Source organism: Nostoc sp. UHCC 0302, from assembly GCF_038096175.1.
Lineage (GTDB): Bacteria > Cyanobacteriota > Cyanobacteriia > Cyanobacteriales > Nostocaceae > UHCC-0302.
Genome location: NZ_CP151099.1, coordinates 5,251,336 through 5,307,500, shown reverse-complemented (window position 1 = coordinate 5,307,500; position 56,165 = coordinate 5,251,336). Strand labels below are relative to the sequence as shown.

The window sequence follows — 56,165 nt, the reverse complement described above, 5'->3', positions numbered from 1 at the left end:
CCTAAAAAGTCGCTAAACCATTGTGCCTGAGTAAAGGACCTGTACTTGGTTCACGACCTCGGAACGCTTTAAATATTTCCATTGGATGCTTGCTCCCACCGAATGCCAGTACAGTATTTCGATAACGCTGACCTATAGTCTTTATCGCTTCTTCATCTTCTAACCCAGCTTCTTCAAAAGCTGCAAAAGCATCAGCACTCAGTACTTCAGCCCATTTGTAACTGTAATAACCTGCTGCATAACCACCTTCAAAAATATGGCCAAAAGCACACAAAAATGAATCTTCTGGCAAAGGTGGTAAAACGGTAGTTGTCTTCGCAATCCGATGACGTACATCCGTGGGCTTTTCATTGCTACCTGGGTGATAGCGGTGATGCAGTTCCAAATCAACACTGCTAAAGTGAATCTGCCGCAACATAGCACTACCACTCATGTAATTACGTGCTGCTAGCAGTTTCTGATAATAATGCTCAGGTAAGGCTTCACCAGTTACGTAATGCTTAGCCATGCCAAACAAAGTGGGTCGCTCATAACACCAGTTTTCCATAAACTGGCTGGGCAGTTCTACTGCATCCCACTCTACATTATTAATGCCTGCGGCTCCAGGATAGTCAACCTTGGTGAGCATATGGTGCAATCCATGACCAAACTCGTGAAACAAAGTCTCTACTTCATAAAAAGTCATTAAGCTAGGCTTGCCATCTACTGGAGGAGTTTGGTTACATACCAAATAAGTCACAGGTAAGCGAATAGCAGTTACACCATTTTCAGTGATTTTGGCACGATTGATGCATTGATCCATCCAAGCACCACCACGTTTTTCGGCTGGACGGCTATAAGGGTCTAAGTAGAAATAAGCTATGGGAGAACCATTCTCATCAGCTATTTGGAAATAACGGACATCCTCATGCCAGACTGGGGCTTGACCATCGGCAGGGCTGACCGTAACGCCAAACAGCCGCTTGACAAGCCCAAATAAGCCATCTAGCACTTGGGTAAGCGAGAAGTAGGGACGTAGTTCTTCAGCGGTAAAGTCAAATTTTTCTTCTCTTTGGCGTTCTGCCCAAAAATTAATATCCCAGTGCTTTAAATCCTGAGCTTCTGCTGCTCCCTTTGCGGCTGCAAAAGCTTTGAGTTCTTCTAAATCTTTAATTGCAGCATCATAACTGGTGTGACGTAGTTCTTCTAACAAAGCTTCAACTGCCTCAACGTTGGGAGCCATTTTACTAGCAAGGCTCAACTGGGCAAAACTTTTAAAGCCAAGTAAATTTGCGAGTTCTTGCCGCAGCTCCAAAATACGTTCAATTAAGGGGTTGTTATTTAGCTCGCCTGTAGAAGCGCGGGTGATATAAGCTTTATAGAGCTTTTCGCGCAGGTCGCGACGAGTGCTGTGCTGCATGAAAGGGCCGTAACTGGGTAAGTCTAAAGTAATGCGCCAGGGGCCATTTTCTGCTGTCGCGTTTTCTGCACCAGCAGCACGAGCAGCTTGTGACGCTAGACTGAGCAAGCTCAAGGGTAAGCCGTCGATTTCCGCTTTTGTTGTCAAGGTAAGGCTAAAAGCTTTAGTAGCATCCAATATATGGTTAGAGAACTTGGTGGAAAGTTCTGCCAACTCCATCTGGATGGCGTTGAAACGGTCTCTCTCTTCTCCTTTTAAGCCAACCCCCGAAAGTTCGGCATCTCGGATAGCGGCTTCTACAATGCGTTGCTGGGCTGATTCTAAAGTTGCCCAAGTATCGCTCGTGCGGAGTGCCTTAAAAGCATTGTAAATGGGTTGGCTTTGACCAAGTTTGTTGATAAATTGTACGACCTGTGGTTGTACGGTTTCATGAGCTTCCCGTAGTTCAGGGCTATTCTTTACACCCATGAGATGATTCACCACTCCCCAACTCCAGGAAAGCCTTTCCGTCAGCCTTTCTAGTGGCTCTACTAAACCTTTCCATGTGGGCTGTACATTAGCCTCTAAACTAGCCAGCTGCTGGTCAAGTTCTGCCAGCAGTTGATTGAAAGCTGGTACTATTTGCCCTGGTTTAATCTTGGCGAAGGGAGGCAAACCCGACCCTTGAAGTAGAGGATTCTCTGAAATAATGGCACTTGCACTCATAGTTTTGGTCAGCTGCGGATAAATAGGGACGAACAATGATTTTTATTGATATATCTTCTATCTTCTAATGTAGCGATCGCCGCGCAATCTTGCTGAATTACTCTGTAGGTAAATTAAATAACTAATACAAAATATTCACTCCTGCAACCCCGCCAATACTGCTCGGTTAAGTAACTTGCTGTTAGCACAATCCCAATCACCACACCGGTGAGTAGGTCAGCAGCTACAATCCCGATTAAGGTAGCAGAGAATATGATTAAGGAAAACGTCCATACTTCTTTAACTGGCGAATGTGTTCTACTTCAATCAGCTTATAGCCAGTGAAAACTAGAATTGCTGCCAAGCTAGATGTGGGAATCATTTTTATTTAATAAGAATGGTGTAGCAATCACTAAAATCAGCAACTATAGACCGTGTAGCATTCCGGAAAATCTAGTTTTTGCTCCTGCTTCCACGTTGACGGAAGTACGGACAATGACTCCTGTCATCGGCACAGCGCCTAGTAAGCCACAAACCATGTTGCCAAATCCTTGAGCTGCCAATTCCCGGTCAAAATCAGTTCTTGTTCCAGTATGCAATCGGTCAACGGCTACTCCAGAAAGCAAACTTTCGGCACTGGCAATAAAGGCGATCGCGATCACATCTAGAATTACTGGTGCTTTAATTAGGCGTGGTAACGTAGTCATCAGCTCCACTTCCCAAGCCATACACCTTATCTTTCACCCCGTCACGCGCACTGAGGATAATAATCGGTAACTGTTCACCCTGACCGCACAATTCTTCCAACACCGTCCAGCCATCTTTACCAGGGAGACCAATATCAAGGATTAGTAAGTCAAAATTACCGCTACAAGCCATGTCAATAGCTTCCTCACCATCATTAGCTACAGCCGTAGTGAAGCCATTAGCTTTCAAACCCTTTTCTAGAAAGCTTGCAATCCTAGGTTCATCCTCTGCGATCAGAATCCGGTTCATGAGCAATACCTCCTGTGGTGGTTCTAACGGTAAAAGTAGATCCAGCGAGTAAGCGACTAGAGAGTTCAACCGTACCAGCATGATATTCAGCGATCGCGTTTACCACAATTATTGCAAATGCTGATGCATTACAGGCTTAAATATGAGCAAGTATACACAAATACCTAATAGTAAGTTGCAAGTTTGGGGCATAGTTAGACAACCACAGGCATATTATTGATCAACAAAAAAGCCATAGATATCCGACCTATTTTAAAAGTCAGGCATCTTATTTCTAATAGGCGATCACGCTATAATTTATAGCGTATTTTAATTTAATTTTTTGTTTACTCTGATTGTGCTATCACAAGAGATTTATTAGTCTATTTAGTGTAGGAGATAAAGTTAATTAAATTGATTTAAATATCCGTTTTAAAACTACTTTAAAAAAATAAATACATTATTAATCTTAAGTTTGTTATTAAAATTATTTATTTTAAACTTAACATTAATTACAATAGTTATTCTGTTAATTTTTTAAAGTTACAGACATTTCTCTATACTGCGAGTATAATTTGTCATTTATGGCTGAAAATTTACACTCGTTGAATAGAAGATGCTGAAAATATTGCAAAGCCTTTTTGGAGATGGCTTTTTTATTCCACACGGACATTGTTATCTTTGGCAGACAGGTTTAGTTGGGTTACATATTATATCAGATTTTTTAATTGCCCTAGCCTATTTTTCTATTCCCATCGCCCTTGTTTACTTCGTCCGCAAGCGTGAAGATTTACCTTTTAAATCCATACTTTTATTATTTGGAGCTTTCATTATCTCCTGTGGTACAACGCACCTAATGGAAATATGGACGCTTTGGCATCCTACTTATTGGCTATCCGGTTTCATCAAAGCTTTTACTGCTTTCGTATCAGTTTATACAGCTATCACTTTAGTGCCGATAATTCCCCAGGCACTAGCTTTGCCAAGTCCAGCACAACTGGAGGCAGCTAACAGCCAACTAAAACTCACTCTGAAAGAACTCGCAAATACTCAAACTCAACTAATTCACACGGAAAAAATGTCTTCTTTGGGACAATTAGTTGCAGGTCTTGCTCATGAAATTAACAACCCTATTAGTTTCATTTATGGTAATGCTATTATCGCTGATGAATATATTGCTGACTTACTTAAGTTGATTTCACTTTATCAGGAGCGCTACCCACAAGAAGTAACAGAAATTAAAGATTTCAGCTATAAAATTGATCTCGATTTTATTAAAGAAGACTTACCAAATATATTAGCTTCTATGATGATAGGAGCTAAACGCATCAGTAATTTTGTATTATCATTACGCAACTTTTCGCGGCTAGATGAATCAGAAATAAAGCAAGTCGATATTCACGAAGGTCTTGATAATACACTATTAATTTTACAAAGTCGCTTGAAAGGAGAAGGAAGCCATCCAGATATTCAAGTAATTAAAGAATACACCGATTTACCTAAAATTGATTGTTATCCAGGACAAATCAACCAAGTATTCATGCATATCTTTACTAATGCTATTGATACTTTAAAAGAGTCAATGATCGGTTGTAACTTATCAGTCAGTAAGGCAAGAGTGATTGCAAATCAAGAAGTATCAAATAATGTTCCCCAAATTCGCATTTGCACTGAATTTTTAGACAGCAATCAAGTATTAATTAGAATTGCTGATAATGGTTGCGGAATGACAGAAGAAGTGAAGCAAAAAATTTTTGATCCCTTCTTTACGACTAAACCTGTTGGTTCAGGTACAGGTTTAGGAATGTCGATTAGCTATCAAATTGTAGATAAACACGGTGGTAAGTTGAATTGTATCTCAGAATTGTTTCAAGGTACAGAGTTTGTAATTCAACTTCCAGTTAAAATAAACTAGAAAAGTTATTGACGATGCAAATTGTCTTCTGATCTCAAGCGTATTGACTTGTAAGTACTTGCTTTTAATAGTAACCAGAGTTAGAGCCGAAGAAACTATCCATTGTGAGAAAATTTTCACTTGATCTGCAAATAGGCACGGCTTCAAGGAGTAACAACAATGGAAACACGGTTATTAGGAAAGTCCGGTCTCAAGGTTTCAGTTCTCAGTTTCGGTACAATGACCTTTGGTGGTAGTGACTTTTTCCAAGAAATTGGAGCGACTCAGGTAGACGAGGCACGGCATCTGATTGATATTTGCCTTGATGCAGGTGTCAACATCTTCGACACCGCCGATGTTTACTCAAATGGACTTTCTGAGGAAATTCTTGGTAAAGCTCTCGGAAAGCGTCGCTCTGATGTGATTATTGCAACTAAGGCTTATGGTCGTATGGGAAAAGGAGCAAATGATACTGGTCTATCACGTTATCATCTGATTCGAGCCTGTGAGGACAGCCTAAGACGATTAGGCACAGATTACATCGACCTCTACCAAGTTCATGGTTTCGATGCTCTGACTCCACTGGAAGAAACGCTTCGCGCTTTAGATGATCTTGTCCGTAGTGGCAAAGTTCGCTACATTGGCTGCTCTAATTATTCAGCTTGGCATTTAATGAAGGCGCTGTCTGTATCAGAGCGTTTGAACTTGGAGCGCTATGTGTCACAACAGGTTTATTACTCGCTTGTGGCGCGAGAGTTGGAATTTGAACTAATTCCTCTAAGTTTAGATCAAGGTGTAGGGATCTTGGTGTGGAGTCCGCTTGCTTTTGGTTTCCTCTCAGGTAAGTATCGTCGTGGTCAGTCGGAACCGGAGGGGACGCGACGAGCAAAAATCGGCGATATTGGCACGGTCAGTGATCTTGAGAAAGGATACGATATTGTGGAAGTTCTGCACGAAGTGGCTAATAATCGTGGTGTCAGCGTTGCTCAAGTAGCACTCAACTGGTTGTTGCGTAAGTCTGGTATTACATCCGTTATTATCGGAGCGCGGAATGAACAACAACTTCGAGACAACCTCGGTGCTGCTCAGTGGGAGCTAACACCAGAGGAAGTAAACCGACTGAATGAGGTCAGCGCGATCGCACCAATTTATCCCTACTGGCATCAGCGCAAGTTTGGTGCTGAGCGCATTCCCCAATAAAAAGATCCGAATAAGCTGCGATCGCCTTTCGCAATGCGCTTGGTGCGATCGCTCTCTAGCTGCTCGTCCTAAAAGCTGATTGAGGAACCTTATAACTAGATGAGAGCTAGACAGTAGAGAATTTGTGTTTTCAATTTTTGATTACTTCACACATTTTTTAAGTATTTAAACCTAAAAATTTTCTCGAAAATTGTTAAATAAATATTAAGTAAGTTTGTCTTTCTATCTTAGGGTGAAGTTCATAGTTTATAACTTGGTCAAATATAGAGGTGCAAGCGACAAACATCAAAAGGAGGTATAAAGTGAACAATTTACGTCTTTTTCCTGTAGTCTCAAAGTCGATGATTCACGATAGTCAAAAAAACCAGCTTACAGATTTACTAGAATGGTGCAGAATTGTTTATGGTTGTTTAGATGCTGGACAAGTTGATGATGCAAAAATTTTCTTAGAACAAGCAATTACTGAAGCTGAAAAACCAAGAAAAGATTAATATAACTAATTGCAAATATCTAAAATATCTATATGTCCTTAAATTGGCGTACTGGGTATTTTCTCTGGCAAAAGAGCAAATACAACTTCAAAACCCGCTCCCTATAAGTAGGGGAACGGGTTTTAAAATATATGCTATCTAGCGATTTTTATTAAAAATAATATTAAGTGAATATGACCTTGTATTCTACTATCCATAGAAATATAATAAACAAGTCTTGAGAAATATGACGTTTAGTCATTTGTCAAATCTTACCTTAGAGGGATAAATCTTCTATAGTACCTGCCTCACGCTAGAGATAGCGCACTAAGAAAGGGAACAGGGGACAGGGAATAAGGGAAACTAATCCGCCCACAAGGGACGGGGTTTCTACCTGCCTTGAGAAATAGAGATTTTTCACTCACAAGGGGCGTTAGTGCAGCAGGACGAAGCCCAGTACGCCTTAAAACCTTGTTTCGGAGCTGGTTTTTTATCTTCTATCCCCTGTTCCCTACTCGCTGTTACCGCCCCGAAGGAGTTTGTTAAGTTTCATTTGTCAATTAAACAGTGGTCATCCGGTGAAGATAGGAAAACTCGCTTGCCAATCCGGTACTACGAGAATCAGATCAATTTACAAAGCTTACAGAGTGAGGTGTGTATGCGCTACATCTTCCTCAATCAACTACTCTCCATAATTGTGCAAGCTGACTTTTACTGATTTTTTTCACTCTCTTCACTGAATCCACAGCGTCAGACCATAAGGAGATTTATTATGGCTAAACTGAATCCAGTGCAGCTACAGAAAAATTTGAACCAAGTTAACTACCCGCTTAGCAAAAAAGACTTGGTTAAGTATGCTGAAGAAAAAGGTATTGACGAGAAAGTACTACGATTTTTGAAGAAGTTGCCTTCAAAACAATATGAAACCCTAGCTGATGTGGTCAAATTAGTTGATGAAATCTTCATCACTAAGGTCAGTCCAGTACAACTACAGAAAAACTTGATTGCAGTTAACTATCCACTCAGCAAAAAAGACTTGGTTAAATATGCTGAAGAAAAAGGTGTTGATGAGAAAGTCCTACGAGCCTTGAAATTGTTGCCTTGTCAACAGTATGAAACATTAGCCGATGTAGACAATGCAATCAATCAAGGTGGGGAAGGGGAAAGAAAACTAAATTAACTAACCAAACATCAGCGATCGCTTTTAGTTATTATGGGGAAGAGTAAGGAAAACAACTATCCCAACACAAGCGATCGCTTTTACTACTCATCAAAAGGGTATTGAACTCACACCTGAAGATTCCAATTACACAAAATCCCTATTAGGGATTAAAACTTTAAGACTCCTCTTAGCTTTCCCCTTCAATATAAAATTTGTGTTTATATACTATTTAGAGTATTGTAAAATAATATAGAATTTAATTGCATATACAAAATAATATATTATATTAAAACAAACTTTTTTATTAAAATAGTAAATTTTAGAGAGGAGAATAAAGTGAATTCTTACTTAGCATTATTGGCTTCAATTATTATTGGAATTGGAGGACAACTTTGCCTTAAAGCAGGAGCTGTACAAAGTTCTGGAAGTAAACTAAATTTATTTTTACAACCCTATATTTTTGTAGGGCTACTGTCTTATTTTGTAGCCGCGTTATTTTATATATACTGTCTTAAAAAGATACCAATTTCTGTTGCTTACCCAACTGTTGCAATTAGCTATGTTGTTGTCTCTTTCTTAGCTCACTTACTCTGGGGAGAAGCTTTTGGCGCTAAGCAAATTTTTGCTCTATTGTTAATTGGTCTTGGTATATTCACATTAAATTATAATTAATCAGAGAGTGCTTTTATTGTAGATGCAACCTCTACTAATTTTGAAAATTTGTTGTTGATAGCCTATAATTTATCTGACTTTTCACAGTATTTGGGAAAGTCTTATCTAAACCTCTTTCTTTTTAGGAAAGAGGTTTAGAATTTTATCTTTTAAGCTTTATTTATAAGTTGCTCTCTCTCTTTGTTTTTGTACGCTTTACCTAAATTGTTAGCTTTCTCAACGAATAATAGATTTTTTGATAGCAGCTTCAGTGTTTGAGCAACAGTTTTAACTACTTTCATTTTGCTAGCACTTGGCTTTTGGTCGTATCTCAAAACCATTGGAACTTCAATAACTTTCGGTTTGAATACCTTTGCTTTAAGCAGTAAATCTACCATACAGGCAAACCCCTTCTCTGTGAATAAATTGTTACGATAGTACTCAAAAAGATTAATAAGCAAAGAACGATTATAGATTCTGTAACCGGAAGTATAGTCTTTGACACCGGATATAGGGACTGCAATTCTAAATAGCCAACTAGCGCCATAACTCATTAGCAGTCTCAAAGCCGATAAGCCAACAACTTTAGAACCTTTCTGATATCTAGATGCGATCGCAATATCATAGCCACCAGCCACCGTAGTCTCATACATCTTCATTAGTAGTTCTGGCGGTTGAGTATTATCACAGTCCATAGTGGCTAAGAAATCACCTTCTTGAGAAACTTCTAAGAAGGTTATGAAACCTGTTTTGATTGCTTGACCTAAACCAGCATTTTTTGAATGTTGTACTAATTTTAACGATAAACCAAGCAATTGCGATTGTTCCAAAGCAGCTTGAGCAGTTGTATCAGTACTACCATCATCGACAAGAATCAGTTGTATATCTATGTTAGAGACATTTTGTAAGAAGTGAAACCTTTGGAACAAAGGCGGAATTGATTCTTGTTCATTATAAGCAGGTAAGAGGATAAAAAGAGTCATAAGTACCTCGTTTAAAGTTTAAGATGCAATTCAACTTTCACTAATTCAGGAATGCAGATTTTTGCAAAAATTCTTCGACGTGTCGCACAACAGCATTATTATTAACACTGTCATTGATAAATTGTGAGGTATTGAGTACAAAAAAATCATCGTTTTCAGTATTCACCTTGGGAACCAAAGTTGAATAGTTTAATACTTGTAATGGTTGCACTTTAGTAGCTCGATTAATATGTGCTGCAACGATGTCATCTGCTTTAAGTTCTGGAAACATTAGACGTATTCCCTGGAAAAATAGCTGACGCAATTCATCATCAGGCTGTTTTAAAAGTGGGTCACTTGAGAGAATATATTTCGGTAGAAATGTAACGTGATATCCTGCTGTTTCTTCCAATCCAACTAAGTTGCTCATACCAATAATCCCTGTAAAAGGAATATTTTTGTCGGCAATATTCACAACATAATAAGGAACTAATGCTTTACGAGTAATCAGAACCATACAGATTACTCCTAGATATTCTACTGAGTTGCGATCGCTTGAAATGTTTACCAGCTCATTAGCAGTAACTTCTTGCAAAATATTGACTGGAGCAGTAAAAATAACTTTATCAAAATGTTCTTTTTTACCTTGAAATTCAACCCAAATTCCACCTGTTGGATGAGGAGCAATGTGTTTTACTGCTACACCTGTGTGAATCTGACTTCCATTAGAACAAATTAGTTTTTCTAAATGGTCAAAAAGAGTTTTATAACCACCAACAACATAACCAAGTTGCTCTTTTTTTAAAGAAGAATCCCTAGCTGAAAAGAGTCGTTTGATATAAGCCCAAATGAACACTGCTGAAATACGCTTATAATTATCTCCTAATTTGGCTAACAGTAATGGTTTCCATAACTTCTCATAAGTGCCTTTCCCACTAATTTTCAATAACCAATCTTCTACTAGAATCTTTTCGAGGCTCCGCCAGTTGTTAATACGTGAACCATATAATAAAGTTATAGCCAACCTTATCTTGTCTATAAAATTCAGTGGTGGAAACCTCAGAAATTCAATAGCATTACTAATAGAATAAAACTTTTTTTGTTCGTAGAATCCTGTTAAAGTTCCGCGCCAACGCAGCTTATTTCCTAGCCCAACATCTCTAATAAAATTTATTAAATGAGTATCAGATGGGAGGATGACGTGATAAAAACGATCCCAAACAAATGACCCATAATCATGGTAAGTTGTCAGCCCACCTAATTGCTTGTTGTTCTCAAAAACAGTGACTACATGACCATACTCTGAAAGACGTTGAGCTAGTACTAGCCCTGTCATACCTCCGCCAATAATACCAATATTCATATATCTAAGATATTTGCGTTTTAGTTTTTAAAACTCATATGAAGAAGTTCTCAATGTTATTAATTATAATGAGATATTCAAGCCAAAAAAATATCCTTCTCAGTACTTATTTTTTATTAGATATCGCTAGGTTCAAGATTTATATTAGTTGTACTTTAATGGCGTACTTAAGTAAGTGTTACCAAAATATTATCTGTCTACAATTTGATAATATTAGACAATAGTATGCATATATTTTTTGTATCAATGCTTATGTTTTAACTCTTTGCATTGTGATCTACAGCATATTTGTAGTTGATGAACTAAAGTACATAAACTATGTCTCAAAGCCTATTTAATTTTTGTATTTTGAACAGCAGTTTCTCCACTTGAGGAGTCCCCAATACCACACTGTTTCCTCCTGAATTCTATTGTATTTAAACAGCTTGACGAACCCTAGTTAGCAGTTGAGCGTGTTGTCCAAGAGGCAAAACTGTAAATTGATTGGATAGAAGCTTTAATGCTTTACGCAATACTAAAAGCTTCTTATAAGTAGGAAGCTTCATACCAGGGAAGAATGATAGTTCTGGTACATCTTCTTGACTTAAAAAGTCTGTAGGATGTAGTAGTAAAGAAGGCTGAGTGCCTGTAACTTTACACAGCCAAAGAGCGATTCGGAAATAAAGCAACGCCAAATCGGGAGAAAATGTACTCAGATACATTAGGTAGCTGAAGTGAATTGGCACTTTGAAAATCGGCATAGTGGTAACAGGAATCTCAATCAGATCATTGCTATCCATACACCATTGGTATGGCTTGAGGCTTTGTAAGCCGTCTTTGAAACTACCAAACAAGGCCTTGCGTTTCGTGCGTTCTTCCTCGCTTAACTTACAGGTCGTCATGTAGTATGCCCGTGCCAATGGGCCTAAAAATGTGGGAAAAGTAGAAGCATCATATTGATATTGCCGACGTGCTAAAACTCGCAATACTGTAGAAGATAAACTGTAACCAGGACTTCGGAAACCGATGGGGCGTTGGCCAGTCACTTGCTGGATATGCTTTTCAGCCAGTGCTAACTCTTGTTCAATCTCACTCTCTGAATACTGTTTTAACCAGATGTTATGGTAAAAGGAGTGATTGCCAATTTCGTGACCATCGGCTGCGATCGCTTGTAATGCCTGATGATTCTTTTTAATAGCCGCATCCTGACCTACAACAAAAACTGTAATTGTCAAATCCAGTTGCTTGAAAACATCTAGGAAACGGGGTACAACGATATCCAGATAAGAGGGTAAAGTCTGCCAACCCTGCTCGCCATTATCTTTTAGATAACACCAGAGATTATCTAAGTCTAAAGAAAGACTAGCTACTGATTTATTTGATGTTGGCTTGGTTTTAAGCGTTTGCTTGGAGATTTGACTATGCAGATGTACAACGTTTTTCATCGGAATTAGGTACAAGTTCCTAGTAGTTTTTTCAAGATTTGAAGGGGTATTAAGGATTTCATTTATAATGAAAAATTTCTATTCAGTCTTGAATAGATAAAAATAATTTTAAAAAATGGCCCCAATCAAGAGTCTACTGAAAAGCACACATCCATTCACCAAAGAAGTACGTTGAAAAAGTCAGAACTTAGCTGCACAGACGCTTGGCTCATTACCCAATAAAGGTATGATGTGGCATTTTGGGTGCAACCAAATAAATTTTGATGCTTGGAGTTAAAGTACTTTTACACTAACTAAAGTTGTGACGATGCAAAATTTTTTTCTAACTCTCCAAGTTTTACTTAGTTCAGCTGCAAAATGTTGCATTTTTTATTAGAGCTTGTTATAAAAGCCACTTTTAACAATACATATATTTAACTAACTAAGGCAATACTTTACATTAATTTCACGTTCTTTTACTAAATCTTTTTGATACAGTTATCACATCCTAGTAACAAAATCTATGATTTTTTTTTAGAAATGTGTAAGATTTCCTTAAAGCTTTTAATTTTATCAGTCTCTTTCTTTGCCACCTTTGCAATCAAGAAGAGAGATAACTTTAGATGAGCATCATCATATAACTTTTTTTATCAAGGTAGCAAGTTGCTTGATAACAACCTAAAAATAATAAACTGTTACTTAGTACTAAAGAGTCTCAACTTAGTTATTATTACTAAAAGTGTGTGCTTTATTATCCTTAAATGTATTCCATAAACAGTCAAACAAGTATTTCAGCTTGCAGTAATCTTGAAGATACAGACTTCTTGCTCACTACAGTAGATAGTCTGCTCTAAATTTGTTTAAACTTGGGCCGAAAGTTTTTGAGAACATTGAAGTGTAAGCTGACCGAAAAACGATTTACAGCGGATTCCAAGAAAAGTTAAGTACATCAGTTAGGTCTAAAAACTAGGCATAAAGCCTGTTTTACTCCTGAATTATGAGTGGAGCCAAAAACGCTGTGCCTTCAAAAAAGTCTGAACTTTGTAACAGAAGCTTCCTTAGATGAGAACTTCGGATTCTGAACGGCAATTGCTATGTCCTTCAGAGAGGCTAGGCGAACTTTAAGAGGACTCACCGTGCTGGCTCACCAACACACTCCCTACGCCTGAATTCTGGCGTATATGTCCTTTGGGCAAGGCAGAAGCAGGATAAATTTTTCAGAATATTATCTGGATTCAAATAAGGAAAATTTAAATTGAGTAACCACTCATTCTGGTTCTACTGGTTTGCTTTCTTCAGTGTTATTCTTGCCCGCTACTTTTTGATAGCTGGAGGAGCGTACTTGCTTTTCTACTTAGTTCTGGGGCAGTCTGTTGCTAAACAGAGTTTACGTCTGAAGCCGCCAATGGGTGGAACAATCCGAAAAGATATTGAATTATCGATTCTTTCGGCAGTAGTCTTTGCTGCTTTTACAGCGCTGTTCATCTCAGAGCATGGTTTGGGAGCAAGCCTCTTATACACTGACTTACACAAATACGGACTCTGGTACTTAGTAGCTAGCTTTGTTGCTGTACTTATTCTTCAAGATACTTACTTTTACTTTATCCACCGGATGTTTCACCATCCTCTGATTTTCAGATGGATGCATTCTGGACACCACCGTTCAGGAGAGCCGACACCTTGGAGTTCCTTCGCATTCGACTTGCCAGAGGCGATTATACAAGCACTTTTCTTTGTGGCTGTAATCTTTATCATTCCACTCCATTTCATTACCTTGTTAGTCATACTTATGACCATGACAGTATGGGCAGTGGTAACTCATCTAGGATTTGAACTATTACCTGCGTCATCTACTCGCCAGTGGCTAGGAAAATGGTTCATAGGTGCTATGCATCATTCAATACATCATCGTAAGTATATGGTGCATTACGGTTTGTACTTCACGTTTTGGGACAAGTTACTTGGTACTCAACACCCTAATTATGAAAATGAGTTCCATGTAAGCGAGTTCTAATTTCTCAACATCTTCGAGATTGTCACTTTAAGAGTAAAGGAAAGTTTTTGTTATCACCCGTCTTAGGGTAGATTTACATTTTCACCTGCTCGGATACCGACTCTTATCCACCATAATCAAAATGTAGAGTAGAACTTGGTCAAAAGAGCAAAGACTTGGTAACAAGGAGTGTAGTTTTTATGAAAAAACGCAAACTTGGACGTTCAGGACTAGAAGTATCACCTGTATCTTTTGGCGGTAACGTCTTAGGGTGGACAATTGATGAAGATACTGCATTTGAGATTTTAGATAACTTTATAACGGCAGGAGGTAATTTTATTGACACTGCTGATGTCTATTCCAAGTGGGCTCCGGGAAATCAGGGTGGAGAGTCTGAGACAATCTTAGGGAAATGGCTCAAGCAGCGTGGTAAACGTGACCAAATTGTGATAGCAACTAAGGTTGGTAGTGACATGGGTGCTAAAGGCAAAGGGCTTTCCCGGAAACACATCCAAGAAGCTATTGAGGACTCATTGCATAGGTTACAAACTGATTATATTGATCTATATCAATCACATATCGATGATCAAAACACTCCCATTGAAGAAACTCTCGAAACCTATGGGGAATTAATTGCTCAGGGAAAAGTGCGTGCAATTGGTGCTTCAAACTATAGTGCATCCCGTTTGTCACAGGCATTGCAAATCAGTAAGCAGCATGGATATCCTCGCTATGAAAGTCTTCAGCCCCTCTACAACTTGTATGATAGAGCTGACTATGAGCAGGAACTGGAACAACTGAGCCAAGAAAATGAAATTGGTGTTATTAGCTATTCTTCTCTCGCTAGTGGTTTCCTCTCAGGAAAATATCGCTCAGAAAAAGATTTATCTAATAGTTCCCGTGCTGGTTCTATAAAGAAATATTTGAATAGTCGTGGTTTGCGAATTCTAGAGGCAATTGATGAGGTGGCAAAAAATTATAATACTACTGCTACCTCAATCTCTTTGGCATGGCTCTTGGCGCGTCCTAGCATTACTGCTCCTATTGTCAGTGCAACAAAAGTTGAGCAGCTAAACCAAATTATCAAAGCAGTAGATATTAAACTTGACCCAACCTCTATCAATTTGCTGAATGAAGCGAGCGCTTGGGATACATAAATTAACTCATTTCCAATGTTATTGTCTGTGAAATTAGCTCGTCATGCCCTGAAGCAGGAAAATATCAATTAAGGTACTGGGGACTGGAAAAAACTATTAGCTAATTACTAATCTTAATCCCCAATCCCTTTTAGGAAAAAGTTAATCGCAACTATGTTAAAAATTCAAAATTTAAATAAGTCTTATAAACTCAGAAATGTTCTAAAAAATTTGAATCTACATATTGAATCTGGAGAAATTTATGGCTTGCTCGGCGCAAATGGAGCCGGAAAGACAACGATAATTAATATTGTTTGTAATTTACTTAAAGCTGATAGTGGTGATATTACAATTAATAATCAGCCTGTTTCTCAGGTGACTAAAAAAATAATTGGTATTGCACCTCAAGAAAATTTATTGTATAAGACTTTATCTTGTGAGGAGAATCTTAAATTTTTTGCTGATATTTATGGATTAGACCGAAAAACACGCCAGAAACAGATAAAAGAAACTTTGGCGGCTGTAAACCTATTAGACAGAGCCAAAAGTCCGGTAGAAACTCTCAGTGGTGGGATGCAGCGACGGTTGAATATTGCAGTAGCTTTAGTACATCAGCCGAAATTAGTTATTCTTGATGAACCAACTACTGGGTTAGATATTGAGGCGCGATACGAAATTTGGGAGTTGATTCGGCAACTGAAAAATCAGGGAATTACGATTTTATTCACGACACATTTATTAGATGAAGTCGAGCGTCTTTGTCAGAGAATCGGGATTTTGAAAAATGGTCAGATTTTGGCTGAAGGAAGTTTAGCCGAGTTACGCACTTTGATTCCAGCAGCAGAAATTTTGGTAGTGCAGACTCCACAGGAAGAACAAGCGATCGCCTGCGCCCAAAAGTATGGTTTCACACCGCGACGTTATGGTAATGAGTTGGCTTTTTGGTTACCAGAACCTTTGGAATTAAAGGAAATTATTTCCCGGTTTGAAGGAATAACAATTGATGCGATCGCACGTCAGCCTGTGCGCTTAGAGCATATTTATTTGGAGGTAACGCAAGCGACAAATTAAGTAATTTTACTTTGTGTCTTTGCGGTTACAAAATAAATTTTATTCATCACGAAAACACAAAAACACGAAGCCAGAGTTAAGAGTCAAAAACTAATAACTCTTAACTCCCGTATAGACGCGATTAATGAGCCAGCGCATTGCGGTGAATCAGTGCTGCGGGAGGGTTTCCCTCCGCAGGCGACTGTGAACCCGTTAGCGAGTCTTCGAGCGTCAGGGGGGTTTCCACGCCACTTGCTTCTCCTGTCGGAGACGCTGTGCGTAGCTTGCTTCCCCGTAGGGGTACAAGTCGGGGAACCCCTCCGGGTGACGCTCTCTGCGAGACGCTGCGCGAACGCAAGCTCGCTCTAAGCGTTCGCGTTAGCGTCTCGTAGAGAAGCCATGCCGAAGGCTTTACGCTACGCTAACGGCAGTCCACGACGCTCCTCCGTCGCTACCGCTGATGCTAACGGCGGCAAAGCCCTTACGGGTGACGCTCGTGCCTCGCTCTAAGCGTTCGCGTTAGCGTCTCGTAGAGAAGCTATGCCGAAGGCTTTACGCTGCGCTAACAGCAGTCCCTCTACTTGGGGAGACCCCAAGATCGGGCTGTTTCACCGCACGTGTGGCTGCACTCACCGTCCAACGCAGTGGCTCCCCGTTGTAGCGACTGGCGTCGCGTCTGTATTTCTAACTCCTAACTTTCTGATGTTTCCTGAGAGAACTTCTTATGGATAGTTTTAGCGTCTTCTCCATTAGCAGCTACTGTTATGGGATAGTCAATTAAGCCATCTGAAAAGGGAATACGTAAGTGGAAAGTACCATCTGGTTTAATTTTGATGCTATGGCTACCAATTGTGACGTTTGTGTTTGGTTGCGTTGCTCCGTGGATAATCAATTCAGCATCTGCGACAAACCAGAAATCTCCGTTGGGACGACTGAAGACACGAACAATAGCTGAACGAGCTATGGATAACCAGCGATTGTCATCTGTGACATAGCCAATTTCAGTAATATAGTCGCGATCGCTCACAGGAATCGCCACAAAGCGATCATTTGTTACGTCCTCGCATTCATACTGCTGTATCAGCATGGGACTCTGATAACTCAAGTCAATCTCAGTCACATCATAAAGCCGGATTACCAATTGCGAACCACCTTGTTGCCGCAGCGCTTCCTTCTTGCTGTCGGAGACGTACCAAGAGACATAAGCCCATTTGGGAGTGCGGGGTATGAGAACAATACTGCTCTCCTTGTCTGCATTTACCAAGTCAACACCTGTTTCGCTCAATAACGATGCATTTTCTACTGTCGTATCAGTATCTGCATTTACCAAGCCAAAGAGTGATTCGCTCAAGAACGATGTATCTTCCACCGCGGTGTCTGTATCTTTGGTTACTAGATCCCCAGCTGTTTCACCCAATAAAGAGCCATTTTCTACCGTGGTATCTGTATCTGCGGTTACTAAATCAGCAGATGTTTCACTTAATAAAGATGCATTTTCCGTCGTGGTGTAATCGACAGGACTAAAGATACGAACAATTGCTGAACGGGCTATGAATAACCAGTGATCGTCATCTGTGAGATAGCCAATTTCAGTCATGTAATCGCGATCGCTCACGGGAATTATCACGTAGCCATCGTGTCTTGTCTCCTCGCATTCATACTGTTGCAGAAGTTGCGGAGCCTGATAACTTAGATCAATTCCAGTTACATCATAAAGCCGCAATATCAAATGTGAGCCGCCTTGTTGGCGCAGTGCTTGCTTGGTAGTATCAGAAATCTCCCAAGACACATCAGCCGAGGTAGAACTACTGGGTGTGAGAACAATACTGTTCTCCTCATCTGCATCTACCAAGGCAATGGCTGTTTCGCCCAATAACGATGCATTTTCCACCGTGGTGTCTGTATTGACAGGGCTGAACACACGAACAATTGTTGAACGAGCTATCAACAACCAGCGATTGTCATCTGTAACATAGCCAATTTCTGCGATGTAATCGCGATCGCTCACGGGAATTGCCACAGAGCGTTCCTGTGTTCCCCCCTCCCATTCATACTGCTGCACAAGTTGGGGACTCTGGTAACTCAAGTCAATTCCAGTTACATCATAGAGCCGGACTACCAATTGCGAGCCTCCTTGTTGCTGGAGTGTTTGCTTGGTGGTGTCAGAAATCTGCCAAGAGATGTTAGCCGACGTAGAACTGCTGGCTATGAGGACAATACTGCTCTCATCAATATCTTGTAATGTTGCAGTCTCTTCTACTACTGGTAGATTGTCAACTGGAGTTTGAGTTTTTGCTGGAATATCTAATTCAGAAGTTTCTTCAACGCCATAAGGGGTAGCCGCCCACCCGACAATCCCTGCACCTGCTGCTAAAGTAGCAGCGCTTGCCAAGTCTGCTGAGTTGGGTTCAGTAATATCTGCTGTTGGGGCAGACTCTGCTTGAGATACTTCCTCGGGCAAATCGGCTGTAGGTTCAGCTGTGTCTGCTACCAGATTGAATGACTCCTCTGACAGATTAGCAGGCGAGGCTGTAACTTCTGTGGCAGACAGATCGCTAGAATCGAGTGATGCTAATTCAGTATAAATACTGTTTTCTTGTGTTTCCTCAGTTGTTTCTCTTTCGGAGTCTTTGCCGTAAATGTTAAATAGAATACTTGTTTCTGTATCGTCTGTTGAGGCTGCATCTTCTGTAGGCGTGGTATTCTCTAGCCAATTTGATTCTGCCTGAAGTTCTTCCTCTGTAGGTTCTTCAGTATCATCTAAATCCCAAATATCAGATGTCAAATCTGATATTTCTGGTAATTCTGGAAGCAAGAATGCCATCCCTGTATTAGTTGCAGTTCCTGACACATTTGGTGATTCACCAATTGAGTCTGTAACTTCAGGTGAAGGCAATTCCACATTAGCTGCCTCTTCTGGAATACTAGGAAGTTGGGGATATGGAGTATTAACGACAGCCGCAGGTGCTTCTATATCCCATGCAACATCGCCAGATTCAGAAGCAACTCTATCCACAGCAGGAGTGTTTGTTGTCTGATTAGTTGGTTTGGTTTGTCTCCCATTTTCGGAAATCCCAGACTTGAGAGCTACCCCTGCTCCAGTTAAAGCAGCCGCTCCTGTCAAGACAGATGATCCATTAGTTCCAACCGGGGTTGTACCTTCAAGGTTAGAAGCGCCGTTAGTTGCCTTTTGTGTCAGATTTGATGTTGCCTGAGTGTAATTCTCTCTTCCATTAGATGGTGTTTGAGCAATTGTGTTGGTTCCTTCAGAAGCTCGCGCACTACCAGAGGCGATCGCTTCTTTAACGGGGGGAGAAACAATAGTGGTAGACGTTGCCGTTACTTTAGTTTCTGAGCTAGGCGGATTAGGTGTTGATTCGGGTAAATCGTCTGTTTTTTCAGTTGGCAATGGGCGTCTTCCAAGGAACCACCACAGTAATAATGCGCCTACGCCAGTAATAAATAAAGGTAGCAACAACCAAAATGGTGTTTCTCTATCCACAATTGGCTTGACTACAACTGGTTTGACTGTCGCCGGAGCCACAAACGGTTCTTGGCTAGCAAGAGCAGTTGCATTAGGTGCAGGTGTAGTTTCTGCACTGGGGGAAGTTGTCGCTGCTGGCGTAGGCTGAGTAGCTGTTGGCGTTAGGCTGGCAGCGATCGCTTCTGCTTGGGAAGTTCTAGCTTGTTCTATAGCCTTTTGCCCTGGTGGTGCGATCGTAAAGCCAAGAAAGCTGGCGACGCCGGGGCTAGGATTCTTTTTGTAAACGTAAACTAAAGGTTGTGAGAAGGGATATTTAGGATCATCTGGCAAGGTTTGATGTAATTTGAGAACTCGCACACCTTGTAACTTTGACACCTGATTAGCTAATACATAGCTGATGCCGTCCTTGCCCAGTTGTTTGACGATTTCTGCGGTATTATCCTCAGCGACTTGAGTAGCATTCGAGCCTGTAGCAAATTTAGCCGCCTTGAAAGCAGGATAATCACGAAAGTTTTCACGGGTATCGCTCGTTGTTGGGCGATCAATTAACCGAATTTTACCCGCAGTACCTCCCACTTGCGACCAATCTGTAACTGTGCCTCGGAAAATCCGGGCAAATTGCCGACTGGTCAAGCTCTGCTTGAAAGGATTTTCCGTACTAACGATGATTGCAACCTTCTCACGGCGGAGGCGGACTTGTTCTAGACCTTGTGCTTTTTCTTTTGGCGTCAAGCCACGACCAATGGCTGCTATATCGATTTTGCCTTCTGACAGAGCTTTCAGTGCCGCATCAGTACCGTTAGCCGCAATTTCTACCTTTGTGCCTGAAAACTGTTTTTCAAAATTATCTTTCAAGCCTTGGTTAATTACAGCCAAGCTACTTGAACCATCAATCCGCACTGTCGTTCCATTTTCCACTGTTTGTGGCAGTGAAAAAGCGGGAGTTTCTGGTGTAGATTGTGCCAGCATAGGAGCCGATACCAATACAGTTGCTGCCATAGGGGTTGTAGCTAAGGCGAGCCATAATGCCAGACTAACTATCGAACTATCTTTTTTTTCTTGTTGTCTCATATGCCCCTTATTACCCCTTATTAAAGTAAAAATAGAAACCCGGTCAGTCCTAAATCGTTATCTTTTTATGAATTATGGAGGAGACGGGCTAATTATACATCTGAGTTATCTTTACTACTAATTTCTCAATCTACTTAATATAAATTTATACTTCCACTAAGCTTGTATAGCATGATAATTGATACTTTAATTCCTAGAGTCTATCTACTGAAAATTCTTCTAGAATTTATAGCGCAACTTATACCACATTGGTAGCTCATCGCCGCAATTATGAATTATTGAATTACTAAAACTGGTAAAGTGTAACAAATTAAATATTATTTAACAATTGGAAATAGGGCATTGGGGATTGGGGAACTCGGGGCCCCCTCTGGGGATAAGGGGTAATGGGGAATGAGGACTAGTAAATAATTATTCTTATCTCCCTCATCTCCCCCACTCCCTGCACAGACGCGTAGACGCAGGGAGTGCGGCTTCTCGTAAGAGTATAATCGCGTCTCTACCCCGACTCCCTAGCCCTTGAGATAACAATGACAATCTGGTTTATCAATCAGTGACTCCACTAGGGCATTCAGGGCAGTAGCAGCTAACAAGCCACCTCCCAAAGTACCTTCTACTGTAATAAAAGGAACTTCGTGTTGCATTAGTTGCCGCTTGGCTGCGGGAGCGTGGCTAAAGCCAATAGGCATTCCAATCACTAGTGCAGGGTGAATTTGTTTGTTGGCAATAGCTTCACAGATAGCTATCAGCACTGAGGGAGCATAACCAACCACTAGCACACAACCCGGAGTTACTTGCTGCAATTTTTCTCGCCATTCTTGATGCTGCCAAAATTCCAGTTCTGCCTCTGTAGCAGTTGTAATGTGAGGATTATCAATTAAAGTTGTAATCTGGCATCCCAAGTGAACTAATCGGGTTTGATCTAAGGCAGTAGCTACCGTGGGAATATCTACAACAATCTGACAGCCTGATTTTAGTGCTTCTCGACTGGCTGCAATCGCACCTCGGCTTAACTTGATAAACGACACTAAACTAACGTCACCACAAGCCAAAACCAACTGAGAAATTAAGTGTTGTTCAATCTCCGAACGATTAGACAAATCAGGTAGTAAGCGTTGTAACGATTCAACAAAAGCTTCTGAATGCGTATGAACTCCAGCATCTAACCCACTCCACAGTTTTTCTAGTCCTCCCAGTCCAACTTGGGTTTCTACGTCTAGTACCTTGAGTTGGGCTAGCACCTCAGCTTGCATAATTTGACAATGGCGATCGCGTCCCAATAATCCTTCTAATGCTGATGCTGTTTGCCGTAGATGAGAAATTTGTTGGATTACTGCACGATATTGCTGCTGAAGTTGCGTCATCAGGTTGACATTTGTGTCTGTTTCTGGTTCTACTTCCAAAATGTGGCGAATATGGTTTAGTTGGAACCCTTGCTGCTTAAGTGCCACAATCCGTTGTAATCTGATGACATCTTTATCGTTGTAGAGACGGTAGTTGCTAGGCGATCGCTCTGGTTGCGGTAGCAGTCCCAATTGATGGTAGTGTCGCACCATGCGCGGTGTAATCCCACTGCCAACTGCATTGGTAAGTTCTTTGATGGTTAAGCAAGCAGCGTTCATGATTTACTCCAACAACGGCAAAATTCTTTGCAATTCTCCACAAGCAGTCTGAAGAGATGGCGGTGCATTTTCATGCAACCTTGGTAAACCAGTGTTACCAATTTTTCCACATACGCTTGAGCATAAAATTCTTTGTTGCCAAGGCAGTTTCACTGATTACAACAATTGAAATCAACTAATCAGATAGGGATTCTGCTCTATATTGCTACCCTCATTTTTATTTGCCACACTCTTGACCTTAACATTGATGTCAAGGTTTAGTGTGAGAGAGTCCCTGTGATTCAACTCTCATGCTCTACCCCCAGCGTTTTACCCAATTCACCAAAGAACACACAGATACTTTAGCAGCCTTGCTTTGTGGCTTGCTGCTATTTCTCGGATGGTTCGCTTTGCATCTTGGTTGGTTGGGGTTAGCACTGCTGTTACTACCCGCCGCTTATGTAATTGGCGGCTACGAAAGTGCGCGGGAGGGGCTGACTACCCTATTCAAAGAAAAAGAACTCGATGTAGATTTGCTGATGATTGTGGCAGCGATTGGTGCTGCTAGCTTGGGATTATGGCAAAGGGAATATCATCTAATTGTTGATGGGGCAATTTTGATTCTGATCTTTGCGATTAGTGGCGCACTAGAAGGCTATGCCATGCAGCGGACTGAGCGTAGCATCCGCAGTCTAATGAGCCTGACTCCAGACACAGCAAGGGTTTTGCGTCAGGGAAGAGAAGAGGATATTTCCATCAGCCAGTTAAACGTGGGTGATGAGATTGTCGTTAAACCTGGAGAACTAATTCCCACCGATGGCATCATTGTCTCTGGTTTCAGCACCTTGAATCAAGCTGCTATTACAGGCGAGTCCTTACCTGTAGAGAAAACCGTGGGTGAAGAAGTATTTGCAGGTACACTTAATGGCTATGGTGCATTACAAATCAAAGTACACAAACCAGCCCAAAGCAGTTTAATTCAGCGTGTGATTCGTTTGGTAGAACAGGCGCAGACAGAAGCACCTCCTTCCCAAGAATTTATTGATCGCTTTGAGCGGGGATATGCCAAAGTAATTGTCATAGCTGGGGTATTACTAGCAATTTTACCGCCATTCCTCTGGGGTTGGGACTGGGAAACTACGATTTATCGCGCCCTTACCTTCTTGGTGGTAGCTTCTCCCTGTGCGCTGATGGCTGCAATTATGCCAACCCTACTTTCGGGAATTGCCAACGGTGCAAGACAGGGGATTTTATTTAAAAATGGGGCGCAGTTAGAGAAGATTGGCAAAATTCGGGCGATCGCTTTCGATAAAACTGGTACTCTGACAACAGGGCAGGTAAAAGTATTCCAAGTGATTTCAACTAGTGAATACACACAAGCAGATGTATTAAAAACAGCAGTAGCGGTGGAATCCTATTCTGAACATCCTATTGCTAAGGCAATTGTGCAAGCAGCTAGTGATTTGGATTGGGTTAGTGCAACTGAAGTGCAAGCCATACCCGGACAGGGAATTGAGGGAATCGTTAAAGAGCAAAAGGTAATTGTGGGGAACGCCGCTTTTGTTCAGCAGTATGTGACTAATTTACCGGAAGGATTGCGGCAAACAGTTCAATCTTTAGAGCGAGAGGGTAAAACTGTTGTTTGGGTAGCGAGTGGAGGCAGGGGGGCAGAGGGGCAAGAGAGCAGGGAGCAGGGAACAGAGGTGATGGGTGTAATTGCAATTGCAGACATGGTGCGAACTGAAGCTGCTGTAACCATTACTCGCTTAAAGCAACTGGGAGTTGAGCAAATTGTTATGTTAACTGGAGATAACGAGGAAACTGCTAATAGCGTCGCTCAAGCAGTGGGAATTGAGCGCGTATATGCTCAACTTCTGCCAGAAGATAAGTTAGATGTCATCCGCCGTCTACAGCAACAGTATCAAACTGTGGCGATGGTGGGGGATGGGATCAATGATGCACCTGCCCTAGCTCAAGCATCTGTGGGTATAGCAATGGGAGGGGCGGGTAGTGATGTGGCATTGGAAACCGCAGATATAGTTTTGATGGCAGATAGGTTAGAGAAAATTGCCGTGGCGATACATTTAGGTAGGCGATCGCAAGCCGTAGTCAAACAGAATATAGTGGTAGCGTTGAGTTTTATTATGTTGCTTTTAATTGGCAACTTCTTAGGAAATATCAACTTACCCATCGGCGTCATTGGGCATGAAGGTTCCACAGTTTTAGTTACTTTGAGTGGTTTAAGATTACTGAAGTAGAGAGTAGGAGGCAGAGGGGCGAAGTTCTGAGGTAAATTGAACAAGTATTAAACAGTGATGATTGAATTCGAAAGTATATCTCCCCTGCTCCCCCGGTTACTGAGCGCAGTCGTAAAGCCTGCGGCATAGCTGCGCTTAGGGTGCAGTCTCTCGTAGAGAAGTATGCTCCTCGGTCACTGAGCGTAGCCGTAAAGCCTGCGGCATAGATGCGCTTAGGGTGCAGCCTCTCGTAGAGAAGTATGCTCCCCTGCTACCTGAGAATCTTACTTTTCTTCTAACTGTTTAATCCGCTCTATTTGCTGTAAATTCCACTGATCATCAGAATAAGGTGTACTAAACCAGGCATCTAATATTTCTTTTGCGATCGCATCTGTAGTAGCACGCAGGCTAAGTACTAAAACATTTGCGTGGTTCCAAATCCTCGCCCCGCGAGCAGTTTCAGCATCATGACACAAAGCTGCACGTATCCCAGAGACTTTATTAGCAGCAATGGATGCACCTGTGCCAGTCCAACAAAAGACAATACCCTCATCTGCTTTGTTGTTTGCTACAGCCAAAGCCACCTTACTACTGCTGACAGGCCAATCAACTTCTGAATCATTCTCGGCTAGGGAACCGAAGGGTAAAACTTCATGTCCACGCTGTTGAAGTTCTTCTATTACCCTGTTGGTAAGGTTTGTACGTTCATCACTGCCAATAGCAATTTTCATCAATTTCTCCGAGACACCCCCATCAAGAGCGCACTACTGTGGGGGAGGATGCTTGAGTGTCAGTTTAGCGGCGTCGAGCCGCTAAACTGACAATCTCTGTGGACACGAAACCAGTAGACCCGTTGCGCGTCGGATCAACTGAACTTTAGAAGCAGTAAACTGCCCCAATCGTTTCCAATCAAAATCGGAAACACTAATTTGACGAGTGGTGTCGCCACTCACCCATCCAATACTGATTCGTTTTGCCATCTCTGCTTTGACCAAATCCCCCTTTCTGAATCCATGTCGCGTGGTTGTTCCGCCATATTTACGGGGTACATTCCCAATAGAAGGAACCATCAAGTGAAGCTGTCTTCTTGAAATAGGTGGACGACGAACAATCACAAACGGTGCAGAAGTGAGATTCGCGTCCTGACGGTTCAGACAACAGTCGAACTGCCTTGATCCGCAAATCGGTGTAGACCCATTCTGCTCTACCTTCTTCGACCCAACGTTCGGCGCGTTGAAGTTTTGTTGGCATTGCAGGACTATGATCTGGATTGAGAACTGAAATTCGCTGCATAAGTTGTTAGAGAGATAATCCCAAAACTTAATGTCTCTTAGCTCAATGCTTACGGTGTGTCCGAGCCTAAACCTCGCTGGATAAGATTCCATCCCCTCACAAATAACCCAGTCGAGAGAAGTAACTGGTAGTGTCTGATCCGTAAACATCCGCTGAGCTATTCGCAGCTACGGTCGGGTTATCTCCGACCACTCCCCCACCTCAGCCTAAGCTGGGTGGGGGTCATTGAAGACGGTTCACGCTTTCGCCCTCTAAAAGTAGTCTGCACTATTTGTTCATATTTATGATATTTAACGTCAAAATAATTGAGAAAAAATTTTGAGGTTTTTTGAGTGATACTGCACTAAAACCAGTCCAAGGTTCCCCCACTCTCATGCTCCCTTCAAAAATACAAGGGACAGGCAGACAACCCATCCCACAAAACGCAACGCCCGATTTTCAGATGAATGAAGTACACCGATATCAAAAAAATTAGGGTTTCGGACTACCAGTTTCTTCAGTTGCAGGCGCGATCGGAGCGCCATTGGTTAAACTGAGAATCCCGGAAACAACAATTTTTTCTCCTGCTTTCAATCCTTGGAGAACTTGATAATTTTCTCCCTCAATAGCTCCCAACTTCACAAGTTTTTGCTGAGCTACCATAGTTGGCGCTCCTGGTTTGGGATTTTCTGGTGTTTGAGCCACAAACACAAAAGTTTCTCCACCTAAGCGAGATACTGCTGTCACTGGAATTTTAATTCCTGGACGTTCTTTCCAGATGACTCTGGTTTGCACTGACTGAAGATTTAGCAGTCGATTCCGGGAGTTACCAAAGTTAGCTTTCACCAAAACTGTTTGTGAATCTGAACTGGCATTTGGGGAGATAAAACTGATCTTACCTGTTGCTATGGGTTTACCTTGAACGTCCAGCATTTGCACTGGTAACCCCAAGCGTAACCTTCTGGCTTGGTTGAGCGGAACGGATATATTCAGATCCAAAGAGTCGTTTGTGGTAAGTGTAGTGAGTTGATCTCCTTGGTTGACATACTGTCCTACCTTGACTGGAATATCACCTACAATACCCGTAAACGGAGCTAGGACTTTTGTGTATCCCAACTGGACTTGAGCTGACTGGACTTGAGCTGCTGCCTGGGTTACTTGCGCTCGTGCTTGGGCAATATCTTCTTGGCGAGAGCCGTTCACTTGCTGCCTGTAGTTTTGTCTTTGTTGTTCTAAAGCCGCAGCTAGCTCATTGATGCTAGACTCTCTAGCTTTGCGGAGATTTTCTAAGTTTTTTTGAGATGAAACCAGCGCTGCTTCAGCACTGCGTTGATTTTTGAGGTATTCATCTAAAGCATCTTGGGAAACTGCACCTTCTTTTCTTAATTGTGTATATCGCGTTGCTCGTGCTTGTGCCAGTTCTAGATCAGATTTGGCGGAATTAACTTGAGCTTCAGCCTGCTGAATTTGCTGTGGCTGAGATCCAGTTAAAGCATCTTGATATTTTGCTTGGGCTTGATCTAATTGCGCTTTGGCTTGAGCAACTTCTTCTTTTCTAGTACCTGCTTCAAGTTCGGCAAGATTAGCACGCGCTTGTTCGAGTGCGGCTTTCCGTTGTAGTAACTGGGCTTCGGCATCATCACTTTGGATGGTAATCAAAACTTGTCCTTTTTGGATGCGTGCGCCTTCTTTGAAGATAATTTGGGTAATTCTTCCTCCAATTTGCGTCTTTATTGGTACTGAACGTGGAGCCTCTAAAGAGCCAATAAAATCCGCGCTGTCCTGCACAGTTCCAGACTCCACAGTTGCTAGCTTGACGGGAATTCCCACCGGTTTACCAGCAGCAGCTCCTGGAGGTGCATTATTGGCGCTGCTAGTTTGCCACCAGCGCCAACCAATACCAAGACCTGCAATTAACAAAACTATTCCTAAGATTAGTGGCCAACGCTGCTTTTGAGGTTGCTTAGGCGGTTGCTTTTGCTCTGGCAGAGAATCTTGTTGTTGAATCTGATTGGAATCAGTAACAGCAGGTTGTTCTTTTTCAATGGGTGCTGGGGACTCAGGAAAATCAGAATGAGACATCTTGTTTTCTCGGCTTTTAGATTTAGACTTTGGCAATCTACTCTTGGCTGAAAAAGCATTCTTTAAAGAGATAGTTTTTTAGCCATTTTTTACCAATATGGAAAATGATTTTTTTGTGTACATAGATACTATACACGCTTAAGTATTTGTGTTATTGTTCAGTTGGTTTAGCGTTCAAAGCAACAAATATTGATAATTTATACACTCTGCAATTACTGTATGATTTCTATATTTGTAATTTATTATACCCATGCAGATGTAGAAAGCTTGTGCTTTGAATCAAGGAGGAAGCGCTAGCCAATATCATCTACGTTGACGAGGAATAATCAATCATCTGTGATGCTAATTTCTCCATAACAGTTATGCAAACGCTTGCACGCATATGTAAGCACTTGCTTGCATTATAACCATATCCAGAGATTATTTGGTATAAAGGAGCAGTTGATAGCTTAATAAATATTTTGTTTTTTGTCTTTATTTGCGAATTGCGATCGCTTTGCGTCATAGTAGGCTGAGATTGCCTATTACCAACTCCTTGCCCGTTTTCAAATATCTACAACTGATTGCTGGGTATCCAATTGTGGCAAAATATCTAGAGTTGATGATCGGTTAGCAACAACATGAGAAAATAGCCCTTCATACCGATCAAGTGCTTGCTCCAAAGAATAATTTTCTACAGCAAAGTGTCTGCCTTTTTTACCTAACTTCGCTCCCAGAGCCGGATTAGTATATAAATCCTGGACTGCATCTGCCAAAGCACTAGGTGATTCTGGCTCAACAACTATCCCACCACCGCTAAGTTGGATTGCTTTAGCAGCAGTGCCAGTAGCAGGAACCGAACCGACAATCGGGCGACCACTTGCTAGCAGCAGTGGTATTTTTGAAGGCATATTGAACGAAATCACATTGCATTTTTGGACAATTAGCCCCACATCAGCTGCTGCTAACATTTGGGGGAGTTTTTCTCGTGACTGTAACGGTAGCAGCAAAACATTATCTGCTCCATTTAATAGGCAATATTCCTGCAACCTTTGCAATGCTCTCGATTCGCCGACGATAACAAAAACAATTTCTTTGATGTGACGCAAGCGAACTGCTGCCTCAATTACTGTCTCTAACCCTTGAGTCAGCGCAATATTACCCGAATACAATACCACAAATTTCCCATCTAATTGATGGTTATATCTCCACGGGTTGTTCTCTTTTGGTAAAGGGCGGATAAAATTTACATTTACCCAATTGGGAATACAAACAATCTTATTAACAGGTACTCCCTTATTCACTAAATTCTCACTAAATCCATTAGTAATAACGCTAATGGTGTGTGCGGCCCGATATGCAAATTTCTCTAAGGCTGCAAGAGTTCGGATCATTAACTTATTTTTTAGTAGACCGACGCGCACAGCAGCATCTGGTAGGATATCTTGCACATTCAGCACAACTGGGCAGTTGTATAACCAACCAAGTATTGTTGCAGGTATCGTTACTAATAGAGGCGGGACTGTTAAAAGAATCACATCAGGACGTCTGCCTTTGAATGCTTGCGGCAAGCTTGTAAAAACAAAACTTAACTCCAATAGCAACCGATCTAACAGGTTGGGTTTAGACTTAATCCTTAAGTAACTTCGCTGGATAGTAACGCCATTATTTTGTTCAGTAACATACCACTTACCTCGATACCCATCGTAAATCTCGCGCTCTGGATAGTTAGGCATTCCTGTAACTACACGCACTTCATGACCACGCTCTACTAGTCCTTCTGCCAGTTCAGTCATCAAGGGAGCAATTCCAATTGGCTCTGGATGATAATTGTAGGAATAAATCAGAATGTGCATGAGCTATTTGTAAATTTTCTGCCGTTAAGACAGCCTGAGATTGAGAGATTTATTTTTAATTTCAGGCTTGACTGTACTATTTATGCAAAAGACTATTAAAAAGTTATGAGAGCATTTCATTGTAAATAACATAATTTTTATAGCAGTATAAGCTTGATAATACAAGCTTTCAACTTGGTTTCTTTTCAGTTAAAATTAGGAAGCCGTATCTCGTATTTAAATAGACATAGCTATTTCTATTACATCATTCAGTGAGAATTTTTCTATGAAATAGGATTGCCGTAAATATTTATTTATTATTCCCTCAAGTAGATTTTGAAAAGGAACTTATGTACTGCATATTACACATTTGAAAATTGAAATACTAGCTTTTATAGACATTTTATGCTCCTATAGCCATCAGATTTAGCTACTGGGATCATGACAGCAGTTGTGATTTTAGCTTATTCTAAAACTTATGCATTAATTAACACTTCGGGAATTGTAGCATTATATTCAAGCCCATGTTGATAATTTATACTTTTACTTAATAAAATCTTTAAAATTATTGTCTAATTAATTACACTTAGGCAAAAATAGTTATCTAAATTACATTTAATTAAAAGAGTTCTCAAAGAGATATAATTTCGCGTTCACAGTAGTAAATCTTAAGTAGGGGACGCGGCCCAAGCAGCGGATTATAAATGCCCTAGTGTTAAAGCTTAAGCATTAAGTGCCACTAGACAAAGTGGCACTTTAATCACTTGATAAAAATGTTTTTTCTGACGAATTATATCGAAATATATGCGTTGAACACAACCCTCTTCTCATATAGGAGACTAAGGCATAGCTGGCTTCTCCCTGGGGTATGGGTGATTTTATCTGCGAGACGCTGCGCTAACACCAGTCGCTTAGAGAAGGAAACCAACTTAGGTGCGCTAGTTCACCAGTTGCAACAACTTTGGGAAAGTTTACAATGCAATGGATACGCTACAGTGATTTTATTTTTAGTTGATAAATGGCTTCTAATTTCGTGTTCAATAATATAACTATTTATTTTCAGTAATTAAAGGAGTATTAAGTTGATACTCATCTCACCGAAAATTTCTATATTCCTAAACTTCTAATCTTTCTTATCGTTTAAACCTTTAGTTCAAACCCTTGATGCTTCGTTTTTTTGGAGAACTCCCAGAGGTAAACTGTAAGGTAGGTATATGTTGATAAGTCTAGGAGTATTACTCTAAGAACTTTTGATGTAAAGATGGTATGGTATGCCTTTAGTACGAAGTACTTGTAGCAAATTAAGTATCATTTTATATTTAAAATGCACTGCTACATACTTGTCTGAATCAATTTTGTGTATTTTTTGTGTAGCATAGCGATCATGAGTTTGAAAAGTATTGAAAAATTAGGGAATTTAGCGTTTTTATTAGAAGTTGGTACGGAAGAACTACCTGCAAGCTTTCTCAGTGAAGCCTTGGCACAGTGGCAAAAGCGTATTCCCCAAAGTCTGGAAGTAAATAGCCTCATAAGTGAAAGTGTAGAAGTCTACGGTACTCCTCGGCGTTTAGCGGTACTGATTAAAGGTTTACCATCCCAGCAACCAGATCGGGAAGAGGAAATTAAAGGCCCACCCGCACAAGCAGCCTTTAAAGATGGCAAACCAACACCCGCAGCAGTAGGCTTTGCCAAAAGACAGGGAGTAGAAGTTGATGCTTTGGAAGTTCGTCCTACAGACAAGGGAGAATTTGTCTTTGTAAAAAAAAGAATTCTCGGCCGTCCTGTGGCAGAAATTTTGACAGAACTGATTCCTCAATGGATTTGGGGTTTAGAAGGTAAGCGGTTGATGCGGTGGGGAAATGGGGATGCCAAGTTTTCTCGCCCAATTCGCTGGTTGGTAGCTTTGTTAGATGAGACAGTCTTGCCGATAGAATTAGTAAATGGTTCTGAAAGAGTTCAGAGCGATCGCATCTCTCAAGGTCATCGTGTCTTACATCCAGAACCCGTGTCAATTACGCACGCGACTGATTATGTTACAACTTTAAGTCAAGCTTCTGTGACAGTTGACGCTAATCAACGAGCTAATATTATTAAAGAGCAAGTTCAATCAACTGTACAAAAGTTAAATGGGTATTCAGAAATCTATCCCAATCTATTAGAAGAAGTTACTAACTTGGTGGAATATCCTTCATCAGTTGTCGGTAGGTTTGAACCAGAGTTTTTGAATTTACCAACTGAGGTAATTACCACAGTTATGGTAAGCCATCAGCGTTATTTTCCGGTGTTTAAAACAGCAAATAGCAAAGAATTACTTCCCTATTTTATCACTATTTCTAACGGTGACATAACAAAATCAGATATTATTGCTGTTGGTAATGAAAGAGTGATTCGCGCTCGTTTAGCTGATGGTAGATTTTTCTATGAAGCTGATTTAGCTAAGCCAATAGATAGCTTTTTACCACAGTTAGAAAAAGTCACATTCCAAGAAGATTTGGGTTCTCTACGCGCCAAAGTCGATAGAATTGGCAAGATTGCTGCACAAATTACGACTCAACTACAATTAGAGGAAAATCAACGTCAGAAAATCCAAAGAGCCGCTTTGCTATGTAAAGCTGATTTGGTTAGCCAAATGGTTTATGAATTTCCAGAATTGCAAGGCATAATGGGACAAAAATATGCTTTAGCTAATGGAGAAAATACAGAAGTTGCTACAGCAATTTTTGAGCATTACTTGCCACGAGGAGCCGATGATATTTTACCTGAAACCCTCACAGGTCAAGTTGTGGGTTTGGCAGATAGGTTAGATACATTAGTAAGCATCTTTGGATTAGGATTAATCCCCACAGGTTCATCTGATCCCTTTGCTTTGCGGCGGGCAGCAAATGCTGTAATCAATATTACATGGTCAGCGAATCTGCCTATAAATATAGAAAATTTACTGGAGCAAATAGCCACAGATTTTGCAGCAGACCATAATAAAAATCAAGCCGAATTAATTGCAGCGTTACAAGAATTTTTCTTACAACGCATCCGCACCCTGCTGCAAGAAGAAAAGCAGATAGATTACGATTTAGTAAATGCCGTTTTGGGAGAAAATGACCCAGAATATACAGAACGAGCATTAAAGGATTTATTAGATGTACGCGATCGCGCCTTATATCTGCAACAAATTCGCAACGACAGCACCTTAGATAACATTTACGAAACCGTTAACCGTTCCACACGCTTAGCCGCACAAGGTGATTTGGATACCAAACAGCTAGAACCAGCAGATGTAGTCCGTCAAGAACTATTCCAAAAGGCTTCTGAGGGGGCTTTATATCATGCTTTAGTGGATTTAGTACCACAAACACAAGCTTCACTTGAAACACGCAATTATCAACTGTTAGTGGCAGCACTAGCAAAAATTGCTCCGACTGTAAGTAACTTTTTTGATGGCGCAGATAGTGTTTTAGTGATGGACTCCGATCCAGACATCAAGCATAATCGATTAAATTTGTTAGGATTAGTTCGCAATCATGCCCGGATACTGGCTGATTTCGGTGCGATCGTCAAAAATCTGTAGCATAGAGCAACAAAAAGTTGTGTAATTTTTGCTAATTAACGTTAGTATAGGGAGTGCTTAACCAGGGATCTCTGCTGCAATCTATGTCCAAAGCTCATGTGATTGGATTGGGAAAGTCCGGTGTTGCTGCGGCGAGATTGTTGAGACAGGAAGGCTGGGAGGTGGAGCTAAGTGATTCCGCTAGTGCGGAGAGCATTGCTTCACGCAACACCTCCGCAACCCTCCTTCAGCAACAACAAGAACTCGCTGCCGAGCAAATAACAGTTAAACTCGGTTATTCCCTAGATTTAAATGGTGCTAATTTACCCCAATTAATAGTCGTTAGTCCTGGCGTACCTTGGGATGTGCCTGTATTAGTTAAGGCGCGAGAACTCGGTATTGAAACCATTGGAGAAATGGAACTCGCTTGGCGACATTTGCAATCTCTCCCTTGGGTAGGAATTACCGGCACTAACGGCAAAACCACTACAACTGCTTTAATAGCCGCAATTTTTCAAGCAGCAGGATTAAATGCACCCGCCTGCGGTAATATTGGCTACGCCGCTTGTGAAGTTGCCCTGTCTCTTAAGAGAGGGGGGGAGGGGGAGAGTGGGGGAGAGGGAGAAATTACTTTCTTATCCTCCTCATCCCCCTCATCACTTGATTGGGTGATTGCCGAAATTAGCAGCTATCAGATTGAGTCTTCTACTTCTATTGCTCCTCGTATTGGTGTTTGGACTACTTTTACACCGGATCATCTTAGTCGGCATAAGACTTTAGAGAACTACTATAATATCAAAGCCAAACTGTTGCGTCAGTCTGAGTTACAAGTGTTCAATGGCGATGATACTCACTTGAGTAAGGTAGAACTTAGTAATTGGGCTGATGCTTATTGGACAAGTGTGAAAGGAAAAGATTTCCTGATTGGTGAAAAAGGCTTTTACATCCAAGATGGCTGGGTTATAGAAAAGCTAAATGCAACCTCTGCACCGACACCTATTGTGGAAGTGTCTGCCTTGCGGATGGTGGGAGAACATAACCAGCAAAATCTCCTCATGGCAGTAGCAGCAGCGCGGTTGGCAAAAATTGAGCCTAATGCTATTGTACGTGCGATCGCCGAATTTCCTGGAGTTGCCCATCGTTTGGAACATATCTGCACTTGGGAAAGCATTGATTTCATTAACGACAGCAAAGCAACTAACTACGATGCTGCTGAAGTTGGTTTAGCATCAGTTAAAAGTCCAGCAATTTTAATTGCTGGTGGAGAACCTAAAGCAGGCAATGATACAGCTTGGCTTGACAAAATTAAAACTAAAGCTGCGGCTGTATTATTAATAGGTAATGCAGCATCCACATTTGCCCAACGCCTCCAAGAGGTAGGGTATTCTAATTACCAAATTGTGGAAACAATGGAAAAAGCAGTACCCAAAGCAGCAGAATTAGCTAAACAGTATCAAGCATCTGTTGTACTGCTATCTCCTGCTTGCGCGAGTTTCGATCAGTATGCAAATTTTGAGGTGCGGGGCGACCATTTCCGTCAATTGTGCCTTGCTTGGGCAGAAAGCTGGCAGCCCACTAAAGCGGAACTTCCCAACTCTCAAAACGCTGCTAAAGAGTCGATAGTTGGAAGTCGATAGTTTGACATTCTATCTGGCTATCAGCCAGGAGATTCACATGGGTAAGGTATAAATTTATCGGATAGGTAATTCAATCACAAACTCTGTACCCTCACCTTATGTTGAATGGCAAGTTAGCTTGCCATGATGATTGTTAACTCCAGTTCCGGCAATACGTCGGGGGAAGGAGGAGTCAATTTATCTGACGGGCTATTACGTGTTTTAGCCGAAGAGTTGATTCTTTGTTCCTCAGACTGAGGCTGCTGATAAATCCATGCCAAACCTAAGTGGAACTCTAATTGATGCAGTAATTCATCTGCCTCCCTCTTTTCCAAGGGAGGTTGGGGTAATCTTCAAAATATTAAAACGTTAACCGAACCGTATTGAGAGTGGTTGGACGTGCATCACAGTAAAACGAGGGCATCTTATCAAAATACCATTCGCAAGTTCTTAAGTTTTACCTCAGTGGACACGATGGCTTCGCCCGCCTTCGGCATCGCCGACATTCAGATCCGTCACGTTTGGGATTGCTTAGATTCTCTGCAAGAAGCTCCTACGGCTAAGGTTAAGCATCTCAACATTCTCAAGGCGTTTTTTCCTGTGTGACCAGTTTGGAGAAACCGCCAATCTCACGCAGCCCGATTCCCAACCAGTTCAAGTTGCCCAAGCCGAAAGATACCTTGGTAGAGTGTATTCTTACACTGGAGGATGTGGATGCCATGATTGCAGGCTGGTTGCAAATAATCCTGCCTGAAAACAACGATGATTGCAGGTTGAGGGATTTATGATTGCAGGTCGCTAGTGTGATTCGTTCTGTCGAAACGAATAGAAATAATCGGGGATGACAGGCAAGGGAAATATTCGGGAGAAATTCCGACAGAACCTTGACAACTCAATTTTTCGTGATGGTGTAATTCCATCCCTCCAAGTGCAGGAGTGAAAGCAAGTCCCCCATTTCAGCAAAGTGGTTCTTTGTTGGGATGAAGCGGGGAATCATGGCGGTAACTGCAAGCCTAATGTGGAATCCCGCCTAGCATAGCTGGTCATGGGTAGGAATACGAATCTCTTGACTGAATCATCGTAATGCAAAACAAGCCAAAAGGCTGTCAGGCTTGTCCCAAAAGGGAAAGGATAAGTGGTTGGCTGATTAAGCGGCAGACCAATATGCACTCACAATAAACCCGGTGAAGAGAGAGAACCCTAAAACCAGCGACAAACGAAAAATTGGGAACGAAGTAACCCCCTGATGCGCTCTCAGGAAATGGTCGATTTCCTGAGTAGGTAGCCAGCCGCAAGCCTTCAAGGGGAAGGATTGCCTCAGAAGCCAAAGCCTTTGGGAAAGCCAGAGGATATGCAGACGGAGGCACGGTGACTTGGATTGTAGAGGTACTAGTAGCAATGTACACATCTAAAACGAGTTTCAAGACTACGGTGGAATGGAATGCTATCCCCTGGCGAAAGCTGGAAAGGAAAGTATTCAAGTTGCAAAAGCGTATCTACAAAGCCTCTCAGCGTGGTGATGTCAAAGCAGTTCGTCAACTTCAAAAAACGTTGTTGCACTCCTGGTCAGCAAAGTGTTTGGCGGTTCGTAGGGTAACACAAGACAACCGAGGTAAGAAGACGGCAGGAGTGGACGGGTTGAAAAACTTGTCCCCAAAAGCACGTCTTATCTTAGTACATTCCCTGAAGCTAGGTGAAAAAGCCGCTCCCACTCGAAGGGTGTGGATACCAAAACCCGGCTCAAAGGGAGAAAAAAGACCCCTTTCTATACCCACTCTGTACGACCGCGCCTTGCAATCGCTAGTAAAACTAGCCCTAGAACCTGAATGGGAAGCTCGCTTCGAGCCAAACTCATTCGGTTTTCGACCAGGAAGAAACGCCCATGATGCGATTAAGGCAATATTCAACACTATTAAGTTTAAACCTAAATATGTGTTGGATGCCGATATTGCGAAATGTTTTGACAAAATTAATCACAATGTTCTGCTGTCAAAATTAAATACATTCCCTACCATTTGCCGACAAATTCGTGCATGGTTGAAAGCGGGAGTGATTGATTTCTCTGAATATGCTTTAAGAGAGAAATCTGACAACATAACATCAATGGGTGTTCCACAAGGGTGTACGATTTCGCCATTATTAGCGAATATAGCCCTTCACCGCATGGAAAATCGAATTAAACAAGTTGCTCTTACTTTACCTGGACGTAAAACAGGGAATTGTAAAGCAATAAGCTTAATCCGGTTTGCAGATGATTTTGTGATTCTGCATAAAGACCTTGCCGTTATCCAAAGATGTCAGCAGATTATGGCAGAGTGGTTAAACGAATTGGGGCTAGAATTAAAACCAAGTAAAACCCATATTTCTCATACACAAAATATGTATGAAGGTAACGTTGGTTTCGACTTTTTGGGTTTCACTGTTCGACAATTCCCGGTAGGAAAATATCATAGTGGTAAAAGCTCAAACGGAAAATTACTTGGTTACAAAACTCTTATTACTCCAAGCAAAACAAAGCTGAGGACACACACGCAGAAGATAGGTAAATTGATTGATGGGCATAAATCAGTACCACAATCTGATTTAATCGCTCATCTGAATCCCGTCATCCGTGGATGGACAAACTACTACTCAGGTGTCGTCAGTAAACGCATATTTAATCAGGCTGATACAACTTTATTCAGCCAGCTAAAAGCATGGGCAGAACATCGTCACCCTAATAAATCTTCCCGATGGAGTTGCCAAAAGTATTGGCAAACTGTAGGGTCTGATAATTGGGTATTTAAACCCCATAACCAGAAGATTCGCTTACTCAAGCACCGTGAAACTCCTATTGTGAGACACATACAAGTGCAAGGAATCCGTAGCCCATTTGATGGTGACTGGGTGTACTGGAGTTCCAGAATGGGTAAACATCCTGAAGCGCCAACAAGGGTGGCAACACTTTTGAAGATACAAAAAGGAAAGTGTACTCATTGTGGACTGTTTTTTCACCATGAAGACTTGATGGAAATCGACCATAAAATCCCCCGCTCCCAAGGCGGTAAGGATAGTTATGATAACCTTCAATTACTTCATGGACATTGCCATGATGCTAAAACGGCAGCCGATAAAGTTGCTGTTACAGTTCCAGAAATAGATGAGGATTATCTCAACTGTAATCCCTTTTAACTTGGAATTTATAGGTGTGTTTGTCAAGCACCAAATCATCGAGGAGCCGTGTGAAGTTAACGTTTCATGCACGGTTTTGTAGCCGAGTCAGGGGGGTGACTTCCTGGCTTAGGCATCCATATACTAAGCTGAATGCTCGACGCTTCCTAAATTTTGATTGGGGTGATTTGTGAAATTTTGGCTCAAAGAGCAATTTATAGTGATTTTTTATTTATTTTTTAGCTCTACTTCTGTATAAATTTCTAATTCTGAAGCATTCTCCGATTAGTCTTACTGGTTTAAGACATCTTTCCTGTGTTGTGGTGCAGCAGCTACCGCAGCGACTTCTGCCAGTAGCTCCTGAGAAACCCCCATCTCCTTCAAAGTTTCCATCAAATCCTCTGCGACCGCATCAAAGTGTTCGCTGTTTAAGCCTTGCTTTTCCACCAAATCTTTGTGAGCTTGGCGCATATAGCGACCGTCATATTTATCAGTTCCGCCAAAGGCATAAGTCAGAAAAGCTTTCTGGTGTTCTCGTTGCTTCACCATGTCCACATCGGCAAAATAGTGCTTGATGCGCTCATCCTGCAAGACTCGCTCGTAGAATTTGTCAACTGCTAAATCAATAGCATCTGCACCACCCAGTTTTTCAAATAAAGTCTCCATAATGTTTCAACATTAAAGAACCATAACTGCATGAAATCATAGATTCGCTGATTTCAAGTAAAAGTTCATAAACCTTATAACTGTTGAGTTTGCACGTAATATTAATAACAGCTTCGCTTGATTCATACCTCTATTCAACAACGCTGAGAATTGGTATAAAACGCTGTTTTGGCTGATCGATTTCCCAACCAATTGTTGAACTTGTATTTACTAAGTTTCAACCTTTTAACAGCAAACCTACTAATTACGACATAGCGAGAAAACTATGATTTGTATACTTCCTCAAGGTAGATGAAGTTGCAAAATCAGGATGATTAAATTTATCTGAGTCTTTCACTTCTGTTTATAAGGTTTGGCTTATTGCCAAGCCTTTCTTCATAACAGCTTGCAAGATGTAGTTAATCCATTGGTTCCTTGCTACAGCATGCAAGTAAATGAAGTACAGCGTCTAAGTTTAAAAGCTATATACAAAGCCGGATTTAATTCTGACTCCTGACCCTTCGACAAGCTCAAGGCATCGCTTCTGTCTCACCTCGGCTACGCTCGGTGGTCGCCGAGCGCAGTCGAGGTGCGTCCACCTGAATTCTGTTGTAATTATGACTGTTTCCTTTAGTAAGGTCAGCGATCGCTGCTGCTAATTCGGCTGGATCTACGGGCTTAGTGAGGTGTCTATTGAAACCTGCTGCTATGATCTTCTGATGATCAGTCTCTGCGGCAAAGGCAGTTAGAGCGATCGCAGGTAACATCTTTCCTGCTAATGCATCTAATGCTCTAATTTGACGGATGAGCATATAACCATCTGTTGTTGGCATAGCTATATCGCTTAACAGAAAATCTGGTTTGCTGTGAGCGATCGCTTCCAATGCTTGATCAGCTGAGTCAACTGCTTTAACTTGAGCGCCATATTGCTCAAGGATGAATGCTAATAAGTTTAGGGTATCAACATCATCATCTACAACCACGATTTGCAAGCCCGTCAGATTTGGAGAACTCTCAACTAAGCGATCGTCCTGGCTGGTTTGAGAAGCAACTTCTATCAGAGGTATTATTACTGTAAAGGTTGCACCTAACCCTTCACCTGGACTTGTGGCTTCAACAGAACCACCGTGGAGTTCTACAATATGCTGAACAATTGCTAGCCCTAACCCTAGTCCGCCAGATTTTCTGGTTGTTGTATCATCGGCTTGCCGGAAGCGATCAAACACGTAGGGCAGAAAGTCAAGATTGATTCCTTTACCTGTATCTGTGATCTGAACTTTGGCTTGGGAACCAATCTTTTCACAGCAAATTTTTATTCGACCGCCTACTGGTGTGAACTTAACGGAATTTGTGAGTAAATTCCCAATCACTTGCTGTAAGCGATTAAAATCGCCCTCCACTTTGCCGATTTCAGACGCGAACTGCGTTATAAGTTGAATCGATTTTGCTTCAGCCAGTAAGCGCACAGTTTCTAGTGCTGCTTCAACAACAGCAACCAAGCTAACTTGAGAAACATTTAGACTCAACTTGCCTCGCAGAATGCGCGAAACATCTAACAAATCTTCAATTAACCGGGCTTGCAATTTGGCATTGCGCTCGATAACTTGTAGTGCCTGTGTTGTTTTGGCCGCATCCATTTTCCGACTCAGCAGGAGTTTTGTCCAGCCCAGAATAGGATTCAGCGGTGAACGCAGTTCGTGGGAGACAATTGCTAGGAAATCATCCTTCAACCGATTGGCTTTTTCAAGTTCTATGCGGGCTGTGCGTTCCCGTTCCCAAGCCTCGGCACGTTCTTCGACTGCCAACTTCTGATCATGAATATCAGTGCAAGAACCAAACCACTTGACAATTTGACCGTCTTGATTTTTGAATGGAAACGCTCGTCCTAAATGCCAACGGTATTCTCCATCACTAGCACGACGCAGACGGTATTCAATATCATAGGGTTTTCCGGTACTTAAAGAATTGTGCCAGACTGCGATCGTGCGTTCTAAATCTTCAGGATGTAAGATGTTGTGCCATCCTTCGCCTTGTGTTTGTTCTATAGTTGTTGCTGTATAGTCATACCAACGGCGATTGTAATATTCATGATAGCCATGCGGTTGTGTAATCCAGAACATTTGTGGCATTGTGTCCGCTAGGGTGCGAAACATTAATTCACTTTGATGAAGTGCCGCCTCTGTCTGCTTGCGGTCAGTGATGTCAATTACACAGGAAAACCCTAATTCTGGCGCGTCCTCGAACATGGCAGACGTAATCAGCACAAACACACGGCTACCATCTTTGCAATAGAATTCCTTCTCGAATGGTGTGCAAACTCCATATCTTCTTAGTTCTTCAGCTGCTTGCTGAGTTCGTTGAATATGCTCTGGTGGAGTCATCTTATGCCAATCAATTTCACCAGCCAGTAAATCCTGCTGGGTATAGCCGACCATTTGCAGAAAGGCATGATTGGCTTGTGTAATGTTACCTTCAAGATCCCCAAAAAAGAAGCCAATAATATTGGACTCAACAATACGCCGCAAGCGGGCTTCACTATTTTGTAAAGCTACTTCTACTTGTTTGCGTTCACTGATATCAACATTAACTCCCACCATCCGTAAGGGTTTGCCTTCGTCATCAAAGAAGACTCTGGCTCTAGCATGAAGCCAGTGGATATTACCATCTTGCCAAATTACGCGAAAATCGGTGAAAAATTCGCCTGTTCTCAGTGAAGCGAGTATATCTGCTTCTGCCTTGGCTAAATCATCTGGATGAACCCATCTTTTCCACTCTTCGTAAGTACCACCAAATTCACCTGGCTCCAGACCGTAAATTGCTTCTAACTCCTTTGACCAAGTATTGACATTTGTTTGGATATTCCACTCAAAGCTACCAATTTTAGCTGCTCTTTGGGATAAATCTAGCCATTCTTGCTTTTGAAGCAACGCTGCTTCTACCTGCTTACGCTTTGTCAAATCTAAAAAGAACGCAACACCCTCTTGTTGCTGGTCGTAAGGTTCCTGCAACAAAGCACCACCGATGAGTATGGGAACACGACTACCATCTTTGCGGATGTATTCTTTCTCAAAAGGAGTGCAGACACCAGATTTATTAAGTTCTTCTAGTGCTTGGGCATCCAAATGTAGAAACTCTTCTGGAGTCATGCGATTCCAATCAATTTGCCCTGCAAGCAGATCCTCCTGCTTATATCCCACCATTTTCAAGAACGCTTCATTGGCATAGTGAATTTTGCCACTGAAGTCACCGAAAGTCACACCAAAAATATTTGCCTCGACCAAACGACGGAAGCGCTTTTCGCTATCTTGCAAGGCTTTTTCCTGCTGTTTGCGGTCATTTATATCAGTACAAACGCCAACCCACTGGCGAATTCTGCCTTCTTCTGTCAAAATGGGGACGCCACGGACAGAAAAATAACGATAGCATCCATCTGCACCGCGTAATCGATACTCTGTATCGTAGAGACTTTTAGTCTCAATTGCTTGAGTCCAAATTTGCACAGTTCGTTCACGGTCTTCTGGGTGGACTGGTTCCAACCAACCCCCATCTCTGGTTTCTTCCCAGCTTTGTCCTGTGTATGCTCTCCAATCTAGGCTAGCACCTGTGTGTCCATCAGGTTCAGTCGTCCAAACTATCTGGGAAGTTGCGACGACTAGAGAGCGATATCGCTCCTCACTTTCTTGGAGAGCTGCTTCGGTCTGCTTTCGGGCAGTAATATCTGTTAGGGTAGCGATCGCACCTGAGAATTCGTTGTGTTTATTCAGGATTGGATTAATGGAGATCATCACCCACAGATCCGATTTGTCTTGGCAGCGTAGAAGCAAGTCAAATTGCTGCTTAATATCTTGATGCTTGTGCTTTTGTTGCTCTAGCCATTGCTCTATTTCTATTTGAGCCTGATGCTCCATGAATTCAAAAATTGGGCGATTTACCATCTCTTGAATACTGTAGCCAAGCATTTGGCTTAATGGCTGGTTGACAGATTGTGTCTTTCCCCAACTGTCAAATATCCAGACGCCTTCATTGGCTGTTTCCCAACATTGATGAGAATTTACTTGTAGTTCTAGTAAATTCGCTTCATATTTTTGCTTTGTAGTCTGTAGTTCTACACTTAATGAACTAATAAATAGTGCTACCGGACTGAATACAATTAGCTCTAACGCGTCAGCCCCACTGTTTAAAGTTAGCAAGTCGAAAGGCGGTATGAATAAGTAGTATCGTGCTAAAATTAACAATATTGTAGCGATTAACCCTGAAACCACTCCCCCATACCAGCTACTGAAGACGACAGCAGCAAGGAAGAGTGGCGATGAAACGTCTATTTTAAATACTGTTTGCAGCAGCAAGCCCAGTAGTAGCGCCAATAGAACAGATAAACAAGAAATACTGTAGCGCTGTAAATGAGAGCGCTGGACTGTGATCATGCTGCTTTGATTCCTTGCAGTAAACTCGTTTGTAAGATACTGTCTTCTATCTTACAGTAGAGATTTAGGAAATTAGATTAAGTTTGTATCTAGCTTGAAGAGTGCGATCGCCAAAATACAAAATCAATCTTAAATCAGCTAGTATCCCGAAATAAACTAAGTTACTTAATGTTTGTGATTAATAACCCAGCCGAATTTCTACAAGGTAATGATGATTGAGCAGCTATCACGCATTGAATTTGCAAATAGAGACCGCACAGGGACACATAATAAGAGTTTTGACGCTTCTGCCCAAAGTGGAACTTATGCAAATTGTCAGCGTGATAGCTGAATTGCTAAGGAATATGAATTTACAGTTTATGGCATAGGATGAAAGAGAAGATCGGGGAAAAAGTAGTTAAATATAGCCCAGGTAGAGAAGGCAACTGATATTGAAACAACTGCAAGAACTGGAGCAAGGGAAAGATATTTAAGAAAGTAGCCTTTTTGGTCGTCTTTTTTCTGCATGGAATGTTCTCTCAAATCTCAAACAGGTTAATTAGTTCAGTTGAAGTAGTTTGAGTCAATAGTAGTTTGTTAATCTGTGGTCTACAGATTAATAAATAAAAAATAGCTTAACTGTTAACACTTGGAGTTTTAAACTCCTAAAAGCATTATTGCAAGTTTTGCTATTTCCTTTAATAAGGTAATTGTTTCTGTTTAAGTAAAGCTCTAGCTAGGGTAAGATTAAATAGTAAATTATATTTGTTTTTTTAAATACTAAAAATATAGATTATCCTCTGACCTTCAGAAGATAACTTTTTTAAAAAATGTAGGGATAATTAAATTTTTTATAAATGTCCTTCGATATCTATCATGGTTAAGCAGGGACATAGATTATCTCTATAATAGAACCTAGTAAAAAACTGCCGTATTGTAACTCCTGTAAAGGTAAGTGCAATCACTAAGATTCCGGCTCCGTTCAGTTTCAGTTAAGGTTTAAATAAGAATCTGAAACATATTAAATCTATGAATTTTAATTTTTAATAACCACCCTGGTTAATTGGTAATGTAAACCAGAACGTTGCTCCTGCATCCAATGCACTGATTACACCAATTTCGCCACCGTGGGCATTGATAATTTGCTTGCACAAATACAATCCCAATCCCAAGCTCACAGAGTTGCGAGTGTTACTACCCCGGAAGTAAAGGTCGAAAAGCCGTTCGCTTTGTTGTTGACTAATTCCTACACCGTTATCACTAACAGTGCAATAAATCTTATCCCTTTGAAGTGTAGCGTTAATTGTCAAGTGCAAACCAGGGGAATTATGTTTGAGTGCATTGACAATTAAGTTAGAAAACACTCGCCATAGCTGTGTTGCGTCACCATTAACTAATGGTAAATCTGCGGTCAGCATATTTGTCAACGTTGCTTGGTTTTGTGTAAGCAATGGTTCTAAGTCTGCGATCGCTGCTTCTACCACAGTATGTAATTGTAGAGGTTGACGTTGCAAAACAATTCCTTGCACTTCGCCGAGGTGAGCTTCCATTAAGGAATTAATCAAGTTAAGTTGGCGATCGCTACTTTGAATCATCCGCTCTAAAAACGAGCGTGGTACAGGAATTGGGGATTGGGAAAATTCCTTACCAGTTTCAGATTCTTTGCTGTCAAGCAAATTTTTTAGCACCATTAAAGTACCAACTACTGGGTTGCGTAAGTCATGAGAAACTGCATGGATAAATACTCGTAGTGCTTCCTCTGTACGTTTGCGTTCGCTAATATCTAGCAGCACTCCCACTAATCCCCCAAGTGAGCCATCTGCCTTGGAGAAAGTTGCTTTATAAAATATGACATCATGTTTAGTACTATCGGCAAAGACGACAGAACTTTCATAACTTTGAATTTGCCGCTGCTCAAACAATGCCATGTCTGCTTGCTGATATTGGTCAGCAAGCTCCTTTGGTGCAATATCATAATCAGATTTACCAAGAATTTGCTGCTTGCTAAAACCTAGAGATGTTTCAAACGCTGTATTACAGCCAAGATATATCCCTTCGATATTTTTATAAAAAACCGGAGCCGGGATAGTATCAATTAAAACTTGTAAAAAATCCAACTGTTCCTGGAGCGCAGCTTCAGCTTGCTTGCGCTTTGTGATGTCTTCAATCAATCCTTCATAGTAAAGCAGTTTACCCTGCTCGTCATGGACTGCGTATGCTTTTTCCGAAATCCAAACAATACTGCCGTCTCGGCGATAAATCTGGGATTCAAACTCACAGACACTACCACATTCTGTCATTAGGCGTACAAATTCTGCACGTCGCGTTGGCTCAACATACAATTGGTTTTCAATATCAGTGAAATTTGCTGTTACCTCATCTGCGGATGAGTAGCCATAAATCTGTGCTAAAGCGGGATTTGCCGTAATGTAACGTCCATCAGGACTGCTTTGAAAGATACCTTCAACGGCGTTTTCAAAAATGCTGCGATATGTAGCTTCTGCGAGCTTAATTTTTTGGTAGGCAGACTCAAGTTCTTGACGACCGTAAAACTCAGAGCGTTGCAGGCGATCGTACAGGTAAACACTAATGTCACATATCGTACAAAACCAAAAAATGTACAAAAAAAATGTCACATTATATATTTCGGGGTGTTGGGTTGATGGTGTTTTTAAACCAAGTACTGTATTAACGCCAAAATAATAAATCAGCACACCCGCTTGAGACAGCAAGTGAAGACTCCAGTGGACTGGCATTAATGTAGCTTGGCTTAAGAATACCAGTGACCACCCGATCATGTCGGGTAGTGCGAAACCTTTGAAGGTGGCAAACAACTGTGATACTAGACTAATTGACCAAGATGACCCCAAAAATAACAAATCTGGGCGATCGCGACCAAACCTAGTTTTATGCAATACAAGGCAGATAACTATACCTAGCAGTATTGCAACATTGAGTACAAGGCTTTTATTTCTAAATACCTCTGGTAGTCTTTGCAACTCATCTAAGGGGAAAAAAAGGTCATAAATGTTTCGCAAAGTAAAGGTTAGCAGACAAATCAGTGCCAGCCATAACCACAAATGCAATCTCTGCCACAAAAAGCGCTGACGCCAAGTTTTGTAAAGAGTGGTAATTTCGTCTGTTATTGGCGCAGAAAAGGCTCTTCTCCACCACCTTTGCACTTTTTTAAATGGCGTAGCTATTAACATCCGATCCACTTTGCCCATACTGTCGAAGGTGTTTCTCTTACTCAAGATTGCCACAAATAACACCTTCGCATTTTTTTCCTATTTTATGGGCTAATAGAAATACAGTTCATAATAAGCCTTTTTTCTCTCTCCTTTGCCCCCTGCCCCTCGGTCACTGAGCGGCTTGCCTTGAGCGTACCGCTACGAAAGCTTCGCTAACGCCTTGATCTCGTAGAGAAGACGAAAGGAGCCGTAAAGCCTGCGGCATAGTTACACTTAGGGTGCAGCCTCTCCCTGCGGGACGCTGCGCGAACGTAGAGAAGTGCTGCCCCTCTGCCCTATGCAGATACGCTTGCAAGAGGTAATGTAAACCAGAAAGTTAACCCAGGTTTGCGGTCAGTAATGACACCGATTTCACCGCCATGTGCTTTAATAACCTTGCGACAAAGATACATTTTTAAGCCAATGCTTGTAGAGCAACAGTCTTGAGGATTGGGTACATACAAATCAAACAGGCGATCGCACTCTGGTTTGCTCATTGTTACACCATTATGTTGAATCTCAGTCCGAATCATTCCTGCGTCAACAGTGGCTATCAGAGTCAGGTTTAATCCTGGTGGATTATGTTGCAAGCTATGAGTTAGTAGCTCAGATAAAATTTTCTGTATCCGAGTCGCGTCTACTAAAACCAATGGTAAATCTTCAGGAACCAAGTTCTTCATAGTCGCTTGGTTTTGTGTTAATACTGGTTGCCAGTCAGCAATCATTCCTTGTAATAGCTTGCTAAATTGCACAAGTTCACGATTGTTACGCAACGTTTCTTCACAAGAATTTATTTCTAACAGTGAATTAATCATTGTTAGTTGGCGGTCGTTGCCTTGAATCATTCGCTCAATAATCGAGCGCGATACAGGAACTGGGGAAGGTGGGCCCCCCTCTGGAGATAAGGGGTAATGGGGATTGGGCATTGGGCATTGGGGAGCTGCCCACGAGACTGGCTCCGCCGACTTGAGAGAACTGGCGTCATTGGGCATTGGGGATGAGGGAAAATTTTTCTCCCCTGCCCCCCCGGTTACTGAGCGGCTTGCCTTAAGCGTAGTCTTATCCCTCTGGGGAAGCAAGCTACGCGTAGCGTCCCGCAGGGAAGGGAGTCGAAGTATGCTCCCTGCTTCCTGCCCCTCTGCCCCTCCACCCCTCTGCTTCTCCCCTCCCTGATTTAGCAAATTCTTTAGCACCATCAAGTTACCCATTACCGAAGTTTTCAAATCATGGGCAACGGTGTGCAGAACAACATCTTTCACTCGGTGCAAGTCTTCAATTTCTGCCATTTTTTGCTGTAACTGGGCTGTACGTTCTTGCACCTGCTGTTCTAAATTAGTATTTAGTTCTGCTAGTTCTTGATAGATTAAGCTTTGCTGAATAGCGATCGCTACCTGTTCTGACATCTGCTGTAGCAAATCAATTTCCATTGGCTGCCAATGACGTGGTGAGGAGCATTGGTTGGCAATTAACGCACCAAATAATTCATTACCTAACATTATTGGTACAGCCAAGGATGCTTTTATTTGGAATTTCTGAAAGTGTGCTTTCACTCTGGGAGACAGTGTTGTTTGTGCTGTATCTTCAAAGACACGCACTACATTGGTTTTAAGTAGGTTTCTCAATTCTTGCAAATCAGCTTCATCATTAATAGCTGAATCAGAGATTGATAGATATTGAGGATCTACAGATTCGGCAAGAGTTCTAGTTCCTGAAGAATTGGCATTCTTTAGACCAATGAAAACCCGATCTGCTCGCAGAAATTGCCTGACTTCTGTGACGGTAGTTTGGAGAATTTGGTCTAACTTGAGTGAAGAACGAATTCGTGCTAGGGTTTCTGTCAACAAGCGATCGCGTTGTGCTGAAAGACGTAATTGTGCTTCTACCTGCTTGCGTTCTGTAATGTCGTGATGCACTGCTAAAATACACGGAATACCATCCAAAGTTATTACTTCGGCTGAAAGCTGGGCTGCAACTATCTCGCCAGATTTGCGGCGAAATTCTAATTCTAAGTTGCGAACAACTCCTGTAGTTTGTAACTCCTGTAATAGCTTAAGGCGATCGCGCTCGTTTACCCAAACATTTAATTCAAAAGCCCTTTGACCAATCGTCTCATCTCGCTCATAACCAATGAGTTTGACAAAACTGTCGTTCACTTCTATGAAGCGACCTTCTTTAAGCGTGGTGATGGTAATCGGATCTGGACTGCAACTAAAAGCTTTAGCAAACTTTTGGGCGAAATTTTGCAGGCTGACTTCTGCCTGTTTGCGTTCTGTGATATCTCGCACAATAGCTAATACTTCATCTATACCACTCACCACCAACCGCGCTTCATAATCTCTGATTCCTAGAGGGGTTGGCAGCTGATATTCGCAAGTTTGCAAAGTTCCAGAATCCAAAGTTTTTGCGATCGCTTCTTGACTTATTGCTGCAACATCACTTGGCAATAATTCTTGCAAATTTTTACCAACAATTTCTTCCCTAGAGAGGGTGATATTTACTCCCTCATCTTTCAAATCTAAGTAGTTTCCATCACGGCTGATACGAAACATTAAATCAGGGATAGCATCCAAAAGTGCTTTATAGCGGGCTTCGCTTTCTCGTAATTTTTCTTCTGCTTGTTTTCGGTCTGTGATATCCATAACCAAACCATCCCAAACAAAGTCGCCGTTAGCTTGTTGTTCTGGTTGAGAAGTAGCCTGAATCCACTTCAGCTTGCCACTAGGCGTAATGATGCGACCTTCCCAATGCCAAGGTACAAAAGTAGCGGCAGAAACAGCTATAGATTCTTTAAAACCTTTTATATCTTGCGGATAAACAAGTGCGTGCAGTACCTGAAAGTTTTCCTGTACAACTTCTGGTTCTAATTCACACAAATCTCTACAGCCAGAACTGATATAAAGCACAAACGGAGAACCATCCTGTCTTTGCAGGACTTGGAAAATCATCCCAGGTAAATTGACAGCAAATTTTGAGAGCAAGTTGATAGTCTCTTGCTGACAATCTGGTGTATGCAGTGATTTTACGGTTTCATCCACTGTTTGAGCCTTTGATACACAAGCTACTGATGCACGATTCAAAGCTAGAATAACCAGTTTGGCAGTTTTTATTCTGTGAGAATAACCACCAACCGAAACAAACTAGCCTCTACCTTCAGGGTATATTCCATTTGCTTGCATCGCATTCACCCAATCGGGTGAACCAGTTACTATAGCGTGAGCAAAAGAAAAATTAGCGCAGTTAAGTTAGATGTAAAAGCGACTAAAAATCACTTCCTTTAGACATATTCTCAACATAGATTGCAGAAACCCCATATTTTCACCAAATTCAGCAATAGTATGCATGAGCTTGACTTTAATGAGTGGTTTAGGCAGAACAAATACCTGAGTTATCTAAGCATAGTGGCTATTAGTTATTGACAATATTTATAAATTAATTTAGGTTATGATGCACTTCTATACATGAAATATAGCAACTATAAATCATGAGTTAACAATAAGAATCACGAATTATATATTCAGGTTAACAAAACTTAGTTATTATTTCATGATGATTGGATTTCATTAATCGTCCAACTAAGTACTTCCAACAACCGCCGGAAAACTATCTCATCTTTGAGAATAGAAAAGGGAATATACCAGCAATAAGGATTAACCGAAATTGATGTACCTGTAATAGATTTAAATCGGTTGAGAAGTTCTGCTTTTTTAGCTTCTAAATGAAATGGTGGTTTATAGGCTAAAACTTCTAGGGTGGCATTAGTCCAAACCCGGAAAAAAGTGATATTTTTACCTTTGTAATTAATTTTAGGAGTAAAAGACCCCTGACTCATACCTATACCCCATTGAATCTGCATCGGTTGGCCAATTGACCATTCCAGAATCAGACTCGCAACTTTAGCCACCTCAGCACCATATTTAGTCCCAATTTCTTTGATAAAAGATAATTCATCCCATTGTTTTTTTTCTGTGGTTTTTGGAGAAGTAGGCTTAATAGCTGTTTGACCAAGGTATTTTTATTTGTTTTATTTCAGCAGCAGTTTTTATCGAACAAGTACACTAGAAAACTTGCCAAAATAGCGGTTTATCTTTTGTTTACTAACTTTATAAAGATTACGAAAGAAACAGTCGCTCAAACACGTTCTACACCAGCACAATTTAGAAGTGGGCGTGCAGTAACTACAAAGCTTTTGTGGCATTACTCAGGTAGTAATGCCAGTAATTCTGTTACAGTTTACCGCTGAACACCCGTTCAGCTTGCCCAGTCATGTAAACTCTTTGGTCGATTTCTGACCATTCAATCTGCAAAGGCCCACCCGGTAATTCTACAGTCGCAGTGCGATCGCATTTTCCAGTCAACACACCAGCAACCAACGAAGCACAAGCACCAGTACCACAAGCCAAGGTAATCCCCGCGCCTCGTTCCCAAACCCGCATTTTTAAGTAGTCACGGCGCACCACTTGAATAAATTCCGTATTTATCCGTTGGGGAAAAGCTGGGTGATGTTCAAACTGCGGGCCTATACTTTCTAAAGAAATTGCTGCTACATCTTCTACAAAGGTAATGCAGTGAGGATTTCCCATACTTACACAGGTGACTTTCCAAGTTTGCCCTGCTACCTCTAAAAGTTCATTAATCACTTTTTTCTCAGCAGATGCAAGATTAGTAGGAATTTCCCCAGCGAGTAACCTGGGTAAACCCATATCCACCTTAACTTGGCCATCAGACTTGAGTTGAGGTGTAATCACACCAGCCAACGTATGAATGCGATATGTGATCGGGGATTGGGGATTGGGAATTGGGGATTGGGAAGATTCTTTCCCAGTCCCTAGTCCCCAGTCTCTAGTCGCCAATCCTTCTAAGTCTGCGAGAAATCCAGCTAAACAGCGAATACCATTACCGCACATTTCCGGTTCTGAACCATCGGAATTGAAAATCCGCATGGTGTAGTCAGTGCCATTTTCTCCAGGCAGAGCAAAAATTACACCATCAGCACCGATACCAAAGTGGCGATCGCACAACTTAATAGCTTGCTCTGGCGTTAGTACTGGAACAGATGAAGAGCGATTATCAATCAAAATAAAATCATTGCCCAGACCGTGATACTTAGTAAATTCGATTGCCATTTCTCTAAGGATGAATTATCAAAGATTAGGTATTAGGGATTGGGTGCTGGGGATTGGGTACTGGGAATTAGAAAACTCTTTCCCATTACCCAGTCCCTAGTTACCAGTCCCTTATTTAAACATTCTCTCTTGTACACACATCATTACTAAAAATGCTTACTGAATTTGACACCACTTTACCCAGTATTAGACAAGTTCAAACCCTGATTAAACAAACAACACCAGTAGAGTTCAAATTGCTCACTGGCGATGTGTTGACAGGAAAAGTTTTATGGCAAGATCCACAGTGTGTATGTATTGCTGATGAAAACAGTCAGCAAACCACTATTTGGAAGCAAGCGATCGCTTATATCAAACCTAAGAGTTAGGAAACAGAAGGGCAGAGGGGAAAAATTTTCTCTCATCCCCAATGCCCCATACCCCATGCCCCATGCCTCTTACTCAGTATTACTAGTACATATTTTTACTATATTCTTTTTTTACTTTATACACTGTATAAATGCTAGAATCCTCAGAAAGACAGTTAGGATACCCAAATGCCAGTTGTAACTAACTCAATCAAGTTTGGTACAGACGGCTGGCGGGGCGTTATTGGTGATGAGTTCACCTTTGAACGTCTAGCCTTAGTTACGTCAGCCGCTGCAAAAGTATTATATGATACATACTATTCTACGGTGGGTAGCCGGACGATAATCGTCGGTTACGATCGCCGATTTATGGCAGAAGACTTTGCTCGTGTTGTCGCTGATGCTGTTACTGCCGTCGGATTTGATGTGTTGTTCAGCGAAAGCTATGCCCCAACCCCGGCTTATAGTTGGGCGGCAAAACAACTTAATGCTTTGGGGGCGCTGGTAATTACAGCCAGCCATAATCCTGGGATATATTTGGGATTAAAAGTCAAGGGTTATTTTGGCGGTTCAGTATCCCCAGAAGTCACAAAAGAGATAGAAGCGTTGTTGTCAGAGGGAGTACCGCAGGCAACTACTCCAGGCAAAGAAGAGAAGTTTGATCCCTGGCCTAGTTACACTCAAGGGCTAGAAGGAAAAGTTGATATTGCCAAGATTCGCAAAGCGATCGCCTCTGGTAAACTGACGGTATTTGCTGATGTCATGCATGGCGCTGCTGCCGGCGGATTGGCGAAACTACTAGGAGATCAGGTAAAAGAAATCAACAGCGAACGTGATCCCCTATTTGGTGGTGGTGCGCCGGAACCTTTACCTAAATACCTTTCACGTTTATTTGAAGTAATCAAAACTCACGGACAAACAGATAAATCTGGTTTAACGGTGGGGTTAGTATTTGATGGGGATTGCGATCGCATCGCTGCTGTAGACGGAGAAGCCAACTTTTTGAGTTCTCAGGTGTTAATCCCGATATTAATCGACCACTTAACCAAACGGCGCGGCTTTACCGGTGAAATCGTCAAAACCGTTAGTGGTTCTGACTTGATGCCTCTTGTAGCAGCACTACATCATCTTTCAGTATTTGAGACAGCGGTTGGTTATAAATATATTGCTGACAGAATGTTAGCAACACAGGTTTTGCTGGGTGGTGAAGAGTCAGGAGGAATTGGCTACGGTAGCCATATTCCTGAACGTGATGCACTGCTGTCAGCATTGTATGTGCTAGAGGCGATTGTAGAATCTGGGCTAGATTTAGGCGAATATTATCGCTATTTGCAAGAACAAACAGGGTTTAGTTCAGCATACGATCGCATTGATTTACCCTTGGCAAGTATGGAAGTGCGATCACGTCTTTTGCAACAACTGCAAACCGAACCCCTAAAGGAAATCGCTGGTAAAGCCGTGATTGATTGTCAAACAATAGACGGTTACAAGTACCGCCTAGCTGACAAAAGCTGGTTAATGATTCGGTTTAGCGGTACTGAACCAGTTTTACGCCTCTACTGCGAAGCCCCCACAATTGAGCAAGTACATGAAACTCTTGCTTGGGCAAAACACTGGGCAGAGTAAAATTAGTTATTAGTCATTAGTCTTTTGTCATTTGTCCTTTGTTTAAAAACAATGACTAATTGACCAATAACTAATGACTAATGACCGATGACCAATGACAAATTACCAATGACAAAACTACTCGTAGTCGCCACAGGAAATCCAGGTAAATTGCGGGAAATGCAAGCTTACCTGGAAAACTCTAATTGGGAACTAATCCTTAAGCCTGAAGAATTAGAAATTGAAGAGACCGGCGAGACTTTTGCAGCTAATGCTTGTCTCAAAGCATCTCAAGTTGCTTTAGCAACAGGAAACTGGGCGATCGCTGATGATTCTGGCTTGGAAGTAGATGCACTCAATGGTATACCGGGAGTGTATTCCGCGCGTTATGGCCAAAACGACTCAGAACGTATTGCTAGATTATTGAAGGAATTAGGTAACGCCGAAAATCGGCAAGCGCAATTTGTTTGTGTAGTAGCGATCGCTAATCCTGATGGTGCGATCGTATTACAAGCTGAAGGTATTTGTCGTGGCGAAATTCTCCATGCACCTCGTGGTAATAGTGGTTTCGGTTATGATCCAATTTTTTACGTCCCAGAGAAGAAATTGACCTATGCTGAAATGACGCCACAAGCTAAGAGGTCAATTAGTCATCGAGGCAAGGCTTTTACAGCTTTACTACCGCAACTAGACACAGTATTGAGTCCCTAACTGAGGCTTGACTTTTCTAGACAGCTTTATGGCAATAATTGACGTAGTTTAGCTCGCGTATACGCTGCAATTGTAAAAGAATCAGTAATTTCATTATCACTAATCATTCTTTCAAATTCTGAAACTTCTATTGTCAGCAATTGTGTAATTCCTTCTTTAACATCAAATTCACCAACAGATTTTATATCTGCAAAAAATAGTTCAACGCATTCAGAACTAATACCTGTATTGACGTGCATTTCCCCAATTGAAACTAGAGAGTTAGCCTCAGCACCAATTTCTTCCATCAATTCTCGTTGAGTATTTTCTTCACTAGATGAGTCTTTTTCACCAAAACCACGAGGAATTTCTAAGTGCCAAGAGCGTGTTGCATGGCGAAAGTGACGAATAAGTAATACTTTTTGTTGATAAATTGGTAGAATCACCACACCACGGGTGCTATCTGGCTTGACAAGAATACGAATATAAGTACCCAATTGTCCATCAGGGAAGCGTACTGCATCCCGCAAAACCATTAAATACTGGTCTTTATAAACGATGCCAACTTTAGCCCACTCAAGGGGCAATCCTTTTTGTTCTAGTTTTTGCGCTACTAAAGACTCTATCTGAAGAATTTCTTCTTCTTGCAAAATTACATCTAATCCCTCACTCTGCGGATTTCTAAAGATGCCCGGATGGCTAACAGCAAGGGATAAATATTGTTTTAAGTTATTCAAACGGCTTCTCCTGAGCGATTTAGTGTAGCATCATTACCTACCAAAATGAGTTCACGTTGAAACCCAGGAATTTCTGGAATTTTACGTTGGAGTGCTTCCCATTGTTCCCCAGGGAAACGCGTATAACCCTTCTTCAACTCGATAGTCATATTTAAGTCAGCTTGATTAGCTTGAGAACCTGCAATTCTAAATTTTTCGACATAAGGGACTCTAGAAGATTTAGCTACCAAAGGAGAAATTTTGCCATTGAGGGCATATGTAGTTCCCTGCTCAGACCATTTCACTATCAATTGTGCGCCGGAAATCTCTAAAATATACTCAATAGCTGGAGTCCAAATTTCTACACGTTCTTGCATTCGCTTGAATTTGACTAAATTTGTAATTCCTCCATTTAGATTTATATAGCTCTGATAAACTGCTTCTGCCATTTCTTCAAAATTTTCGGGATTTTGCAGCAAAGCATCAACATTTTGCATATAAACCTGCCATTCTTGTTTAGACCTAACTTCTAAAACTTCTTGTAGGCTTAAGGATGCTAACGAATCTAAATAACCATCTTGTAACAGAGATTGCAAGTATAAACCTTGCTGCAAACGCTCAAATGCTGAATTTTTTAATAGCTTCAGCCAAGTATCAGCGTCTTTTTCATTATCTTTAGCACCTCTTTGGAATGATTTCAATTCCTGTAAGGTAGAACGAGGTAGAGAATCAAAAGGTGTTAATGCTATTCCGTCTAATGCGTCTGGAAGATTGACGTTATATTTCAAATCAATCAACTGTTTAATTTCTGCGGCAAATGGTTTTCTAAAATCATATTTTTTTTCAACAGGCTTAGTTCCTTCAGCAGTAACAAATGCTTCGTAGAGTTGCTCACGAGTAACTAATTTGCCCTCATCTTCTATTTCTATGCATTTATTTCTAACTTGACGCAAACGCTTTTGAAAAGGCTCTCGTGCATCTTCAGGCAAATTTAAATCTCTCAGATATTGCTCGATATCTTTTATAGAAGCAGTTGTTCCAAATTCATGGAATGGTAGGCTGAGTCTTTGGCGAATCAACGACTGGTTATCTTCATCCCATGAAAGACGTAAGCACTTCATGCGAACATCTTTACAGACTTCTTTCCAAGCTTCAAAAGCACTAGTGGTAAATGCAGGTGGTTCCAGTGGACT

General features: G+C 41.4%; 41 protein-coding genes and 1 pseudogene (1 of these 42 running past the window's edge). 16 read left to right on the top strand and 26 right to left on the bottom strand.

Going from position 1 to position 56,165, the window contains the following annotated elements; genetic code table 11:
• Position 1: 1 nt before the first annotated feature.
• From WKK05_RS23030 to WKK05_RS23015, 4 genes and pseudogenes are all read right to left on the bottom strand, one after another.
• Positions 2 to 2,104 carry a M3 family metallopeptidase gene (locus WKK05_RS23030; protein ID WP_341525394.1) on the bottom strand — a complete coding sequence of 701 codons (2,103 nt, stop codon included), beginning with the start codon at positions 2,102 to 2,104 and terminating at the stop codon, positions 2 to 4.
• Positions 2,105 to 2,508: 404 nt separating this feature from the next.
• A complete protein-coding gene (locus WKK05_RS23025) occupies positions 2,509 to 2,790 on the bottom strand; it encodes a SulP family inorganic anion transporter (RefSeq protein ID WP_341525393.1) in 282 nt (93 codons plus the stop codon).
• Positions 2,771 to 3,079, bottom strand: a pseudogene (locus tag WKK05_RS23020) (response regulator); the annotation flags it as partial. The pseudogene WKK05_RS23020 and the gene WKK05_RS23025, both read right to left, overlap by 20 nt.
• Positions 3,051 to 3,185 (bottom strand): hypothetical protein, encoded by a 135-nt coding sequence (locus WKK05_RS23015; protein WP_341525392.1) that lies wholly within the window; start codon positions 3,183 to 3,185, stop codon positions 3,051 to 3,053. The pseudogene WKK05_RS23020 and the gene WKK05_RS23015, both read right to left, overlap by 29 nt.
• A gap of 489 nt (positions 3,186 to 3,674) precedes the next feature.
• Between WKK05_RS23015 and WKK05_RS23010 the strand changes: the two genes are divergently transcribed.
• From WKK05_RS23010 to WKK05_RS22990, 5 genes are all read left to right on the top strand, one after another.
• Positions 3,675 to 4,973 carry an ATP-binding protein gene (locus tag WKK05_RS23010; protein ID WP_341525391.1) on the top strand — a complete coding sequence of 433 codons (1,299 nt, stop codon included), beginning with the start codon at positions 3,675 to 3,677 and terminating at the stop codon, positions 4,971 to 4,973.
• Between the two features lie 159 nt (positions 4,974 to 5,132).
• On the top strand, positions 5,133 to 6,152 hold the full coding sequence (locus WKK05_RS23005; RefSeq protein ID WP_341525390.1) for an aldo/keto reductase: 1,020 nt from the start codon (positions 5,133 to 5,135) through the stop codon (positions 6,150 to 6,152).
• A 302-nt stretch (positions 6,153 to 6,454) separates the two neighbouring features.
• On the top strand, positions 6,455 to 6,643 hold the full coding sequence (locus WKK05_RS23000) for a hypothetical protein (RefSeq protein ID WP_341525389.1): 189 nt from the start codon (positions 6,455 to 6,457) through the stop codon (positions 6,641 to 6,643).
• Between the two features lie 751 nt (positions 6,644 to 7,394).
• On the top strand, positions 7,395 to 7,802 hold the full coding sequence (locus tag WKK05_RS22995; protein WP_341525388.1) for a DUF2795 domain-containing protein: 408 nt from the start codon (positions 7,395 to 7,397) through the stop codon (positions 7,800 to 7,802).
• 318 nt (positions 7,803 to 8,120) lie between these two features.
• On the top strand, positions 8,121 to 8,456 hold the full coding sequence (locus tag WKK05_RS22990; RefSeq protein ID WP_341525387.1) for an EamA family transporter: 336 nt from the start codon (positions 8,121 to 8,123) through the stop codon (positions 8,454 to 8,456).
• Positions 8,457 to 8,605: 149 nt separating this feature from the next.
• Here the strand turns inward: WKK05_RS22990 and WKK05_RS22985 are convergent, their stop codons facing one another.
• The 3 genes from WKK05_RS22985 to WKK05_RS22975 all read right to left on the bottom strand — a co-directional run bounded on the left by WKK05_RS22985 (position 8,606) and on the right by WKK05_RS22975 (position 12,184).
• Positions 8,606 to 9,418 carry a glycosyltransferase family 2 protein gene (locus WKK05_RS22985; protein ID WP_341525386.1) on the bottom strand — a complete coding sequence of 271 codons (813 nt, stop codon included), beginning with the start codon at positions 9,416 to 9,418 and terminating at the stop codon, positions 8,606 to 8,608.
• A gap of 40 nt (positions 9,419 to 9,458) precedes the next feature.
• Positions 9,459 to 10,760: an NAD(P)/FAD-dependent oxidoreductase gene (locus tag WKK05_RS22980; protein WP_341525385.1), complete on the bottom strand. Its 1,302-nt coding sequence runs from the start codon at positions 10,758 to 10,760 to the stop codon at positions 9,459 to 9,461.
• A 416-nt stretch (positions 10,761 to 11,176) separates the two neighbouring features.
• Entirely contained in the window at positions 11,177 to 12,184 is a 1,008-nt protein-coding gene (locus WKK05_RS22975) for a polysaccharide deacetylase family protein (RefSeq protein ID WP_341525384.1), read from the bottom strand.
• A 1,234-nt stretch (positions 12,185 to 13,418) separates the two neighbouring features.
• On the opposite strand from WKK05_RS22975, the gene WKK05_RS22970 reads away from it, so the two are divergent.
• From WKK05_RS22970 to WKK05_RS22960, 3 genes are all read left to right on the top strand, one after another.
• Complete coding sequence (locus WKK05_RS22970; protein ID WP_341525383.1) at positions 13,419 to 14,177, top strand: sterol desaturase family protein; 759 nt, start codon at positions 13,419 to 13,421, stop codon at positions 14,175 to 14,177.
• A gap of 179 nt (positions 14,178 to 14,356) precedes the next feature.
• Positions 14,357 to 15,313 (top strand): aldo/keto reductase, encoded by a 957-nt coding sequence (locus WKK05_RS22965; protein ID WP_341525382.1) that lies wholly within the window; start codon positions 14,357 to 14,359, stop codon positions 15,311 to 15,313.
• 153 nt (positions 15,314 to 15,466) lie between these two features.
• Positions 15,467 to 16,363: an ABC transporter ATP-binding protein gene (locus WKK05_RS22960; protein ID WP_341525381.1), complete on the top strand. Its 897-nt coding sequence runs from the start codon at positions 15,467 to 15,469 to the stop codon at positions 16,361 to 16,363.
• 121 nt (positions 16,364 to 16,484) lie between these two features.
• Here WKK05_RS22960 and WKK05_RS22955 read toward each other — a convergent pair whose 3' ends face one another.
• The 4 genes from WKK05_RS22955 to WKK05_RS22940 form a co-directional block, all read right to left on the bottom strand.
• On the bottom strand, positions 16,485 to 16,700 hold the full coding sequence (locus tag WKK05_RS22955; protein ID WP_341525380.1) for a hypothetical protein: 216 nt from the start codon (positions 16,698 to 16,700) through the stop codon (positions 16,485 to 16,487).
• A gap of 333 nt (positions 16,701 to 17,033) precedes the next feature.
• A complete protein-coding gene (locus tag WKK05_RS22950; protein ID WP_341525379.1) occupies positions 17,034 to 20,897 on the bottom strand; it encodes a DUF4912 domain-containing protein in 3,864 nt (1,287 codons plus the stop codon).
• A 512-nt stretch (positions 20,898 to 21,409) separates the two neighbouring features.
• Complete coding sequence (locus WKK05_RS22945; protein ID WP_341525378.1) at positions 21,410 to 22,519, bottom strand: precorrin-8X methylmutase; 1,110 nt, start codon at positions 22,517 to 22,519, stop codon at positions 21,410 to 21,412.
• A gap of 3 nt (positions 22,520 to 22,522) precedes the next feature.
• Positions 22,523 to 22,672, bottom strand: coding sequence for a hypothetical protein (locus WKK05_RS22940; RefSeq protein WP_341525377.1), 150 nt, complete (start codon positions 22,670 to 22,672; stop codon positions 22,523 to 22,525).
• A gap of 137 nt (positions 22,673 to 22,809) precedes the next feature.
• Here WKK05_RS22940 and WKK05_RS22935 point away from each other — a divergent pair, with 137 nt between their 5' ends.
• Positions 22,810 to 24,756, top strand: a complete 1,947-nt coding sequence (locus WKK05_RS22935; protein WP_341525376.1) for a heavy metal translocating P-type ATPase — start codon at positions 22,810 to 22,812, stop codon at positions 24,754 to 24,756.
• Between the two features lie 263 nt (positions 24,757 to 25,019).
• Here WKK05_RS22935 and WKK05_RS22930 read toward each other — a convergent pair whose 3' ends face one another.
• From WKK05_RS22930 to WKK05_RS22910, 5 genes are all read right to left on the bottom strand, one after another.
• Complete coding sequence (locus tag WKK05_RS22930; RefSeq protein ID WP_341525375.1) at positions 25,020 to 25,466, bottom strand: RpiB/LacA/LacB family sugar-phosphate isomerase; 447 nt, start codon at positions 25,464 to 25,466, stop codon at positions 25,020 to 25,022.
• 81 nt (positions 25,467 to 25,547) lie between these two features.
• Complete coding sequence (locus WKK05_RS22925) at positions 25,548 to 25,805, bottom strand: hypothetical protein (RefSeq protein WP_341525374.1); 258 nt, start codon at positions 25,803 to 25,805, stop codon at positions 25,548 to 25,550.
• Entirely contained in the window at positions 25,774 to 26,028 is a 255-nt protein-coding gene (locus WKK05_RS22920) for a hypothetical protein (protein ID WP_341525373.1), read from the bottom strand. The genes WKK05_RS22925 and WKK05_RS22920 overlap by 32 nt, the downstream gene beginning before the upstream one ends.
• A 471-nt stretch (positions 26,029 to 26,499) precedes the next feature.
• On the bottom strand, positions 26,500 to 28,089 hold the full coding sequence (locus tag WKK05_RS22915) for an efflux RND transporter periplasmic adaptor subunit (RefSeq protein ID WP_341525372.1): 1,590 nt from the start codon (positions 28,087 to 28,089) through the stop codon (positions 26,500 to 26,502).
• A gap of 545 nt (positions 28,090 to 28,634) precedes the next feature.
• Positions 28,635 to 29,924 (bottom strand): glycosyltransferase family 4 protein, encoded by a 1,290-nt coding sequence (locus WKK05_RS22910; protein ID WP_341525371.1) that lies wholly within the window; start codon positions 29,922 to 29,924, stop codon positions 28,635 to 28,637.
• A 1,363-nt stretch (positions 29,925 to 31,287) separates the two neighbouring features.
• On the opposite strand from WKK05_RS22910, the gene glyS reads away from it, so the two are divergent.
• Complete coding sequence (gene glyS / locus WKK05_RS22905) at positions 31,288 to 33,468, top strand: glycine--tRNA ligase subunit beta (RefSeq protein ID WP_341525370.1); 2,181 nt, start codon at positions 31,288 to 31,290, stop codon at positions 33,466 to 33,468.
• An 83-nt stretch (positions 33,469 to 33,551) separates the two neighbouring features.
• Complete coding sequence (gene murD / locus WKK05_RS22900; RefSeq protein WP_341525369.1) at positions 33,552 to 35,084, top strand: UDP-N-acetylmuramoyl-L-alanine--D-glutamate ligase; 1,533 nt, start codon at positions 33,552 to 33,554, stop codon at positions 35,082 to 35,084.
• A 113-nt stretch (positions 35,085 to 35,197) separates the two neighbouring features.
• Here murD and WKK05_RS22895 read toward each other — a convergent pair whose 3' ends face one another.
• The gene (locus tag WKK05_RS22895; protein WP_341525368.1) at positions 35,198 to 35,398 is read right to left on the bottom strand and encodes a hypothetical protein; all 201 of its coding nucleotides are present in this window, start codon (positions 35,396 to 35,398) and stop codon (positions 35,198 to 35,200) included.
• A gap of 139 nt (positions 35,399 to 35,537) precedes the next feature.
• Here WKK05_RS22895 and WKK05_RS22890 point away from each other — a divergent pair, with 139 nt between their 5' ends.
• Positions 35,538 to 35,669 carry a hypothetical protein gene (locus WKK05_RS22890; RefSeq protein ID WP_341525367.1) on the top strand — a complete coding sequence of 44 codons (132 nt, stop codon included), beginning with the start codon at positions 35,538 to 35,540 and terminating at the stop codon, positions 35,667 to 35,669.
• A gap of 792 nt (positions 35,670 to 36,461) precedes the next feature.
• Positions 36,462 to 38,234 carry a group II intron reverse transcriptase/maturase gene (ltrA, locus tag WKK05_RS22885; RefSeq protein ID WP_341525366.1) on the top strand — a complete coding sequence of 591 codons (1,773 nt, stop codon included), beginning with the start codon at positions 36,462 to 36,464 and terminating at the stop codon, positions 38,232 to 38,234.
• 270 nt (positions 38,235 to 38,504) lie between these two features.
• Here ltrA and WKK05_RS22880 read toward each other — a convergent pair whose 3' ends face one another.
• From WKK05_RS22880 to dapF, 7 genes are all read right to left on the bottom strand, one after another.
• Positions 38,505 to 38,879, bottom strand: a complete 375-nt coding sequence (locus WKK05_RS22880; RefSeq protein ID WP_341525365.1) for a group 1 truncated hemoglobin — start codon at positions 38,877 to 38,879, stop codon at positions 38,505 to 38,507.
• A 509-nt stretch (positions 38,880 to 39,388) separates the two neighbouring features.
• Entirely contained in the window at positions 39,389 to 43,282 is a 3,894-nt protein-coding gene (locus tag WKK05_RS22875; protein WP_341525364.1) for a PAS domain S-box protein, read from the bottom strand.
• Between the two features lie 357 nt (positions 43,283 to 43,639).
• A complete protein-coding gene (locus WKK05_RS22870; RefSeq protein WP_341525363.1) occupies positions 43,640 to 43,789 on the bottom strand; it encodes a PsaJ protein in 150 nt (49 codons plus the stop codon).
• 515 nt (positions 43,790 to 44,304) lie between these two features.
• Positions 44,305 to 46,488 carry a PAS domain S-box protein gene (locus WKK05_RS22865; RefSeq protein ID WP_341531165.1) on the bottom strand — a complete coding sequence of 728 codons (2,184 nt, stop codon included), beginning with the start codon at positions 46,486 to 46,488 and terminating at the stop codon, positions 44,305 to 44,307.
• 299 nt (positions 46,489 to 46,787) lie between these two features.
• Positions 46,788 to 49,577 carry a PAS domain S-box protein gene (locus tag WKK05_RS22860; RefSeq protein WP_341531164.1) on the bottom strand — a complete coding sequence of 930 codons (2,790 nt, stop codon included), beginning with the start codon at positions 49,575 to 49,577 and terminating at the stop codon, positions 46,788 to 46,790.
• A gap of 455 nt (positions 49,578 to 50,032) precedes the next feature.
• Positions 50,033 to 50,392 (bottom strand): hypothetical protein, encoded by a 360-nt coding sequence (locus tag WKK05_RS22855; protein WP_341525362.1) that lies wholly within the window; start codon positions 50,390 to 50,392, stop codon positions 50,033 to 50,035.
• 322 nt (positions 50,393 to 50,714) lie between these two features.
• Complete coding sequence (dapF, locus tag WKK05_RS22850; protein ID WP_341525361.1) at positions 50,715 to 51,614, bottom strand: diaminopimelate epimerase; 900 nt, start codon at positions 51,612 to 51,614, stop codon at positions 50,715 to 50,717.
• Between the two features lie 152 nt (positions 51,615 to 51,766).
• Between dapF and WKK05_RS22845 the strand changes: the two genes are divergently transcribed.
• The 3 genes from WKK05_RS22845 to rdgB all read left to right on the top strand — a co-directional run bounded on the left by WKK05_RS22845 (position 51,767) and on the right by rdgB (position 54,277).
• On the top strand, positions 51,767 to 51,982 hold the full coding sequence (locus WKK05_RS22845) for an RNA chaperone Hfq (protein ID WP_341525360.1): 216 nt from the start codon (positions 51,767 to 51,769) through the stop codon (positions 51,980 to 51,982).
• 168 nt (positions 51,983 to 52,150) lie between these two features.
• Positions 52,151 to 53,587 carry a phosphoglucomutase/phosphomannomutase family protein gene (locus WKK05_RS22840; RefSeq protein WP_341525359.1) on the top strand — a complete coding sequence of 479 codons (1,437 nt, stop codon included), beginning with the start codon at positions 52,151 to 52,153 and terminating at the stop codon, positions 53,585 to 53,587.
• Positions 53,588 to 53,695: 108 nt separating this feature from the next.
• A complete protein-coding gene (gene rdgB, locus WKK05_RS22835; RefSeq protein ID WP_341531163.1) occupies positions 53,696 to 54,277 on the top strand; it encodes an RdgB/HAM1 family non-canonical purine NTP pyrophosphatase in 582 nt (193 codons plus the stop codon).
• 26 nt (positions 54,278 to 54,303) lie between these two features.
• Here rdgB and WKK05_RS22830 read toward each other — a convergent pair whose 3' ends face one another.
• Both WKK05_RS22830 and WKK05_RS22825 read right to left on the bottom strand, forming a co-directional pair.
• Positions 54,304 to 54,993, bottom strand: a complete 690-nt coding sequence (locus WKK05_RS22830) for an NUDIX hydrolase (RefSeq protein ID WP_341525358.1) — start codon at positions 54,991 to 54,993, stop codon at positions 54,304 to 54,306.
• A protein-coding gene (locus WKK05_RS22825; protein WP_341525357.1) for a hypothetical protein crosses the window boundary here: on the bottom strand, positions 54,990 to 56,165 show its 3' portion. 597 nt of this gene lie beyond the right edge of the window; the window shows 1,176 of its 1,773 coding nt (coding positions 598-1,773); its start codon lies off the right edge, out of view — the gene reads right to left on this strand; the stop codon is at positions 54,990 to 54,992. The genes WKK05_RS22830 and WKK05_RS22825 overlap by 4 nt, the downstream gene beginning before the upstream one ends.

Coding starts and splice junctions, on each gene's coding strand:
- WKK05_RS23030 (WP_341525394.1), bottom strand. CDS start 2,104: ATGAGTGCAAGTGCCATTATTTCAGAGAATCCTCTACTTCAAGGGTCG.
- WKK05_RS23025 (WP_341525393.1), bottom strand. CDS start 2,790: ATGACTACGTTACCACGCCTAATTAAAGCACCAGTAATTCTAGATGTG.
- WKK05_RS23010 (WP_341525391.1), top strand. CDS start 3,675: ATGCTGAAAATATTGCAAAGCCTTTTTGGAGATGGCTTTTTTATTCCA.
- WKK05_RS23005 (WP_341525390.1), top strand. CDS start 5,133: ATGGAAACACGGTTATTAGGAAAGTCCGGTCTCAAGGTTTCAGTTCTC.
- WKK05_RS22995 (WP_341525388.1), top strand. CDS start 7,395: ATGGCTAAACTGAATCCAGTGCAGCTACAGAAAAATTTGAACCAAGTT.
- WKK05_RS22985 (WP_341525386.1), bottom strand. CDS start 9,418: ATGACTCTTTTTATCCTCTTACCTGCTTATAATGAACAAGAATCAATT.
- WKK05_RS22980 (WP_341525385.1), bottom strand. CDS start 10,760: ATGAATATTGGTATTATTGGCGGAGGTATGACAGGGCTAGTACTAGCT.
- WKK05_RS22975 (WP_341525384.1), bottom strand. CDS start 12,184: ATGAAAAACGTTGTACATCTGCATAGTCAAATCTCCAAGCAAACGCTT.
- WKK05_RS22965 (WP_341525382.1), top strand. CDS start 14,357: ATGAAAAAACGCAAACTTGGACGTTCAGGACTAGAAGTATCACCTGTA.
- WKK05_RS22960 (WP_341525381.1), top strand. CDS start 15,467: ATGTTAAAAATTCAAAATTTAAATAAGTCTTATAAACTCAGAAATGTT.
- WKK05_RS22950 (WP_341525379.1), bottom strand. CDS start 20,897: ATGAGACAACAAGAAAAAAAAGATAGTTCGATAGTTAGTCTGGCATTA.
- WKK05_RS22945 (WP_341525378.1), bottom strand. CDS start 22,519: ATGAACGCTGCTTGCTTAACCATCAAAGAACTTACCAATGCAGTTGGC.
- WKK05_RS22935 (WP_341525376.1), top strand. CDS start 22,810: ATGCTCTACCCCCAGCGTTTTACCCAATTCACCAAAGAACACACAGAT.
- WKK05_RS22930 (WP_341525375.1), bottom strand. CDS start 25,466: ATGAAAATTGCTATTGGCAGTGATGAACGTACAAACCTTACCAACAGG.
- WKK05_RS22925 (WP_341525374.1), bottom strand. CDS start 25,805: ATGGTTCCTTCTATTGGGAATGTACCCCGTAAATATGGCGGAACAACC.
- WKK05_RS22920 (WP_341525373.1), bottom strand. CDS start 26,028: ATGCAGCGAATTTCAGTTCTCAATCCAGATCATAGTCCTGCAATGCCA.
- WKK05_RS22915 (WP_341525372.1), bottom strand. CDS start 28,089: ATGTCTCATTCTGATTTTCCTGAGTCCCCAGCACCCATTGAAAAAGAA.
- WKK05_RS22910 (WP_341525371.1), bottom strand. CDS start 29,924: ATGCACATTCTGATTTATTCCTACAATTATCATCCAGAGCCAATTGGA.
- glyS (WP_341525370.1), top strand. CDS start 31,288: ATGAGTTTGAAAAGTATTGAAAAATTAGGGAATTTAGCGTTTTTATTA.
- murD (WP_341525369.1), top strand. CDS start 33,552: ATGTCCAAAGCTCATGTGATTGGATTGGGAAAGTCCGGTGTTGCTGCG.
- WKK05_RS22890 (WP_341525367.1), top strand. CDS start 35,538: ATGGCTTCGCCCGCCTTCGGCATCGCCGACATTCAGATCCGTCACGTT.
- ltrA (WP_341525366.1), top strand. CDS start 36,462: ATGTACACATCTAAAACGAGTTTCAAGACTACGGTGGAATGGAATGCT.
- WKK05_RS22880 (WP_341525365.1), bottom strand. CDS start 38,879: ATGGAGACTTTATTTGAAAAACTGGGTGGTGCAGATGCTATTGATTTA.
- WKK05_RS22875 (WP_341525364.1), bottom strand. CDS start 43,282: ATGATCACAGTCCAGCGCTCTCATTTACAGCGCTACAGTATTTCTTGT.
- WKK05_RS22870 (WP_341525363.1), bottom strand. CDS start 43,789: ATGCAGAAAAAAGACGACCAAAAAGGCTACTTTCTTAAATATCTTTCC.
- WKK05_RS22865 (WP_341531165.1), bottom strand. CDS start 46,488: ATGGGCAAAGTGGATCGGATGTTAATAGCTACGCCATTTAAAAAAGTG.
- dapF (WP_341525361.1), bottom strand. CDS start 51,614: ATGGCAATCGAATTTACTAAGTATCACGGTCTGGGCAATGATTTTATT.
- WKK05_RS22845 (WP_341525360.1), top strand. CDS start 51,767: ATGCTTACTGAATTTGACACCACTTTACCCAGTATTAGACAAGTTCAA.
- WKK05_RS22840 (WP_341525359.1), top strand. CDS start 52,151: ATGCCAGTTGTAACTAACTCAATCAAGTTTGGTACAGACGGCTGGCGG.
- rdgB (WP_341531163.1), top strand. CDS start 53,696: ATGACAAAACTACTCGTAGTCGCCACAGGAAATCCAGGTAAATTGCGG.